Source organism: Verrucomicrobiota bacterium, assembly GCA_038744685.1.
Taxonomy (GTDB): domain Bacteria; phylum Verrucomicrobiota; class Verrucomicrobiia; order Opitutales; family Puniceicoccaceae; genus Puniceicoccus.
In genome coordinates this window covers 1-57,671 of the sequence record JBCDMB010000014.1, presented here as the reverse complement: position 1 = coordinate 57,671, position 57,671 = coordinate 1, and the positions used below count along the sequence as shown (strand labels likewise).

Annotated in this window: 52 protein-coding genes (1 of these 52 running past the window's edge); 50 read left to right on the top strand and 2 right to left on the bottom strand. The window is 49.3% G+C overall.

Going from position 1 to position 57,671, the window contains the following annotated elements:
* From AAGJ81_09615 to AAGJ81_09400, 44 genes are all read left to right on the top strand, one after another.
* Positions 1-932 carry the 3' portion of an NAD-dependent epimerase/dehydratase family protein gene (locus tag AAGJ81_09615; GenBank protein ID MEM0966391.1) on the top strand. 163 nt of this gene lie to the left of the window's left edge, so only the last 932 of its 1,095 coding nucleotides appear in the window; its start codon lies beyond the left edge, outside the window; its stop codon occupies positions 930-932.
* 300 nt (positions 933-1,232) lie between these two features.
* Complete coding sequence (locus tag AAGJ81_09610) at positions 1,233-1,478, top strand: DUF2191 domain-containing protein (GenBank protein ID MEM0966390.1); 246 nt, start codon at positions 1,233-1,235, stop codon at positions 1,476-1,478.
* A 54-nt stretch (positions 1,479-1,532) separates the two neighbouring features.
* Positions 1,533-1,964, top strand: coding sequence for a TA system VapC family ribonuclease toxin (locus tag AAGJ81_09605; protein ID MEM0966389.1), 432 nt, complete (start codon positions 1,533-1,535; stop codon positions 1,962-1,964).
* A gap of 275 nt (positions 1,965-2,239) precedes the next feature.
* Positions 2,240-2,494, top strand: a complete 255-nt coding sequence (locus AAGJ81_09600) for an antitoxin (GenBank protein MEM0966388.1) — start codon at positions 2,240-2,242, stop codon at positions 2,492-2,494.
* On the top strand, positions 2,491-2,934 hold the full coding sequence (locus tag AAGJ81_09595) for a PIN domain-containing protein (protein ID MEM0966387.1): 444 nt from the start codon (positions 2,491-2,493) through the stop codon (positions 2,932-2,934). The genes AAGJ81_09600 and AAGJ81_09595 overlap by 4 nt, the downstream gene beginning before the upstream one ends.
* A 362-nt stretch (positions 2,935-3,296) precedes the next feature.
* On the top strand, positions 3,297-4,001 hold the full coding sequence (locus AAGJ81_09590) for a hypothetical protein (protein ID MEM0966386.1): 705 nt from the start codon (positions 3,297-3,299) through the stop codon (positions 3,999-4,001).
* A gap of 261 nt (positions 4,002-4,262) precedes the next feature.
* On the top strand, positions 4,263-5,114 hold the full coding sequence (locus AAGJ81_09585) for an ABC transporter permease (protein ID MEM0966385.1): 852 nt from the start codon (positions 4,263-4,265) through the stop codon (positions 5,112-5,114).
* Between the two features lie 443 nt (positions 5,115-5,557).
* Positions 5,558-6,850 (top strand): ABC transporter ATP-binding protein, encoded by a 1,293-nt coding sequence (locus AAGJ81_09580; GenBank protein MEM0966384.1) that lies wholly within the window; start codon positions 5,558-5,560, stop codon positions 6,848-6,850.
* A gap of 44 nt (positions 6,851-6,894) precedes the next feature.
* Positions 6,895-7,653 carry a sulfotransferase gene (locus AAGJ81_09575; GenBank protein ID MEM0966383.1) on the top strand — a complete coding sequence of 253 codons (759 nt, stop codon included), beginning with the start codon at positions 6,895-6,897 and terminating at the stop codon, positions 7,651-7,653.
* Positions 7,654-7,739: 86 nt separating this feature from the next.
* Positions 7,740-8,207, top strand: coding sequence for a YhcH/YjgK/YiaL family protein (locus AAGJ81_09570; GenBank protein ID MEM0966382.1), 468 nt, complete (start codon positions 7,740-7,742; stop codon positions 8,205-8,207).
* Positions 8,207-8,983: an aldolase/citrate lyase family protein gene (locus tag AAGJ81_09565; protein MEM0966381.1), complete on the top strand. Its 777-nt coding sequence runs from the start codon at positions 8,207-8,209 to the stop codon at positions 8,981-8,983. The genes AAGJ81_09570 and AAGJ81_09565 overlap by 1 nt, the downstream gene beginning before the upstream one ends.
* Positions 8,980-9,714 (top strand): acylneuraminate cytidylyltransferase family protein, encoded by a 735-nt coding sequence (locus AAGJ81_09560; GenBank protein ID MEM0966380.1) that lies wholly within the window; start codon positions 8,980-8,982, stop codon positions 9,712-9,714. Before AAGJ81_09565 ends, AAGJ81_09560 begins: the two co-directional genes overlap by 4 nt.
* Positions 9,711-10,529, top strand: a complete 819-nt coding sequence (locus AAGJ81_09555; GenBank protein MEM0966379.1) for a hypothetical protein — start codon at positions 9,711-9,713, stop codon at positions 10,527-10,529. Before AAGJ81_09560 ends, AAGJ81_09555 begins: the two co-directional genes overlap by 4 nt.
* Positions 10,530-10,559: 30 nt before the next feature.
* Positions 10,560-10,760 carry a hypothetical protein gene (locus tag AAGJ81_09550; GenBank protein ID MEM0966378.1) on the top strand — a complete coding sequence of 67 codons (201 nt, stop codon included), beginning with the start codon at positions 10,560-10,562 and terminating at the stop codon, positions 10,758-10,760.
* Positions 10,761-11,438: 678 nt separating this feature from the next.
* Positions 11,439-11,717, top strand: coding sequence for an acyltransferase (locus AAGJ81_09545; GenBank protein MEM0966377.1), 279 nt, complete (start codon positions 11,439-11,441; stop codon positions 11,715-11,717).
* 27 nt (positions 11,718-11,744) lie between these two features.
* Entirely contained in the window at positions 11,745-12,749 is a 1,005-nt protein-coding gene (locus tag AAGJ81_09540; protein MEM0966376.1) for a glycosyltransferase, read from the top strand.
* Between the two features lie 149 nt (positions 12,750-12,898).
* A complete protein-coding gene (locus AAGJ81_09535) occupies positions 12,899-13,507 on the top strand; it encodes a serine acetyltransferase (GenBank protein MEM0966375.1) in 609 nt (202 codons plus the stop codon).
* Entirely contained in the window at positions 13,500-14,606 is a 1,107-nt protein-coding gene (locus tag AAGJ81_09530) for a glycosyltransferase family 4 protein (GenBank protein MEM0966374.1), read from the top strand. The genes AAGJ81_09535 and AAGJ81_09530 overlap by 8 nt, the downstream gene beginning before the upstream one ends.
* 135 nt (positions 14,607-14,741) lie before the next feature.
* The gene (locus AAGJ81_09525; protein ID MEM0966373.1) at positions 14,742-15,701 is read left to right on the top strand and encodes a sulfotransferase; all 960 of its coding nucleotides are present in this window, start codon (positions 14,742-14,744) and stop codon (positions 15,699-15,701) included.
* Positions 15,702-15,801: 100 nt separating this feature from the next.
* Complete coding sequence (locus tag AAGJ81_09520) at positions 15,802-16,557, top strand: glycosyltransferase family 2 protein (protein ID MEM0966372.1); 756 nt, start codon at positions 15,802-15,804, stop codon at positions 16,555-16,557.
* A gap of 750 nt (positions 16,558-17,307) precedes the next feature.
* Positions 17,308-18,435 (top strand): glycosyltransferase family 61 protein, encoded by a 1,128-nt coding sequence (locus AAGJ81_09515; GenBank protein ID MEM0966371.1) that lies wholly within the window; start codon positions 17,308-17,310, stop codon positions 18,433-18,435.
* A 3-nt stretch (positions 18,436-18,438) separates the two neighbouring features.
* Positions 18,439-19,428, top strand: coding sequence for a glycosyltransferase family 2 protein (locus AAGJ81_09510; GenBank protein ID MEM0966370.1), 990 nt, complete (start codon positions 18,439-18,441; stop codon positions 19,426-19,428).
* Positions 19,429-19,460: 32 nt separating this feature from the next.
* Positions 19,461-20,483 (top strand): hypothetical protein, encoded by a 1,023-nt coding sequence (locus tag AAGJ81_09505; GenBank protein MEM0966369.1) that lies wholly within the window; start codon positions 19,461-19,463, stop codon positions 20,481-20,483.
* Positions 20,480-21,334 (top strand): sulfotransferase, encoded by an 855-nt coding sequence (locus AAGJ81_09500; GenBank protein ID MEM0966368.1) that lies wholly within the window; start codon positions 20,480-20,482, stop codon positions 21,332-21,334. The genes AAGJ81_09505 and AAGJ81_09500 overlap by 4 nt, the downstream gene beginning before the upstream one ends.
* Positions 21,331-22,524 (top strand): glycosyltransferase family 4 protein, encoded by a 1,194-nt coding sequence (locus tag AAGJ81_09495; GenBank protein MEM0966367.1) that lies wholly within the window; start codon positions 21,331-21,333, stop codon positions 22,522-22,524. Before AAGJ81_09500 ends, AAGJ81_09495 begins: the two co-directional genes overlap by 4 nt.
* Position 22,525: 1 nt before the next feature.
* Positions 22,526-23,662, top strand: a complete 1,137-nt coding sequence (locus tag AAGJ81_09490) for a glycosyltransferase family 4 protein (protein ID MEM0966366.1) — start codon at positions 22,526-22,528, stop codon at positions 23,660-23,662.
* A 55-nt stretch (positions 23,663-23,717) separates the two neighbouring features.
* Complete coding sequence (locus AAGJ81_09485) at positions 23,718-24,839, top strand: glycosyltransferase family 4 protein (protein MEM0966365.1); 1,122 nt, start codon at positions 23,718-23,720, stop codon at positions 24,837-24,839.
* Positions 24,840-24,859: 20 nt separating this feature from the next.
* On the top strand, positions 24,860-25,624 hold the full coding sequence (locus tag AAGJ81_09480) for an FkbM family methyltransferase (protein ID MEM0966364.1): 765 nt from the start codon (positions 24,860-24,862) through the stop codon (positions 25,622-25,624).
* A gap of 17 nt (positions 25,625-25,641) precedes the next feature.
* Positions 25,642-26,886, top strand: a complete 1,245-nt coding sequence (locus tag AAGJ81_09475) for a hypothetical protein (protein MEM0966363.1) — start codon at positions 25,642-25,644, stop codon at positions 26,884-26,886.
* A gap of 11 nt (positions 26,887-26,897) precedes the next feature.
* Entirely contained in the window at positions 26,898-27,437 is a 540-nt protein-coding gene (locus AAGJ81_09470) for a DapH/DapD/GlmU-related protein (GenBank protein ID MEM0966362.1), read from the top strand.
* 443 nt (positions 27,438-27,880) lie between these two features.
* Positions 27,881-28,585, top strand: a complete 705-nt coding sequence (locus AAGJ81_09465) for a hypothetical protein (protein ID MEM0966361.1) — start codon at positions 27,881-27,883, stop codon at positions 28,583-28,585.
* Between the two features lie 113 nt (positions 28,586-28,698).
* Positions 28,699-29,829: a glycosyltransferase gene (locus AAGJ81_09460; GenBank protein ID MEM0966360.1), complete on the top strand. Its 1,131-nt coding sequence runs from the start codon at positions 28,699-28,701 to the stop codon at positions 29,827-29,829.
* 578 nt (positions 29,830-30,407) lie between these two features.
* A complete protein-coding gene (locus tag AAGJ81_09455) occupies positions 30,408-31,646 on the top strand; it encodes a glycosyltransferase family 4 protein (protein MEM0966359.1) in 1,239 nt (412 codons plus the stop codon).
* Between the two features lie 21 nt (positions 31,647-31,667).
* Positions 31,668-33,092: a hypothetical protein gene (locus AAGJ81_09450; protein ID MEM0966358.1), complete on the top strand. Its 1,425-nt coding sequence runs from the start codon at positions 31,668-31,670 to the stop codon at positions 33,090-33,092.
* Between the two features lie 341 nt (positions 33,093-33,433).
* Positions 33,434-34,288, top strand: coding sequence for a glycosyltransferase family 4 protein (locus tag AAGJ81_09445; protein MEM0966357.1), 855 nt, complete (start codon positions 33,434-33,436; stop codon positions 34,286-34,288).
* Positions 34,289-35,049: 761 nt separating this feature from the next.
* The gene (locus tag AAGJ81_09440; GenBank protein ID MEM0966356.1) at positions 35,050-35,631 is read left to right on the top strand and encodes a glycosyltransferase; all 582 of its coding nucleotides are present in this window, start codon (positions 35,050-35,052) and stop codon (positions 35,629-35,631) included.
* 309 nt (positions 35,632-35,940) lie between these two features.
* A complete protein-coding gene (locus AAGJ81_09435) occupies positions 35,941-36,381 on the top strand; it encodes a hypothetical protein (protein ID MEM0966355.1) in 441 nt (146 codons plus the stop codon).
* 469 nt (positions 36,382-36,850) lie between these two features.
* On the top strand, positions 36,851-37,390 hold the full coding sequence (locus tag AAGJ81_09430; protein ID MEM0966354.1) for a WcaF family extracellular polysaccharide biosynthesis acetyltransferase: 540 nt from the start codon (positions 36,851-36,853) through the stop codon (positions 37,388-37,390).
* A 44-nt stretch (positions 37,391-37,434) separates the two neighbouring features.
* The gene (locus AAGJ81_09425; protein ID MEM0966353.1) at positions 37,435-37,854 is read left to right on the top strand and encodes a hypothetical protein; all 420 of its coding nucleotides are present in this window, start codon (positions 37,435-37,437) and stop codon (positions 37,852-37,854) included.
* A 79-nt stretch (positions 37,855-37,933) separates the two neighbouring features.
* Entirely contained in the window at positions 37,934-38,626 is a 693-nt protein-coding gene (locus AAGJ81_09420) for a WecB/TagA/CpsF family glycosyltransferase (protein ID MEM0966352.1), read from the top strand.
* A 381-nt stretch (positions 38,627-39,007) separates the two neighbouring features.
* A complete protein-coding gene (locus AAGJ81_09415) occupies positions 39,008-39,388 on the top strand; it encodes a clan AA aspartic protease (GenBank protein ID MEM0966351.1) in 381 nt (126 codons plus the stop codon).
* Positions 39,389-39,754: 366 nt separating this feature from the next.
* The gene (locus tag AAGJ81_09410) at positions 39,755-40,315 is read left to right on the top strand and encodes a hypothetical protein (GenBank protein ID MEM0966350.1); all 561 of its coding nucleotides are present in this window, start codon (positions 39,755-39,757) and stop codon (positions 40,313-40,315) included.
* A gap of 103 nt (positions 40,316-40,418) precedes the next feature.
* A complete protein-coding gene (locus AAGJ81_09405; GenBank protein ID MEM0966349.1) occupies positions 40,419-42,200 on the top strand; it encodes an O-antigen ligase family protein in 1,782 nt (593 codons plus the stop codon).
* Positions 42,197-43,870, top strand: a complete 1,674-nt coding sequence (locus AAGJ81_09400; GenBank protein ID MEM0966348.1) for a hypothetical protein — start codon at positions 42,197-42,199, stop codon at positions 43,868-43,870. The genes AAGJ81_09405 and AAGJ81_09400 overlap by 4 nt, the downstream gene beginning before the upstream one ends.
* 77 nt (positions 43,871-43,947) lie before the next feature.
* Here AAGJ81_09400 and AAGJ81_09395 read toward each other — a convergent pair whose 3' ends face one another.
* Positions 43,948-44,742, bottom strand: coding sequence for a hypothetical protein (locus AAGJ81_09395; GenBank protein ID MEM0966347.1), 795 nt, complete (start codon positions 44,740-44,742; stop codon positions 43,948-43,950).
* Between the two features lie 280 nt (positions 44,743-45,022).
* On the opposite strand from AAGJ81_09395, the gene AAGJ81_09390 reads away from it, so the two are divergent.
* The 4 genes from AAGJ81_09390 to AAGJ81_09375 all read left to right on the top strand — a co-directional run bounded on the left by AAGJ81_09390 (position 45,023) and on the right by AAGJ81_09375 (position 51,912).
* A complete protein-coding gene (locus tag AAGJ81_09390) occupies positions 45,023-46,249 on the top strand; it encodes a hypothetical protein (protein MEM0966346.1) in 1,227 nt (408 codons plus the stop codon).
* A 106-nt stretch (positions 46,250-46,355) separates the two neighbouring features.
* Positions 46,356-47,180: an SLBB domain-containing protein gene (locus AAGJ81_09385; GenBank protein MEM0966345.1), complete on the top strand. Its 825-nt coding sequence runs from the start codon at positions 46,356-46,358 to the stop codon at positions 47,178-47,180.
* Positions 47,181-47,280: 100 nt separating this feature from the next.
* Positions 47,281-49,272, top strand: a complete 1,992-nt coding sequence (locus tag AAGJ81_09380) for a polysaccharide biosynthesis tyrosine autokinase (GenBank protein ID MEM0966344.1) — start codon at positions 47,281-47,283, stop codon at positions 49,270-49,272.
* A gap of 249 nt (positions 49,273-49,521) precedes the next feature.
* Positions 49,522-51,912 carry an O-antigen ligase family protein gene (locus tag AAGJ81_09375; protein ID MEM0966343.1) on the top strand — a complete coding sequence of 797 codons (2,391 nt, stop codon included), beginning with the start codon at positions 49,522-49,524 and terminating at the stop codon, positions 51,910-51,912.
* A 49-nt stretch (positions 51,913-51,961) separates the two neighbouring features.
* Here AAGJ81_09375 and AAGJ81_09370 read toward each other — a convergent pair whose 3' ends face one another.
* Positions 51,962-53,518 (bottom strand): exosortase/archaeosortase family protein, encoded by a 1,557-nt coding sequence (locus AAGJ81_09370; protein MEM0966342.1) that lies wholly within the window; start codon positions 53,516-53,518, stop codon positions 51,962-51,964.
* Positions 53,519-53,778: 260 nt separating this feature from the next.
* Between AAGJ81_09370 and AAGJ81_09365 the strand changes: the two genes are divergently transcribed.
* Together AAGJ81_09365 and AAGJ81_09360 are read left to right on the top strand one after the other, a co-directional pair.
* Positions 53,779-55,227 (top strand): autotransporter-associated beta strand repeat-containing protein, encoded by a 1,449-nt coding sequence (locus tag AAGJ81_09365; protein MEM0966341.1) that lies wholly within the window; start codon positions 53,779-53,781, stop codon positions 55,225-55,227.
* 227 nt (positions 55,228-55,454) lie between these two features.
* On the top strand, positions 55,455-57,671 hold a 2,217-nt coding region (locus AAGJ81_09360; GenBank protein ID MEM0966340.1), incomplete at its 3' end, for an autotransporter-associated beta strand repeat-containing protein.

Below are 57,671 nucleotides of genomic sequence, written 5' to 3'. Positions count from 1 at the left end.
TCCACAAGGGAGATATCCGCGATCCGGAGTCATTCCCGGAAGATCCTTTCGACCTGATGATCGAATGTTCGGCGGAGCCCTCGGTGCTGGCAGGACGTGACGGATCCCCGGATTACCTTTTCCAAACCAACCTTGTCGGGGCCTATCATTGCCTTGAAGCCTGCCGCCGCCACGACGCAGGGATGATCTTCCTCTCGACCAGCCGCGTCTATCCGGTGGCCCGACTGGAAAGCCATCCCTGGCGCGAAGAGGAAACCCGATTCGCATGGGATGACGAGGGAACACCCGGCCTGAGTTCGCGAGGCGTGGCCGAGACCATCGACCTCTCCGGTGCCCGTTCGCTCTATGGCTTCACCAAGTTCGCCGCCGAGCAGATGATCGAGGAGTACCGCAACAGCTTCGGTTTCCGCGCCGTCGTCAACCGCTGTGGCGTCATCGCCGGCCCCTGGCAATTCGGCAAGGTCGATCAAGGCGTCGTCGCCCTCTGGGTCATGGCCCACCACTTCCGACGCAACCTTTCCTACATTGGCTACGGGGGCGGCGGCAAGCAGGTGCGCGACATGCTTCACGTCCAAGACCTTGCCGATCTGATCGTCGAACAAGTCCGCAACTTCGAAGCTTGGGACGGCTGGCTCGGTAACGTAGCAGGCGGCCTTGAATGCTCCGCATCCCTTCGAGAACTCACCCGCCTTTGCGAAGAAGTCACCGGTAATCGCATCGACATCAACTCCGCACCCGAGAACCGCCCCAACGACCTCCGCATCTTCCTCGCCGACTGCAGCAAGCTACGCGCGAAACTCGCCTCGATCAACAAAGAGCAAGTATCCAGTAACAAAGAACTTCCCAATTTTCCCCGGCGCACCGTCCGCGACATTGTCACCGACACCCACGCCTGGGTCCGCAAAAACGAATCCGCTCTGGCCGACCTCTGAAGCATTCCACTTCTGCGTTCAAATTTCAGCTCTCGATTCTCTACTCTCCCCACCCTCTCACCGTCTCACCGTCCAACAGTTTTCAGATTTCAGTTTTCCCCTTTCCGACTCACTGTCTCACCCCTACGCTCTCCGAGCTACGCAGGGCAAGCCGTCTCACCGTCTCACCGTTTTCAGCTTTCCTACTGTTTCGCCCTTCACACCTACCCCAACTTGCCTGTTGCTTCACTCTTCAAACTTCCCCCGTCAAACTTCTTAAATCATCTTGACGCAAGATCCAAGAACATCATGATGTTAAATATGAGAACGACGCTTACCATCGAACCGGACGTTGCAGAAAAAGCAAAGCTTGCCACACAAACCACTGGAATGACTTTCAAAGAACTAATAAACGAAGCACTCCGTTGTGGAATCGACCAAGTCACAGCTCCTAGACCCTCCCGCCGCTACAGGACAAAAGCGCGTTCGCTTGGCCTGAAGCGCGGACTCAACTACGACAATGTTGCCGACCTGCTAGCTCAAACCGAGCGGGAGGACTATCGCTAGTTTTTTCCTCAGTCCTTACAGTCCCAATATCCTCGACTCCCTACGCGTACGGTTTTGATCTTCCCAGACGCAAATTTGCTCCTGTATGCGGAAGATGCCGAGTCACAGTATCACGAAGCAGCCCGACATTGGTGGGATACGGCACTTAGTGGCTCCGCAGCAGTCTGCCTCTGTTGGGAAGTCATCAATGCCTATCTTCGCATCGGTACAAACCCACGTATTCATGAAGCACCCCTTAGCCTCGAAGAGGCCAGTGGAAGAATCAATAGTTGGCTAGATCAACCCTGTGTCCGGGTAATCCACCCTTTAAATGATCACTGGAAACAATTTTGCCAACTGCTCATGGAGGCGCAAGCAACTGCAAACCTTGTCCCGGACGCACATCTAGCAGCCCTTTGTAAAAGCCACGGCTGCACACTCTACTCAAGTGACCATGACTTCGCAAAATTCACCTCTATCAAGTGGGTGAATCCACTACGACCGTGAGGTAACCGGTGAGCCAGCACCGAAGATACAGCCAGCAACAAGCGGTTCATTCCCAACCATTTCGCTGAATCTATTGAGAGATATTCGAAACAATTTAACCCTTCAGACTTCACCCTTCCCACTACCAGCTCTCCACTGTGAGCTCTCCACTGACTTACTGACTCACCGACTAACCGTTTGACCGACTAACCGTCTAACCGTCTAACCGTTTTCAGCTTTCAACTCTCAGTTTTCAACTATTTGACACAATTAATCAATGGTTGTAAATTGCCATCATGATCAAAACACAAGTTCAATTACCCGACACTCTATACCATGAGGCGAAGCGGATTTCTCAGCAGTATGAAATGAGCCTTGCTGAGGTGGTCCGCCGCGGACTCGAAGGAATAATCCCTTCCTACCCCAATCGTTCCGCGCAAAAAGAGCCTTGGACCTTGCCGACCGTCTCCGTCGGTCTGGTGAAAGATCCGTTTGCGGATAAAAATTGGCGGGAAGAACACGCCATCGATGCCGTAGGTCGGATGAAATGATAGCATTTGATACGAATGTTCTATTTCCCTCGCTCGAAGAAACCCATCCCGATCACGCCGCCGCCAGAAGATTCCTTGGAGATCTTCAAACCGGATCTCAGTCGGTGGCTTTGTGCGAGCTGACCTTGGTCGAGACCTATGTTCTTTTGAGAAACCCCGCCATTTGTCGAAATCCTCTCGACCACCAGCGGGCCCTGGAGATCATCAACCATCTTCGCACAAATTCCTCTTGGCGGCTCGTCGACTACCCTGGCGGTTTGATGGATAGAATCTGGAAGAACCCTTTCTCCGATGAAAACCCACCCCGAAGGCGCATCTTTGATACCAGACTAGCGGTTACCCTCCTTCATAACGGCGTCACTCACTTCGCCACCGCAAACACCAAGGACTTTGTCTCCTTTCCTTTTGATAAGCTCTGGAACCCTTTCTTGGAACAGTAATACCGAATAACCGCTCTCGACTCTCAGTTCTTCACTGAAGGACCGTCTCGCGGACCAACTGCCTCACCGTTTCCCGCTCCCGGCTATTCCCTCAACTTTCTCCGACTCACCGTCTCACTGACTGACCGACTCACCGCTTTCAGCTCTCACATTCAGAACCGTTTCACCGATATCCAACTGGCATTTTCGGACATGCAATTGTTTTATTTTCACTGTAGATATGGAAACCTCAGACGAGTGGCTTGAATGGTTCCGCATGACACCCACCGAACGGTTCAAAGCCAGCATGGACCTCTGGCCCCAATTCATCGCAATGGGAGGCAGCTGTGATCCCGACCCCGATTACCAGAGCCCTTTCTTCGATGAAGCGGAATGGCGTGCGCTCGCTGATGATGGGCGGCCAAGCCTGCGTGCTCTACGGAGCAGCCGAATTCAGTCGTGACCTTGACCTGGCGATTCAAGTCGACGAAGAGAACCTTTTTTCCCTGGGGAAAGCCCTCGCCGAGCTGAATGCCACTGTAATCGCAGTACCTCCTTTCGAACGTAAGTATCTTGAGCGGGGTCATGCCGTCCATTTCCGATCCCATCTCCCGGAAATGCATCGGCTTCGGATCGACATTATGACCCGGATGAGGGGAGTAGATTCTTTCGAGATTTTATGGGAAAGACGAACCTCCTTCACAATTGAAAATCTGGAGTTAGATCTTCTCTCAATCGGCGATTTGATAGCCGCAAAGCGAACGCAGCGAGACAAAGATTGGCCAATGACGAACCGCTTGGTCGAGGCGCACTACCTCGCTAACGCGGAGAAACCGGATGAGCCATCAATACGGTTTTGGCTCACCGAATCGTTCGATCTCTCTTTTCTCAGTTCTCTGGTAGAGAGGTTTCCGGTCCAAAGCGGGGAACTAAGCGAATCCAGACCCGTTCTCGCAACACTTCTCCAAAAGCAAACCGAGAGAGCGAGAACTCAACTACAGGAAGAACGGCGATCCATAGAGCTTGCAGACGAAGCCTACTGGGCACCCCTGATCAAAGAACTTCACCAACTACGCACCAAAACCTGATTTCAGATACTACATCCAACGGTTTCACTGTTCTCGACTCTCAACTTTCAGCTTTCATCTCTCCACACTGACTAACCGACTCACTGACTAACTGACTAACCGTCCCACTGCTCTCAACTCTCCCCACTGACTGACTGGCTCACTGACTAACCGACTCACCGCTTGCCCTGCGTAGCTCGCAGAGCGTAGAAGGGTCTAACCGCTCTCTTCTTTCAGCTTTCACCGTCTAACTGACTAACCGTCTGACCGTCTCACCAAAAAATGCCCAACCTCCCAGTAACCACCTATAGTCCCGATTCGCTGTTTAGGGACAAACGTCGCCTTTTTACAGAATTAAAAGATGAATTGTTAGGGTCCCGCGAGCTGGCCTTCGCGCTCTTCAAGCGAAACATCAAAGCACAGTTCAGACAAAGCGCTCTCGGTTACACATGGTTGTTATTCCCACCGATTGCTACCACTCTGGTTTGGTTCTTCCTGAATCGTTCCGGCGTGGTTCGTGTGGCCGAAACTGGAATCCCGTACCCTGCCTTTGTCATGATTGGCACTCTCCTCTGGCAAGCCTTCTTGGATGGTATGCTCAAACCAATACAAGCATTGGAGACCTCAAAGTCCATGCTTACGAAGATCAACTTTCACCGCAGTGCACCAGTGATTGCCGGGATCATGGAAACTTCTGTCATTTCTGCTGTTCGTTTAACCCTTTTGATTCCAGTCTTTGCTTTTGTAGGTCTGATACCGGGATGGACAGCTGTTTTCTTTCCCGTAGCGTATCTGGCTATCGTCCTTCTTGGCACATCCTTTGGCACCCTCTTGGCTCCCATAGGGTTACTTTACACCGACATTGGGCGTGGCCTGCAGGTTCTGGGACAATTCCTCATGTATGCGGCTCCGGTCGTTTATCCGATCGCCACCGCAGGAATCTTAGCCATTGTCCACAAATTAAATCCGACCACTTACCTGTTGGAGACGGGTCGGGAGCTGCTTACGGGATCACCGCTTCTTTATCTTTCCGAAAGTGTCCTCATCACCCTCACCGCTTTCGTTCTGCTTCTCATCGCTTGGACTGTCCTGCACATTTCAATGCCCCGCCTTATCGAAAGGATGGGGATGTAGAGGCTGCCGGGGAGGCATTTTGTCTAAGAGAAAAGTTGATGTTGAAGTAGCAGCACAAGATTCCAGTTTCGAAAATTTAAAGCTTTCGCAGAGATCTACAGATCTGTCGGTCGAAGTTTTGAGTCGAGGAAGTTCTAGAAATCCTTGGATTCCGAAACCATCCCACGCGTTCAATTCTTTAAGTTCTGTCAAACGTTGCCAAAGGTATAGAGCACTGGAGTTTAAATATTTTCTTTGCTATGCTCAAGGGTCGGTAGGCGAAAATAGCACGCGAAAAATGATAGGACAGTAATTCTCCTATTTTAATATCCGAATCGCAAAGTAGTAGATTAATAACTTTCGCGAAACTGCACGCATACTCCTTGTCTCCGCAAGTCGCTAGAGGTTAAAACTCCGGTTTCATCTGAAGTCTGACAGTCATTCCTCGAGATCACTAAAGCGCTTTGAAATCCTCAACTTCAACTGACCACTTAAACTCATCGGCGAAGTCGACCGACGAAGTCCTCGTCAAAGTCGAAAATATCGGCAAGATTTTCTGCCGGGATCTAAGAAAGTCCCTCTGGTATGGCCTCAAAGACACGACAAGAGACCTCTTCGCTTGGGGAAGGAAGCCGGGGACTTCTGCGGAGGAACGGGGAGGAGTCCAAACAAGCCCCACCAGGTCACCCGAGCCCCGTCCCCTTCGGCAAAGCGAATTCTGGGCTAATCAGGGGATTTCCTTCGAGCTCCGCAGAGGAGAGTGCCTCGGCCTGATCGGTCACAACGGAGCAGGGAAAACCACCCTGCTAAAAATGCTCAATGGGCTGATCAAGCCGGATTTTGGAAAAATCACCATGAGAGGACGAGTCGGGGCACTGATTGCTCTCGGAGCGGGTTTCAATCCGGTGCTGACGGGTAGAGAGAACATTTACGTTAACGGTTCAGTCCTTGGGATTTCTAAAAATGAGCTCAAATCAAATTTCGATGAAATTGTTTCCTTTGCTGAGATCGAAGAATTTATAGATACCCCAGTGCAGAGTTACAGCTCAGGCATGCAAATAAGGCTTGGCTTCTCCATCGCAATAATGGCTAAACCTGATGTTCTCATTCTTGATGAAGTGCTTGCCGTCGGAGATGCAGCCTTCAGGGCCAAATCCCTCGAGAGAGTCTCCCGGCTACTAAAAGACTCCGCCGTTATTTTCGTTTCTCATCAAATGAACCAAGTTTCCCGGATATGCGAAAGGGCAATATGGTTAGAGGCTGGGAGAATAAAAGAAACAGGCGAAACAAAACAAATACTAGATCTTTATACGAATTCCATACTCGATATGGAACCGAAAAAAGAAACCAAAAAGGCCTCAGGATTGCTAAGTATATCATGCGCGAATTCAGTAACTACACAGTTCGATAATCCTCTCAATCTTGAGTTCTCGATTACTTCCCGGAGTTCATTTCAAATAAAAGCCATTCAAGTTGGATTTGAAAATCAAAGAGGTGAAGTTTTGGCGCAATCACGAACGAGAATCAACGAAAAAATTCCTGACTCGGACATTAATCTATCACTTTCTTTTGAACACATCAACTTATGTCCAGGGTGTTATTGGATTAATTTGAATCTTTTCGAAGATGAACTATACAAATATCACATTTCAATGATACACAAAGCTATGACGTTACAAATTGAAGGGGAAGGCTGGCACGGAGCACCCTACACACCAATAATGAAAGCAAAGATCGAAGAGTTCCGAAATGATTGAACTCTAGTCTTTGGAAAGAACAATAATTTTGATCTCCCGCTCTTGTGAAAACTAAATTACTTTTACTAGTCACTACACAAAGAAGTGGAAGCACCCTTCTCTTCGATGTCCTTCGCTCAAATCAGTCTATCACAGTCTCGCATAGTTGGAAAAACTTTAGATTACTGGGTGCAGATAACGCTAGGAGAAGATACCCAAAAGATCTCACCAAAGAGAATGGTTTTGAATCTGATCATTTAGAAGTCAATCCTAATCAGTATGGATACATGGAAAACATTCTACTAAAAGAAAAATGCAATCCAATATACGAGTTAGAAAAGATTCATCCCCATTTTATAAACTTCTCAAAAGCATCTATTCTAAATCTTCTAACAACAGAAGTTAACTTAACTGTAGTCGTGATGACCAGAAAGCCCTCGTCTTCAATACAATCATTCATAAACTACCAGGAGAGAGCTCACTGGTATTGGGGTATGAGTTTTTCTGAGATTGTCAAACACTTCTTAAGAGAACTTTCGTTCTTGAAGCACCTGGAAAAAATCGATGGCTTAAAAATTTATAAAACTAACTACGAAAATTACCTCAATAACTTCTTTGAAGAGAATCTCAAAATTGCACAGTTCTTAAGAGTAAGGTGGGAAAATAGCCATCTATCCGATCTTGAAAAAAGACTACTCCGCGACCACAGCACAAGAGGAAAATTCAGAACCTCAACAGAGCAGTTAAAAAATATACTTAAAGTAAATCCTTACCTTAAGTTTAAAATACGAATGCTCGATGCATATTATAAATACTTCTTTTAAATCAAGATTCGCCTACAGGCTCAAGAATTCTAGAGGTTCACTGACGCCCAGTAGGGACTGGAACCACACACTTCCTTCTCTACGCCATGATTCCAGCAAATCTAAACGATCCCCAACTTGAGTCTTTTTTGCTTGGGCCGATATGGGCGGAGGCCTTCGGTTGGATCAAGAAGCACGCTGCGAATTCCGAACTCGGCATCCATCAATTGAGAGGGGAATCAATGTTTGTGAACGTCCAGTCGTATGCCACTGAGCCTCGTGAAAACTGCCGTTTTGAGAGCCATCGACGCAACGTTGATTTACAATACACAATAGAGGGTCTGGAAGGTATCGACTATCTGAATCGAGCTAATCTGGAAAGTGATGGCGAATATGATCCGGATAAGGATTTACTCTTTCATAAGCCAGCAGCTGAAGCCTGCACTTTGCGAATAAGCGGAAGTGGTTTTTGCGTCTTCTTTCCGGGAGACGCACAACGTCCTAAGGTCGCGCTTCAAGAACCCGCACTAGTCCGAAAATTAGTTGTGAAAATCGATATCGATCTTCTCATGTAATGGTTAATTTAAGAGAGAGCCTTCTCCAAGGTAAACCTTCTATCGGTAGTTGGCTGAATTCCGGTAGCCCGATTGTGGCCGAGCTTATGGCTGCCGCCGGTTTTGACTTTATCTGCGTAGATGCAGAGCATTCTGCAGTCGACCTGCCTCAGACGCAGCAACTCTTTCAAGCAATCCGTTCGGGGAACCGAAATTGTGCCGCTATTGTACGATTACATGGAGTCGACTATGCTTTGGTCAAACGTTACCTTGATGCTGGTGCGCAAGGTGTCGTTGCGCCTCTGGTTCGGACCAAAGAAGAGGCTGAATTGCTCGTGCAGGCTACGAAGTATCCACCTGTCGGCCTGAGAGGGGTTGGTTTTTGTCGTGCTAATGACTACGGGATGCGTTTGGCCGATGAATGTGAACGCGCCAATGATGATATTCTATTGGCGGTGCAAGTTGAGCACATCGAAGCGGTTCGGAATATTGATGCTATCTTGTCTGTAGATGGCGTTGATGCTGCGTTCATTGGCCCATATGATCTAACTGCGTCTATGGGCCTCACAGGGCAGTTCGAACACCCTGAATACATCAGGTCGCGCGATGAAATTCTTAATGCATGCGAGCGACACAAAATAGTGCCGGGTCTTCATGTTGTTGCGCCAGCACCGGAACAAGCGGTTGCTTGCTACCATGACGGTTATCGCTTTATAGCATACAGTCTGGACATCACGATGCTCACAACAGCCTGTCAAGACGGCTTGGCAACCATAAGAAATGAACTAAACCGATGACCCAAGAGTCGCACAGCCTAATCGCTTTGCTTCCGATGAAAGCAAACAGCGACCGTGTCAAAGGGAAGAATTTTCGTAATTTCGCGGGTCGCCCTCTGTTTCGTTGGATACTCGACACTTTGCTGGAGATCGAAGAAATCGATCTCGTCGTTATCAATACAGATGCCCGTGAGATACTCGCAGAGAACGGACTCACTGATTCTAAACGTGTTCTTATACGAGATCGTAAGCCAGAGATTTGCGGGGACATGGTTAGTATGAATAGAGTATTGGCTGACGATTTGGATGCTATTCGCTCGGCAACCTATCTGATGACGCATACGACAAATCCTTTGCTTAGAGCGGCCACGATACAGGCCGCTTACGAATCTTATCTGCAGAGTCGGAAAGATGGATTCGACAGTTTGTTTTCAGTGAACCGATATCAGACCCGGTTCTACCGCGAAGATGGTAGTCCAGTGAATCATGATCCCGATAATCTAGTTCGCACTCAGGACTTAGAGCCTTGGTATGAGGAAAACTCCAATCTCTATATTTTTAATCGTGGTAGCTTTGCGGAGACGGGTGCTCGAATCGGGGCTAGACCTCAAATGTTTGAGACCCCGCATCTCGAATCTGCTGATATTGATGATGCTACAGGGTGGCATCTTGCCGAAATCATCGCCCTCTCCCATTACGTTGCGTTATCCTACCAGGATCATTCAGTGCGTCAAAAGAGAGTCGCACGATGAAATTCGCCGAGAAAGTAAAGAAGCGAATAGACTGGGAGATCGAACGCCGAAAACCTAACGTAGAGACTTACGCTTACTGGAAAAAGCACTTCGCCTATTGGACGGACACTTTTACCGGAAAATATGAGGGCGAAGACGCATTCCTTCTCTGCAACGGCCCCTCGCTCAATGACATAGATACTGAGCACCTTAGAAATTACCACATCATTGGCCTCAACAAGATTTACCTGCTAACGGACAAGAGAAACCTAGATCTAACCTTCCAAGTAGCGGTGAATCGACATGTCATTGAGCAGGGATTCGACCGTTTTCGGGAAACGCCTTGGCCGACTTTTCTTTCGCATCACAGCACATCACGTGTCTTTAGAGATGATTTCAAGTCTGGCAGGTTCTCCCTCCCGAAAAATATCCACCTTCTCTTTGCCGAAAGAACCATCCCCGCATTTGCGACAGGCTTGAATGACCGATTCAATGAATCCTATACCGTTACTTACGTCGCGCTTCAGATGGCTTTTTATTTCGGATTTCAGAATGTCTTCATCCTAGGCATGGATCATAACTTTAAGGCCCAAGGAAATACTAACGAACTCCAGAAAATGGAAAACGACGACCCGAACCATTTCGATCCAAATTATTTCAAAGGCATGAATTGGCAGTTGCCGGATCTGGAAGGCTCTGAATTGGGTTATCGCATGGCAGATTTTTATTTCAGAAGGTCCGGAAGAGCCATCTACGATGCGACTGAAAAAGGAAAATGCAGGATCTTCCCGCGAATCTCCTTCGATCAGGCCTTAGATCAGGCCAAGCGAAAGTAAGCACGAACCACTATACGATCCACGTCACGTATGATTGAGAAGGAAAAACACGTAAAGCTGGTCGGCATAAAGCTAGTCACAGGTTCCGGCCGTCTAAAAGTCAGCAAGTCGTTCGTCAACTTTCCTCATGCTGACACTCGAACGATGTTTTGGATCAGAGGAAGAGTCATCATTGAAGGACATAACGAGATCGTTTCTGGTTATGGACTCGAACATCATGGACGATGGTGAACTTCATCTTCGAGTTGCCTTCACACATTCGAGAACAAAATTGTATGCAAAACGCATATCTCGATCAGTTAAAGCGCGGCGATCAGTTTCGACTGCACCTTAGGAAATACAGATTTGCACACCATCGATCCAGATTCCCGTGCAACAAACACTTCTCTTTTGCACGTTGGTGATTATTCTTGATTTAGTGCAAACTGCATCAATCTAAAAGGTGCGCACTTTCCACAAAATAGCGGCGTTGCTGCGGGCTCGGTCATGACTAGAAGTTTTGATAATTCTAGTTGCCTAATCAGTGGAAATCTTGCCCGCGTCACACGACAGATTGTCGAGTGGAAGGCCTTACCTTAACGGTTGCTGATGAAACGAAACCTCATCAGGCTAATAAACTGGGTCAAATATGACAAGCCCCAACAGATAAGATCTTCTCGCACTTATCAGGGATTGTCTTTCTTTTCCCTCAAAGCGTTGCTCCAGTTCCCCTCACATCGATTCCGAAAATTCGTCCTGAGAAGAAAGGGTGCGTTCGTTGGTAAATCTGTTGCTATGTACGCCGGCCTAGAAGTTAGGGCCCCCTCTAAATTGAGCATTGCGGATGGCACATCAATCGGACACGGCTGCGTCCTAGACGCTCGCAGTGGCCTTGAAATAGGTGAGAATGTTAACATAAGCAGCGACGTCATGATCTGGTCCCTATCTCATGATTACAACACAGCAAACTTTGCTCTCAAGGGCGACAAAGTGATAATCGGTGACTATGTTTGGATAGGACCAAGAGCGATCATTTTACCCAGTGTAAGTGTTGGCAAGTACGCAGTGGTGGCCGCTGGTAGCGTGGTCACCAAAGACGTCTCCGCCTACGCTCTAGTCGGTGGAATTCCAGCCAAAAAGCTCAGGGAGCGGGATGCCTCCGTCGCCTATAACTACAGGCCAGGAGGACGCTACTCGCGCTTTTGCTAGTTTTCAAGTTCTTACTCCTTCCGCACCTTGCCTGAGTCAATTACAGTTAGCATCATCCTTCCGAACCTGAACTCGCATCCTTACATTGGGGAGCGGCTCCGTAGTATTCGCGAACAGACTCTTAAGACTTATGAAGTGATAGTCGTCGATGGTTTTTCTGGTGACGGCTCGTGGGAAGCAATTCGTGCGGAGGCTGAAAAGGATCATCGGTATCATCTGTACCGAGAATCCCCGCGAGGTGTCTACGATGCAATTAACTCAGGTATCGAAAAATCAAAGGGAGCGTGTGTTTACATCGCTACAAGCGATGATACAATGGAACCTACTTGTCTTGAAGAACTGGAAGGCGCACTACGGTCCCATCCGGAAGCTGCAATCGCTCAATGCGAACTCGAACTAATTGACAAAGACGGTTCACCACTACCGGTGTCTAAGCAGTGGAGAAAAACAGCTTTTCCGACACATCTAAGAACCAACTTAGATCACCTACACGTTAGAAACGTCCCGTACGACCTTATTGCACATTATGTTTTTGGAATGATTTACTCTTCGCTCACCCAAATTCTCTTCCTGAGAAGTGCCTACGCGAAATCAGGCCCCTTTCCTCTTAATTATGGTACGCACGGAGACTTTGCATGGGGAATTTGCATTTCGGCGGTAGGAAGTACCGTATACCTATCAAAAAAGTTAGCCACTTGGAGAGTTCACGATGAACAACTAACGGCCTCAGCAAGTGACGGCGAGCGGTTGGAACAGTTGCTAAAAATCATGAGAGATCAACTTTCTACGCTTCCCCAACTCATAGCCAACCAACCTCAGAGACTATTTGGAATAGATAATTTTTTCAAAAACCTGTGGGTGGGAGAGCAGTTGGGTAAACGTAATTATATTGGTGCCGTGTTTCGATATCCTCATAACACAATTCGTTTTTTATGCCGTCGGTTCTTGAGGAAAATAGGCGTAAGAACCCAAAGCGAACTTCCGCTATCCCGTTCAGAATTACATGATAGAGTCCTTCAAGCTTCTCGCTAGAAAACCCACACGGACCAACATCCCGATTGATACCGTAGTTAGATCACGATTTTTAGTCATAGGGAAACTCGATCTACGTTCGATTTGCGTAGGGTTGCAGGCAAGAAAGGCCTGAGGAAAAGGCACTTGGGAAGAGTAAACGCCAAAAGATGTTGGATACTCTACATTCAAAATTTCTTATCCGCGTAGCAAAAGCAGCAAGAGTAAGTCGCGATGTAATAAAGGATATCGATTACTGGAAAGAAAGGTATGCTCCGCCCGACGAGATAAAAAGCGCGGATGCGATATGGTGGTATTTTCGTAGGATTCCAGAATTTCGTTCGATCTACTATTATCGAACTCGAAAAGGAGGAGCCCGTGTTCAATTAATCGTGAGGGTTCTTCGTATCATGTATCCAAGTCTGGTTCATCTTTATATTCACACCTCAAAGATCGGTGGAGGGCTATTTATACAACATGGGCATTCCACCCAAATCGTGGCTAAATCAATTGGCGAGAGATGCCAAATCAATCAGAATGTAACGATAGGTTACGGGAGCATTGAACCAGATTCAAACCCAACTATCGGCAACAACGTGAGGATCCACACCGGTGCAATCATCTTTGGAAATATTGTTATCGGCGATGGGGCATGGATCGGCGCTGGAAGCGTTGTTAATCGAAACGTTCCAGAAAATTCTGTCGTTGTGGGAAACCCTGGAAGAATAGTTCGGCTGAACGGCAGAAAAGTTGATCTGCCTCTGGGGCACTATGAATAGGAATATAAAAACGCTTCTCATCGTTGAAGCATATCCTTGGATGGGTCAACACAGTGGCCTCATTCCTTTGTTGCGAGAGCTTAGAAAGATCCACCAATTGGAAATCCATGAAGTTTCGGGGACACTTGAGGGTACGTTTTCCGGGCTACAGGGGAAGCTACTCAAGCGTATTTGGTATCGTTTTCCTAACAGCTGCTCAAGAAGGATTGCACCTTATGCCTGCTTTGATGGCTACAACTATGGGGACTATCGTGTCGAGCGGCGAATAGAGTCGGCAGTTAGGAAAATAAAACCGGATCTCGTTCACCATCTTTTCGCCGATACAAGACATGGCTACACCACAAGCCTTTGTCAGAGACTAGGAATTCCCTTCGTAGCGACAGTTCACAAGCCGCTTTCCTTTCGAAAACTAGTCAATGTTGATTATTTATTTTTAAAAAAGGCATCCGCGATCATTACGGTTGGGCCCGAAGAAAAGGCAGAATTCGAGCAGCAGGTTAGCTGCCCCGTGCATTTTCTCCCGCATGGCGTCGCCCATGAATTCTTCGTTCCTGCAAACTATCAAACAGCAGAACCCTTTACATGTATTACTGCAGGAAGTCATCTCCGTGACTATGCGACACTACTGAAGACGGTTCGAATTATTCTGGCCAAAGATCCACAGATCTGCTTCAAAATCGTCATCCAACCCCGTCATCGCAAAGGTGATGAGTTCGAGGGCTTGTCTGCAATTAAGCAAGTGAGCTTCCTCTCTGGTCTGAGCGACACCGAGTTGGTAGAGACCTATCAAAGCAGCCACTGCCTACTTTTACCTCTTTTTACCTGCACTGCCAACAATTCGCTTCTCGAAGGCATTTCCTGCGGGCTCCCCATAATAACCAACGACTTCCCTGGCACGCGCGCCTACACAGATCCAAGTTTCGCAGAGCTACCCCCCTCCGGCGATGCAGCGGCAATGGCAGAAGCCGTTCTTCGTTTGAAAGCCGCACCAGAGAACTGGGAGCCCAAGCGCAACAGCGCCCGCCGTTTCGCGATCAGCAATTTCGACTGGGCATCAATCGCAAGAGAACATCTCGAACTTTACCGGACTATTGATTAGCCATCGCGGTGAAAACACATCTCCAGCAAAGCCAGCCAAATGAATCTGTTTCCGCTCAAGTTTATAGGCTCTCCTGAAAAATACTCGGAGAAAATTAAACCGCCGAACCTCTCTGCGTAAGCAAAGCAACCCCAGATGGAAAATAGCTTACTGTTTCTTCTCTCATTGCCTAGGTCCGGGTCGACTCTGGTTCAGCAAATGCTTGGATGTTCGAGCAAAGTACACACAGAGGCAGAGACATGGATGCTGCTGCCTCTTCTCTATATTTTTCAAAACGATAGCACGCTGTCTGACTTTTGGTATACCAACGGTCAACAAGCAATCTCTGAGTTTCTTGCTAGGAAGAAATCAAGAAAGGAAATTTACCTATCGAGGATTTCAGAAATGTTCGAGGAGTTGACCGAGATTGGTAGTAGCCGCAAACAGCCCTTAAGATATTTCCTCGAGAAGACACCGCGAAATCTATTGGTGAAAGATGAACTCCTAGAGGCCTTTCCTCATGCTAAATATATACTACTCACGCGAGAGCCTATATCCATTTTAAGCTCAATGTCCAAGACTTGGTGCCGAGGGAGGTGGGCTTACGAACGCTACAGGATTGATTTCGAAATCGGCCTCCCAAACCTTATTTCTTTACTAAATAACAAACTGATCGACAGTCTGCATATTCGTTTTGAAAACCTAATGGCAGACCCGATCACAGAGTTAAAAAGAATCTGTGTGTTCCTCGGAATCCCTTACGAGGATAAAATGATCGAGAGTTTCAGGGAAACTAACGTTAAAGGCTCCACTGGAGACAAGACTGGCTTACAAGCTTTCTCAAGTGTAGAGCCCTCGAGAGGACAAACAAACTGGAAACACCTTTGTAACAGTGTCCGTCGCAAGCAGTTCTGCGAGATGGTAAGCAACCTGGGAAAGGAAGCATACGTAAGCGCTGGATTCGACTTTGATGAATACACTAGAAACATAAGTAATCCGAGACAAGAGCGCCTCCTAACTGACATGGCCTATCTTTCAAAACACCGTTTAAAAAAGTTTTTCTTCCAGAGATTTGTGATGGATGGCAAACGAATCTCTCCATACCTCTACGGCTAGCCTAGACCTCCCGCGCGTGACCCCTCAAAAACCAATCGTAACCGTGGCGACAGTCACTTTCAATTTGATCAAGAACGGGAGAAAGACTCATTTTCGAGAGATGATGGATTCAGTATCCAAGCAGACGCTTAAAGCGAAGGAACATATAGTAATTGACGGCAATTCGAGCGATGGCACCCAAAAACTGCTTGAAGAATACCAGAAAAGGTCATCCCTGAGGCTCGTAGTCTCTGAGCCAGACTCAGGACCCTACGACGCAATGAATAAAGCGATCAAACTAGCCAGCGGAGAATATATAGTATTCTTGAATAGTGATGACTTTTTTAACGACAGTCGTGGGCTTGAATGGTGTATTGATTCTCTAAGTAAAGGTAAATTTGATTTTGCTTATGCCCCAACGGTTCGCGTGTCTAATTCTGGTTCGGAGATAAACGGAAAACGCTCCTTGCATCAAATACTCATGTGTATGCCGGTCGTTCACCAATCACTCATTTTTAGCCGGTCAGCATTACTAAAGCTCAAAGGATTCGATTTAAGATTTTCAATTTCAGCCGACTACGACCTGTTGCTTCGAGCGGTGGCACAGGGAATGCGGGGGTGTTTTTTAAACAGAGCATTTGTTACATTTTGTATGGGTGGAATGTCATCAGACCAAGGTCGGTTGTTGAAAGATGTAGGTCGAGTGTGGCACAAGAACTACCGACAGTTCCAAGAATTTTCCGAGGCTGAATATGTCAAATTTTCTTACAGCAAAAAGCTTCCCGATTCCCTGTTATGGAAGATCCTTGTTGATTATAGAACAACAGCACTCTTTAGGCTTTCAGCTGCATTTTATCTACTGAAGCGCCGTTTCTAACTGATTTCGAACCTAGGATCCTACAAGGGCGCTTCGACTAACATCGTCCGAAGGCTGTTCGTAGGGTAGGTTCTGATACAAGCGCGCTGGACACAGAAAAACAGGCAAAACTACTACAACTACAAGAACCACACGAAGGTCGATGCGGTGAGTAAGTTCGTGGAAGACTTCACAGTCACCCACGCCGCTGTTCAAGACTCGCAGGCCCTCGACGATCTCTTCTCTTAGGAAGACCGAGGAGTGGGCTTGTGGGCCGACAGTGCCTCAACGGACAGCCCAATTAAAGAGCACCTCAAGAGCTGTGGCGTTCACGACTTCGCCTGCGAAAAGGGAACTGCCTAGCGCGGACTCACCCGCCAAAAGAAAAAATGGAACGGGATCAAGAGTTCCGTCCGTTCTCCGGTCGAACATGTCTTCGGCCGCATCGCAAACTTTAGAGGAGATTGATTCAACAGCATAGAAATCAAGAGGGCATGATTTGAGATCTGCCTCACTAATCTCACCTACAATCTCGACCGCTATGCATTCTTCAGGACCTAGATCACGGCTCCACCCTGCCCAAATGGGCCAATTGCGCCAAAAAATCGTCTCAAGAAACCACAATATCTTGGCCGATCTTTGTAAATCAGAGCAGATTTGACTTCTTTCACCCTGAAATTATGGAATGACGGCGAATACCGTAGTAGCCCGAAGTGCCCTTTAAGACTCTCGGGTTCCCTATCGAAACACTACTTTTCTCAAATTTGTTCCGTGGAAATTCCAGAAATTGGACTCAAGCTTATCAACCGACTGTCATGGCGAATCCAGCGCTCGCTCAACCTTCGAGCTCCTGTAATCAAGCGTCTCGACGAATGCGTAAAACTCAACCAATCAAATTTCACTCTGATCAGCTCGGGATTTAATGCAAGGCATACCCTACCAGTTGAGATTAACGGGAAGAATCATAAATATTTTGAAGAGGCTCTAGATTACTCGGTCGAAGATAATTACTTACTTAAATTATCAGACGTAATCATTAAATCTGAAAGGGGGCTTCTCCACCTGCCGAAGATAGGATACAGTTTTGAACATATTAATAGGATGCCTTGGCATATTGAAGGAAGCAGTGATTATACCAAGTATTCGTTTAGCACTCGTAAAATTACTGAGCCCTCATACAGCCTGATTGGCCTATGCCCAGGTGCCCATTATCATTTATTCTCTGACATCCTACAGCGTCTCGTGTCGGTCATAGAGCACCTCCCTAATGAAGTCAAATTCATCTGCCCATCGAATGCAAATAATGCATTTCTAGAATTTATAAGACAACTGGGAATTAATCGGAAGAATCTGATATTCCCTAGAAAGTTCGAAAATCTATTGATCAAAACCCTTTACTGGTCACCAGCGAGAACCCTATCACGCTTCCAATGCCCTCAAACTGTAAAGCAAATTAATAAACTAAAAAGGCATTTCGCGGATGACCGAAAATACACCTCTTCTTCAGCGATTTATATCTCTAGGAATGATGCTAAATCACGTAGAATAACAAACGAACATCAATTGATCAAAAGATTAGAAGATCATGGTGTAAAAACCTACTGCCTTGCAGGACTTTCAGTAAAAGAACAAATATCTATTTTTCATAACGCAAGGCAGATAATCGCGCCTCACGGGGCAGGTCTGGTCAATCTTCTCTTCGCTAGCTCTGGAACTTCTGTGCTCGAGCTTTTCCCAGAAAAACTGCACCTAGGGTGCACCTGTTATTGGTCAATCTCAAATTGTCTAGGCCTCAAATACTCCTACGCAGTATGTGATTCACAGAATCCAATTAGCCCTAATAGTGATTTCGTGGTATCGATCAATTCGATTTTAGCGTGGCTATCAATGGCAGAGTGAAAGATGAACGGTTTTAGGTGTCCTAAAGTCGCAATCGTCATCCCTGCATACAACCAAGGAAAGTACCTGAAGCGGGCAGCTACGAGTGCGCTCAAACAAGAAGGATGCAGATGTGAGGTCTACATTGTGGATGACTGCAGCACCGACGACACTCCGGTCATTTGTCAGCGACTCAGAGAACAATATAAGAATCTTCAAGTAATCCACCATGAAACAAATCTGGGACTGGGAAAAAACGTAGACTTTTGTCTACGCCTGCCCAAGGAGGAGTTCATTCTAAGACTCGATTCGGACGACATTCTTGAACCAACATTTGCCGTAGAGGCACTCAAAGTAATGGAAGCACACCCTCAGGCGGGGTATGTTCACGTGCTAACCCAAACGATAAATCTAGATGATACCCTTGGTTCAAAGAGAATCCTGAATCGACGTAAAGTATACTATTCTCCCGAGGAAGCGCTGATGAGGGCATTATCAGGTTATCGTGTCTCGGCAAACATACTTATGTTTCGGAGGACTGCCCTTGAACAGGTCAACTATTCAGACATTTCGTTGTCTTTCGCAGAAGACTACGATTTGACGGTTCGCATTGCGAACCAAGGATGGGGAAATGCGTACATACCGAAGAGGCTCGCCCTCTATCGCCAATGGCCCAACAGTGGCAATAATCGAGCACGCCGCAAGTTAAGTGAAATAGAAGGGCTTACCCATGTTTTCACGCACTCACTTCCATCTGGATTCAAGAGGCACAATCTACCAGAGGCTAAACTCAGATCCGCGCGTTCAAAGATGGCAAGAAACCAAGCCGCATACACACCTTGGCCACTCTTTTCTAAAGGCGAAAAAAAAGAACTCTGGGCTGCGCTGTCAGCACTCAGCGGCCAATCTTCAATGCCGATCTTTAAGTTTTTTATCCACATCGGAGGAAACAAGATGACCAAGGTTTTCTTACGTTACAAACTAAAGATCAAGACTCTTCTAAAGAACTTTTAAGCTAACGGTTCGTTTAGTTCACGCTCCCAGTCATGCCTGTTAGTGTATCATATCATATCCTTTGCTATGGGACAACTATCGTCCCCTATGCACGTCTAGCAGCAAGGCAAATTAAATACCACAGTGCAAAGATCGATAATACCCATCCTCGAGTTTACATCCATCTGGATGCGGTTGGCGATTATGGCAATAACAGCGGTGATGATCGTTCACTAATCAAATGGAACGATTGGTTATCACAAGATAATCGCATAATTGTCACGACGGGCCTACTCAATCGATTCGAACCTGGCCTCAGGAGAAAATGGGTCTTCGCACGACAAGGTGTTGCTTACTACGGGCCAATTCACCAGTTGGCGGTGAACAACGTTCTTCGAGAATTCTCGTCCGATGAGTTCGTGTGCTTCGTCGACGCGGACTGCTTCCTCACAGACTCAAATTGGTTCCACTATATTGAAAGTGAGTCGGGTGCTGAAATCTATTGCCTCACCAGAGGGCTTAGAACGATAGATAGCTCCGCGACTCTCAATGGGCAAACACTTCGCTCAAACCTGACCGAACTATATGCAGTCAACCCGCGCATACATTGCTCAATACAATTTCAAAACCAAACACTTGACGACCCGAAAGCGATCATACGCCTAAAGAGCGAATTCCCCAGAATGCGCTTCAACGATCATTTCTACCTGGACAGCGGAGTGCTCCACGCGCTGAAAGCTCAAGCATTAGGATTTAAGCTAAAAAATATATTTGCGGAGGATATGGCTTGCCACATCGGAGGAGCAGGCCACATGCGTCCAGAATATTTCCGTAGAGATTCCGGCAACTTGCACCCCCCCGAATTCTGGATACAGCGCTTACGGCTCAATTTAAATGCCCTCGATTTTTTTAAATCACTGGGTTGGGAAGAGATGATCGATCACAGCTATGACCAACGGATTCGAGCTTCTTACGATTATGTCATAAACGATAGTAAAACCAAGTATCTCTTCGAGACTTTACCAAAGACTTGGGACGAGAAAGGCTTTGAGTTGGTCAAATCTCAAGCAGGATGACTGCAAACTGTTTCATATTAGGTGGTCAAAAATGCGGTTCCACTTGGTTAGCTTCTCGATTGAACCAGCACCCTGAGGTTTTTGTGGCTCCTCACGAGATTCACTTTTTCGATAAACCTTATAATTATACGAAAGGTTTTGAATGGTATGAAACCCACTTCAACCAAACAGGAGACGCGAAAATCATCGCTGAGAAAACCCCAGAGTATCTATGGGCCGGCGGTGGACTAGGTGGCGACGACGTCCACGCCCACGAACCCAGAGTCCACGAATTAATCCGAACCTTTAGAAGCGATGCAAAATTTGTCGTGGTCCTTCGAGATCCGGTGGAACGCGTGGAATCCGCCATTAATCACTTTCTAAGTTATGGTTACTTCTGGCCATGGGTTTCAAACAAATCGATCATACATGGGAGTCACAGTAATCGTTCCCGCGAATTTGGACTATTGGAGAAGGGAGACTATTTCAGTCAGTTATCCGCTTACTTTAGGGTCTTTCCTAGAGAGCAATTCATTGTATTCGAGTTTCAGCGAGACATCGTCGAGGCTCCGGAAAAGGCTTTGGATCGCTTATGCAGCTTTCTCAAGATTTCGAGTTACGATGGGTTTGTAGATCTCGACAAGCCTGAAAACGGAGTCGTTCACAGTTTGCCTGGAATGATTGCCACGTGCCTGTTCCCAAACCGACAACGTATCGCCTACCGTCTCAATCGATATTTCCCTTCAAATAGGAGAAGACTAGACAGTGAATCAATTCACTGGCTGAAGAGATTCTATTTCGAAAAAAACGAATTGCTCTTCAATCTAATCGGAGAGCGTTTCGATTGGAATGATACGGACGATTCGCAATGAGGACCGCTTCCCCTCATATTGTAGTCGGAACCAACAAATGGTATCTGGGCGGCGTGAACACCTACGCTCAAAACCTTGTCGATGGGTTCATTCAAGCAGGGCGCAGTGCTGAGCTCCTCTTAACCAATGATCCATTGGCTGTTGAACAAGCTCCGCTTGATCGGCCAAATAGCATCCCCTTTAACGAACTGCCCAAATCAAACCTCTCAACATGGAAACGCCGTTGGAAGCGCTTGGACAACTATCTGAGCGAGAAGGGATCCTGCATTTACCTCCCGAATCAGGATCGGGCATTTTCATGTGCATCTCCGATGCTGTCGGACTCGATTAAGATAGTGGGTGTCGCTCATGCCGACGAGGATTATCATTATGAGCATATCGAACGGATGGGAGATTACTGGAATGCCATCGTCTGCGTAAGCCCCCTGATCGCCAAGAATGCGAGGAGTTATTTCCCAAAACTGGCGGACAAAATTGTTTCGATCCCAAACTCCGTTCCTTGTCCGTCCAAACCACCAAGTCGCAAAGTTAGCGAGACGCTCCGGATAATCTATGCAGGCAGGCTCTCACAGTATCAAAAACGGATTCTTGACATCCCGTCCATAGTCCAGGCTTTGTATCGAAACGACACCAATTTCGAAATGACGATTGCCGGCCAGGGCAAAGACGAGGAAGAGCTTCAAAAGCGCATTGCAGTAATCGACAAGGGTAAGAGAGTGCGGTTTGTTGGCACCCTAGCAAACGAACGTGTCCTCAAGGAATTTGCCACGCACGATGTTTTCTTACTCACTTCGGATTTCGAGGGCTTACCCGTCGCACTAGTTGAAGCAATGGCAAGAGGTTGCATACCAGTTGTCTCAAGGGTGAAGAGCGGGGTCACTGATCTTGTCAAACACAATACCAATGGTCTGATTTTTGAGATTGGTGACTATAAGAGATGTGCCGAACTTTTAGCGACTTTGTCGAATGATAAAGAGAAAAAGAAAACCCTCTCGGCATCAAGCTACGAAGCGCTGAAGGCAGGAAGGTTCAGTCAGAGAGAGCAAATATCCAACTATCTCGACCTTTTTAGAAACCTAGAGACACAAAAGCGATGGAAAAGGATTCGGGGACCTGCAGTCCGCGCGCAGTACTTCGACCCGACATTAAAGGGAGAAATCAAACGCCACGTAACTCGCCTTCTTAAATAGCGTGAAAACAACACAAAAAACCCTTGCTGTCTATACGCCCGGCCTGGGGGTATTGTCGGAGACGTTCATCTTCAGGCACCTCACTCAACTACACCCGAAAACTGTCGCGATATTCTCGACGAACCGAAAGCCGCAAGCAGGAAATTGGGACGTCTCAATACCAAAATACAACGCAAGCACGAAGATGCACTGGCTCTGGGAACGATTTAGGGCATCGCGCAAAGAATCAAAATACTTAAGACGATTCGACCCATTGTGTTGTTTCCTGAAAAGGCATAAAGTCACCGTTATGATGGCTCAGTATATGGACCAATCTCTCCATATGATTGATGTCTGTAATACTCTGGGAATTTCTCTATTCATCCATGCTCACGGACGTGATGTTTCCGGATGCCTAAAAGATCCGCTTATGCAAGAGCAATATCTTCGTTATAGAGATTTGGCTGGAATCATTACCATCAATCAGGAAAGCAAACGTGCTTTAAAGGAACTAGGCCTGAGAGAGGAACGTATTCACGTGATTAGTTGCGGCACCGAAATTCCAGAAAGATCACCTGGCGCTCTAAGAACTAAAAATGAAGTCCAATGTACCGCTGTAGGAAGGTTCACTAATATTAAGGCTCCGATTTTGCTTCTGGAATCATTTAGACGAGCACTTCTAATTCAGCCGAATTTGAGACTGAATTATATTGGAGGAGGCGAGCTCTTTGCTGCAGCCAAGCAATTCGTTAATGTCTTTGATCTCTCGAATCAGGTCGAACTGCTCGGGCCTCAACCCCCGGAAGTCGTGAGTAAAACGCTCTCGGCATCAGACATCTTTATTCAACACAGCGCTACTGACCCTGTAACAGGAGACAAAGAAGGGTTCCCAGTATCGATACTGGAAGCGATGTCACATGCACTGCCTGTAATTTCCACCCGCCACGCTGGGATTATTGAACAAGTGGAAGAAGGCATTTCGGGCGAACTTGTAGATGAAGGTGACGTCCAGTCGATGGCTCAACACATCGCAAGTCTTGCCAATAATCAGAAACAACGTGAGAGAATGGGGCGCGCAGCTCGAGAGAGGTTGGAGAAGAATTTTACATGGAGAATCGAACGCGCCAAGTTGCGCCACCTCCTCGGTCTTGAAGAATAGGGTGCGAATTCTTTTTATTACCTTTGGTTCCAGCCTTTATGGAGGAAACCTATCGATGATCGACCTGATCAATGGTCTCTCAGATCTGGGCGTAGAGTCACTTGTTCTCTATCCAGATGCGGGTCCAATTGAAGGGCGCCTAAAGGTTGAAAAGATCAGAGGAAAGCAAATATTCTTTTCGTCTGGGGTCTGCTGGCCTAGCGAAAAACCGCTCTACCACCCACGAAGGTGGTTCTCCTCCTCAGCCAATGCTCTCCGAACAGTTAAGAAGAAACGTATCAACAAGCTTGCACTGCGAGAAACGCAGTCAGTTCTAAGAGAATTCAAACCAGACTGCATTGTATCGAACACTGCCGCCGTCTCCTATGGCTCATTGATCGCCGCTCGCCATCACATTCCCCACGTTTGGCACATCAGAGAATATGGAGACCTAGACTGGGACTTTTCGCCCGATTTTGGAATGAAACGAAGGAGCAAAGAACTCAATCAATCCAGGCGAGCGATTTGCATTTCCAAGGCTGTTGCCAAGCACCACATCAAACAGAACCCGTCTGTTCCTATTTCAAAGTTCATAACAATTTACAACGGAATCGGGTGCAAGAGTGAGGTACTGGAGCGGTTCAATCCGAAGCCAACGAGGGGCGACTCTTTGAATATCGGTATTGCAGGACTCATCAAGCCGTCAAAAGGACAAGCAGTAGCGGTAAAGGCATTCGCAGCATCCAAGCAGAGCTTACCAAACCTAAGGATGAAGTTACTCGTGGCTGGAAAAGGAGACACCTCAGAACTTGAAGCTCTAGCAAAGAATCTCGGAGTAAAAGATCAGGTCGATTTTCTCGGGCACCTTGAGTATATGGATAATTTCTACAAATCGCTGGATATTGGTTTGATGTGTTCCGAAAATGAAGGATTCGGCAGAGTGACGGCTGAGTATATGTCATGGGGAATACCAGTGATCGGTCGTAACTCAGGAGCCACTCCTGAGATCGTTGAGAATAATCTCACTGGTTTACTTTACGACAATGCTGAAGAATTCACAGAAAAAATGATCTCACTGTTAGAGAGCCTTGAAGAACGTCAGAGACTTGGAAAGAACGGAAGGAAAAAGGCAATTGAGTATTATTCTTCGGAGAGAAGTGCAGAGGCCTTCTTGACTGCTGTAAAAGAAGCCATTTAGCACGAGTTCCTAATCTTCTGATGATAGATGGTAGCTCATCGAAGATAAGCCTTTTTCCTACCCAAGATTATCGTCTATTCGGTCATCCACTGATGTTTATAACGGTTCGAAAGATTCTCAAATATTTTGCAACAAGGGGTGCGCCTCGATGTTTTGAAGGACTTAAGCATTGTTGCTATTCCTATAGTCAGTTCGGTGAAGACCTATTAGTTCAGGACTTCTTTGGGCTCTATAAGCGTTCGGGGAATTATATCGATATCGGAGCATTCCACCCCATTGCTAAGTCAAATACCTACCTATTCTACAGGAAAGGATGGCGTGGTCTGGCTATCGAACCCAATCCCGATCTCGAGAAACTGTGGAAACGATATCGTCCAAGCGATCAGTTCGTCTCTGCTGGTGTTACAGCAAGTCTTGAAGAATCAAAACTACTGAACTACATTAACCATCCGATGGCTCCGGAGCGGAATTATATCTCTTCCGAAAAGAGCACTGATCGCACAGCCGTGAATAGAAAAGTAGCTCTTTTGCCAATTGGTCAGCTTACAAAGCGCTTTCAACAAATGTGGAACCATCTTGATTTACTCAATATCGATTGCGAAGGTTTAGACTTTGAGATCTTAAGCGCTTTTCCCTTCGACCAGATTAGGCCAAAATGTATTGTTGTTGATGACTTTGACCGCTCAACCCGTAGCAAAACCAGCAAATTCCTTCTCGATAGCAGGTACTGTCTCTTCGCTCAGGCAAGAATCTCGAAGATTTTTGTTCGGTTGGACGAGGGATAGAATCGTTTTGTTGCAAAGTGCATTGGTGGATTCTAGAAGACGCACTCCGTGATTCGAAAGGTCACTGGTGTGAATACATCGAGACCTTTCGAGATGGGCTAAGCAAATGTGATGACTGCTTCGAAATTTTCTGTGCGGGTGATGCGACGCCCGAAATACAAGCACGTTTTTCAACTAAACCAAAGCTGCCTCCGTCGATCTGGGCGCAGATGGGAGACGCCTCCCCCAAGTGGAAACGTCTGCTACGTGTTTTCACTCATGGTAATGCGACTTACAAATCCGTTTATCGGCTTTTGGACGAAGCCGATTCGACCCCCGACGTTCTGTTTGTCCCCACCGTCTTGGTTCACCATCTCTGGGGATGGTGGAAACTCTTAGCTGGTCCACTTACGAACAATTCAGCAAAGGTTCTGCTCTTCTTTCCGAATACCCCGATCTTCATCGATTTAGATGGTGCCTCAAGATTAAATAGAGATCCAACAGCTAGAATCTTCTACTGGTTGATCCGGCGTCTTCGTAAATATGTCCAATCGGGCCAACTTGTTCTCGGAGCCGAGACCTATGCAATGGTCGATGCCCTGACCAAGGCCACCGGAGTTCCATTTACCTATTTCCCACACCCGGTTCGGCTCAAACAAACACCCCCTGTAAAGGAAATACAAAATACAAAGAACAAAGAACAAGAAACGCTAGTTCTAGGTGCCTTTGGCGCAGCGAGATTCGAAAAAGGCAGCGAGCTGATTCAAATGGCCGCGAAGAAGATTCTCAAGTCGCAACCAGATCTTCCGGTGGAGTTTCATCTGCAGTGGTTGGATGACTTTAAGAACGAGCAGGGCCAATTGCAAAGCAAGAGCCCCTATCTGGAAAAGCACGCTAAGTTCAATTACATCACCGAGCTCTTCAGAGGGAACGGGTATCATGAGCAACTCGCTAAGACCGATATTATGCTGCTGCCCTACCGCGATGCCTACCAGCTCCGCGTTTCGAGAGTCGTGATTGAGGCCATGCTCTATGGGATCCCGGTGATCACAACCGAGAGTACCACACTCTGGGAACAAACAGAGCGTTACGGTGCGGCGCTTCCTTGCAAGCTTGATCGGGAAGGTAAGCACTTGGCAGCAGCCATTGAGCAGGCGATCAAACAGTATCCTAAACTAGCAGAACGCGCTCAGGAAATGATACACTCCGCCTCTGAGCATTTCTCAGCCTACAATTTTCGAGAGATTCTGATTCAGGAGGGTAACCTTCAACTTTCGGCTTAAAACTACTTTCGATGAACAAACGACTCCTAGCCGGAACACTGGCAGCCTACAGTTACAATCACTGGCTTTCGAACTGCCCATCGAGAAGGGTTCGCCGGATTTTTCTGAAGCAGTGGCTGGGCGACCTAGGGCTAGGAACTGGCATTCAAATGGGATGCCGATTCTTGAACGGTCGCAGAATCCATTTGGGCGAACGCAATGTGATTAACTTCGGTTGTTTACTCGATGGAAGGAGATACGCGATCCGAACGGGCGCAGATGTCTCAATTGGCCCAGAAGCCGCGGTTTTGACCCTTGGCCACGACCCCCGATCACCTAACTTCGCTGACCGCGGTGACGATGTCATTATTGGGAACCACGTCTGGATTGGCTATCGGGCGATTATTCTGCCCGGAGTGAAGGTTGGCGATGGTGCCGTGGTTGGTGCTGGGGCTGTCGTTACCAAAAGTGTCGAGCTGAATTCAATAGTTGCGGGCATACCAGCAAAAAAAGTCGGCGAGCGTCAGGACACACTTAACTATAGCCTAAACCACTCTCCGTTCATCGTATGAACCACCGAGACGAAGTACTTCAACTCTTTCAAGTAAAGGAAGTCAAAAATGGCCAACAAACTAAAAAATCTCCTAATCTCTATTTACAGACACGCAGGATTTCACATCTGCGAGGAATGTAATCTCAGCGAAATCGGTATCCTAGTAATCGATACCGAAGGCTTTGACTTCGAGATTGTTAAGTATGCTCTCGCCATGAGGAGTCCGCCAAGTATTATTCACTTCGAGACGATTCATTTAAATAGGTCTGACCGCTTAGAAAGCCGGAAAATTCTGTCGAGTAGGCATTACTGCATCATCGAGTCGGAAACAGACACCTTGGCCTATCAAAGTAGCCTCTTTCATCCGAGTGAATCAAGGTGAAGCTCGGAATCGTCATCCCACTTAAGTCAAAACGTGTCTCAAAGGACTGGCCGGGAGTCACTAGGTGCCTCAAAGGCACCTTGAAGAGTCTACTCCGTCAATCAGAGGACGGTTGGTGCTCCGTGGTCGTTGGGCATGAGCAACCCGATCTGCCTTGGAGTGAATGGACGAGAAAAATCGTTTGGATCGAAAGTTCTTTCGATCTGCCTCCCTTAAAGCGAGGTGGCTCTTACTCCAACTACGCGGATTTTGATCGAATATTAGATAAGCAGCGAAAAATATCGCTTGGGATGCGACATCTCCAACAGCAAGAAGTAACCGATTGGTTCGTGCTCGATGCGGATGATTACTTTCATCGGAACTTTGTAAAGACCTACCGAGAGTTGCCTCAACAAGCTGGTTGGCTAGTTAACCGAGGTTATATTTGGTATGCCGACATAAAAAGATGGTCGCATACAGACAGGCTACTTAACCTGTGTGGGTCGACAGCAATCATAAGCGCTTCCCTCTTTGATCTGCCGAGATCGGATGACGATAACGAGCTCCGCAAAATACCATGGTGCCGTTTAAGCCATAGTGACATGGAGGCGTTTCTTAGGCCGCACCTTTCGGGGGCGAGTCCGTTTTTTCCGCTGAGTGCAGTCGCATATACGCTTTCACATGGCGACAACTGCAGCGATGAGTTCCGCGATACCCCTCTCAAACAATTCAAACTTTGGGTAAAAAAACGGCTCACGACTCGAAAACTTGATCGGGAGTTTACCGATAAGTTCGGCGTGCGGTAGGTCGGAGCCCCTCTGGCGCATGACACCAGCCGCTACCATCCAATTCGGGCCTGCAGATAGAAAGGTTCAAGAGCCTAACCAGGAACCCAATACTCTTTAAGATACATCTCGTTGTGTCTACTTTAAAACTGCTGTATCACTGCGCCTACAATGAAGGCGGACTTGCCCGTTATGCTTTGGAGCAAAGGCGTGCTCTTGCGAAAGAGGTAGGCATCGAATGCTCCGCGCATAAGTCTGTAGCGAAGAAGCCTCGCCTCCATTTTCCGGGTAAGCTCGGAAGAGTCGGCTTGTTTCTCCAAACGACCATCCGCGATAAGAGAAGTCTCGCACATGAGACGCGGAAAAGAATACCTGACTGGCTCCTTCTCTCCTCATGGGGTGAATATCTTGCGCCGCTCTGGGCACACCATTTCAGAAGACTTCGCGATAGCGGAACTCGGATCGCCGCGATCGTTCATGACCCGGTTCGTGATTATGTTCGTGGTCCAAATTGGTTCCACCAAGCCTCCATTCGAGCAGCCTATTCTTTCGTTGACGCAGTATTCGTGCACGATGCGTCCGAGATCAGTTGGGGCGGTCTGATAAAGAAACCTCTGGTTGTTGAGATTCCGTGTGGCCCATTCCCTGTTCCAACAGGCACCACACCAAGAGCTAGACTACGCGCCGATTTCAATATTCCCGACGGTGCCTTTGCACTGCTTTCGTTTGGTCACATCCGTGACGCGAAGAATCTTGATCTAATTCTTCATGCTCTGGGTAAGCATAGCATGGTCCATCTCATCGTCGCTGGCAGAGAGCAGTCGGGGGGACAGAAACCAGTCGAAGAATACCAGCAACTGGCTACCAAATTGGGCGTCGCAGATCGTTGCCACTGGTTTAACGAGTACATTCCAGAAGAAGACGTGTGGAAGTATTTCACTGCAAGTGATTCGGTCGCGCTGACCTACTCAAGCGACTTTCGCTCCGCCAGTGGCGTCCTCAATGTAAATGTCCAATTCCGAAAACCGATTCTAGCGAGTTGCGGACCGAGTCCGCTAAAAACAGCGGTCGAGAAATACAACCTAGGTCCTTGGGTCGAGCCGGACTCCTCTGAAGAAATCGAACGAGGCCTTGAACGGATACTGAGCACCCCGAATTGTCCGGACGCCAGATGGGAGGAATATCTCAACGATAACTCTTGGGAGGAAAATGCTCGGCGTGTCGTCGAGGCGATGCGGTCGTTCGGTGAATCGGTGAAACGGTGAAACGGTGGGCAGTAAGAATTGTCCGGTGAGTCGGTCAGTTAGTTAGTTGGTTAACCAGTAAGCCAGTGAGACGGTTAGTCAGTTAGTCAGTGAAACAGTAATACCGTTTCACCGTCTAACCGGCTGACCCTTTAACTGTCTGACCGTCTCACCGAATGTCTTGGCTTTGCCATCAATTTAGCTCTCGTGAGCACTACGGTCTCAGTCGATAATGACCAAAACCTTGAAAGCCACCTCTTTGAGCACATCGGTTGAGGCCTTTTCGATTTACTTCACCTCCCTCGCCTTCCGATCCAAATTCTTTACTGATCAGAAAGCACCGCCCCGGAGACTCGCTTCCCCTTCAAAATTACCTCACAAGGATATGCCCTTTACCTACGAAGTGACCGGGCAAAATACGGCAAAACCTGTCTTTTCGTTATATCCCTTTTTGATAGCACAACCGCCGGCCTCTATCAGCGAAGTAAAATGACGACGCAAGAGCGTAGAAGGGCCCCACAGCAACGTGCCCACTCTTCAATACCCACCGTCTCACTGACTCACCGTCTCACCGTCTAACCGTCTCACTGTCTCACCGAATGTCCTGGCTCTGCTATCAACTCGGATCCCGCGAACACTACAGCATTCCGCGAGCACTCCACGCGAACAATTCCCTCGCTCTCCTACAAACCGATGCATGGATCACCCCAAAGTGGCAGTGGTTCCCAAAGGCGCTTCGACAAGCTGCTTTGGCGACCCGTTTCCATAATGATCTCGAAAAGACACCAGTAAGAGCATTCAATTCAAGCCGTGTTCTCTTTGACCTTTTAGCCAGAGTATCAAGACGGAAACCATGGGATACGATTGAGCTGCGTGACCAATGGTTTCAACGAAAGTGCATTCCACGTTTAAAACGCACCCTTAGATCCGTCAAAAATCCGATAGTCTTTTCATATTCCTACACAGCACGAACTCTATTTGAAGTCGCGAAGCGCGAGGGTGCGGTCTGTATTCTCGGACAGGTTGATCCTGGCCCGGGGGAGATCGAACATCTCAAAACAGTCTTGCCACCTGAAATCTCTCAAAGAATCGAAGACCGGCCGGAAAGCTACTGGGACTCATGGCGCAAGGAGATCGAACTTGCCGACCACATCCTAGTCAACTCGTCTTGGTCGAAAGAGCTGCTGATCAAATATTCAGAGGTCCCTGAAGAGAAAATCAAGGTCGTCCCCTTGGCCTACACTCGGGATAGGGTTGAATCCCCCAAGCAGTACCCAACACAATTTACCCAACACCGCCCACTTAAACTGCTATTTCTCGGCCAGGTCATCCACCGCAAAGGCGTCCATCTCCTCCTCGAAGCCATGGAAGGCCTCGCCGATCAACCCGTCACTCTCGACCTTGCCGGTCCTATCGACCAGAGCTTTCCCGTCTCACCGACTCACCGACTCACTGCCTCACAGCCTCACCGTCTCACCGTCCACGGCCCCGTTGACCGCCAGCGCACAAGGCAACTCTACCGTGAAGCGGATGTCTTTATCCTACCCACCCTCTCGGATGGCTTTGCCCTGACGCAACTTGAAGCAGCCGCCTACAGGCTACCGCTAATCACTTCTCGCTTTTGTGGACAAGTCGTGCAAAGTGCTGATGACGGGCTTATTCTTGACGAAGTGAACGCTGATAACATCAAGGCAGCGATTATGCACTGCATCACAAATCCAAAGAATCTCGCAAAATGGTCCGCACACGAGTTGAACTGGAACGAGTATTCGATTGAGCGACTTGGAGATAGGTTGGCCGCGGTGGCGGCAACTACACCAAAGCTAACCGAGCGATGACCTGACTTTTTCACGATAAAAATGACTTTCCTCCTAATTCTAGTCTTACTAACCGCGTCCGTCGTAACCTTCAGCTCTGCACTATCAGTCTATTTGCTAACCGGGTGTCAACTTGTGCTGCTTCTCAACCATGTGCGATCGGGACAGGTCACAGGAACCGGGGCCTTTCTGTTCATGTCGTTTCTGTTTTTTGGGGTTCGGGCCATTTACATCGTTTCAGAAAACGACTACTTCCTTTTCGAAAGGTTATTCCGCATTCAAGTAGACTTGGCTGAAGTCAACGAAGGTGTGCTTTGGGCTACTATCGCCATGATAGCCTTCTGGCTCGGATCCGCGTTCATCCGCCACTCAAAACAATTCGAGTTCCAAAAAAGGGCACAACAAGCAGATAGGCTCGACTTCATCGTCACGTCAGGAATGGCACGAGCGCTGATCGCGTTTCAGGTTCTAAGTATTCCTGTAATAATGTACCTTGCTGGAGCGGGTCGTAATCTCTATGGCTCTGCCTTTGGAGCCTACGCATACGACCTGCCAGTCCCACTCCAGTCGATCCACATCCTCGCGATCTTGGCTGTCCTTGAACGCTACCGCTATCAGCGTCATCCCAACCAACTGTTCACCTTGGCCCTCTCGGGAATACTCTTTCTAATTTTCACGTGGTATATGAGGGAGGTCAGCGTGTTCCGAGGGTTCTACATTGCTGGTGTAATGATCGCTGGCCTCGCGGTGGTTATGCGGCTCAAAGGAAGGGTTTCCTACCTTTGGCTCATCCTTCCCATCGTGCTTCTCCAGCCAATTTTCCGAACTCTCGGAGAGGTTCGGCACTTTGACAACGATACACTAAGGGAATTCAAACTCATCGACAATACGTTTGGCGATCTCGGGATAACTGCCACTTACTGGGGTTTTTATGATGGTCGCGGTGACATGAACATTCTCGACACTTTTGTCGCGGCCCGTGCATCCGAGCCTTCTGTAACCCCTTTTGCTTTGTCTTGGCTCTATGCACCCGTTCACTTTATCCCGCGATTTCTTTGGTCCTCAAAACCGGAACGCGGGATTCTTCAGGACCTTTCGTTTACGAATGGGGCACCTTACTCTCCGGGGATTGCCGGTTTTTTCTGGCTCGATGGGGGCAGTGATTACTGGATGGTCCTTTGTATGCTCATCCTCGGACTATTAGTGGGCTATCTTGACGGGCGAGTTCTTTCAATGAAAGACGGCTATCTCAAATACGCGTTTCTTGCCATTCTTGCGGTCAACTGCATGTTTTTGACCCGGTTTTTTCTTTGGCAGGCACTTTGGCAAGGACTGTACGCGGTCATCCCTTGTCTGGTTCTCAACTACCTGCTTCGGCCGAAGACCATTGAATCTGACGCCTCCGACTTGGAGGGAGAAAAAAACGCCGAGACCAGTCGGCAAGATGTATTTCCACGGTTCCACTGAGCAAATCCTTTGAAAGAGTCGCCATCTGCTTTGCCCAGTTCGGCCCCTATCATCATGCCCGCGTGCGCGCACTGCAGAAGACTGCGAAAGAGGAGGTCACGCCCATCCAACTGGCCGAGTCTACGAGCACCTATGCGTGGGAAAGAAACGGAGATATTTGCTCCGGCTTACGGACCCTTTGTCCTGGTGAATACGAAACTCTTCGTCCATTACTCGTATTTATTCGAGCACGACGTTTCTTTAGGAAAAATGGAATCAAATGTGCACTTCTTCCAAGCTATTCCCCGAAGGCGGAAACAGCCCTCTTTCTCGCCGCTAAGTTTTCAAAGGTTTCCTGCGTGATGATGAACGAAAGTCACGCAGGCACCGAAAAAGCAAAAGGCTGGAAAAAGCAAATTAAGCGCATGTTGGTCCGGCGGTTTGACGCTGCATTGGTGGGCGGAAAACCACATAAAGAGCACTTTTCAGCATTCGGCATCCCGCCTGACAAGATTTTCACCGGTTACGACGCTATCAGTAACAGAACTTTTTCGAGCGGGGCTACGGAAGCAAAAGAAAACGCGAAGAACCGAAGAGCGGAACTAAAGCTTCCACCCAGGTATTTTCTTAGCCTAGGACGGATGGTGCGGAAAAAAAACCTCCAAACGCTCGTTTCCGCGTACGCTCTTTTCTGTCAATCAACCGAAGCACCCGTAGCTCTGTGCTTTGTCGGAAGCGGTGAGACCGAATCAGCACTCCAGTCACAGGCTCAGTCACTCGGCCTGCGAGTCCATGAGGGAGAATCGCTCGACGAGCAGACCCGCTTGGAACTCGGCTCTGGCGATGTGTGCTTTTACGGTTTTCGACAGATTTCTGAAAATCCCTTCTTTTATGGTTTAGCAGAGGCTTTCATCCTCCCGAGCACAAAGGAAGAATGGGGGCTTGTCGTGAACGAAGCGATGGCTTCTGGATTGCCGGTTTTAGTCGCAAACGGAGTCGGGTGTGCAATGGATCTGGTCGACCATGAGGTTAATGGCTACCTTTTCAATCCGATGGACGCAGAGACTCTATCCGGCTTTCTAGTTGATATAGCGACGAATACCGAAAAACGTGCCGCAATGGGCAAAGCCTCTGAAAGGATTATTGCTGATTGGGATGTCGATAATTTCGCACGCAATGCCATTAAGGCAGTCAACGCGGCACGGGCAGAAGCGTAATGGAGCGCACACGCCACCCTGATCGGCGTCAAATCAAATTACAGTTTCTGAATCTCATGGGAGGGCGGGGCTCTGTCCCCGCCGCGCGCCCTGCTGGCCATCTCGGTCGGGACGGAGCCCGACCCTCCCCTGTTTAAGATATCTGGCGTTACGGCTGCTCTCCTGCTAGTAAGGGAGCAACCGTTATACCAATTAAAGTCAGCTATTGTTATTAGATGCACCTTCACTTCACTCAATCTCTCGAACCTTTACAGGGTGCTGGGTTGGGGCGGTCTGCTTTGGGATTGCATCAAGGTCTACTCCAAATCGGCGTCGACTCGAGTCTTTTCACGACCCGATCCAACACATTCTCCAATCAATGGGACGAGGTTCGACAATTCGTGCGACGGGGACCATCAAAGACTTTTTTTGCCCCACGGATGGGAACCGAAGCGCGCAAAGCAATTCGCGACGCGAGATGCCTTCACGGCCATGGCTTTTACGTTTACCCCAATTTTCTATTTGGGCATCATGGAAGAAAACTTTCGAAACCGTTGGTTTATCACATCCAAGGCTTTTTCGACCCATGGATTCTGGCGAGATCCCGTTTGAAGAAAAGGATCGTCCACGCACTTTTTGAAAAAGCGAACTTTCGATATGTTTCTTGGTGGAGAGCCGTTTCACCTAAAGAACGTCAACAGGCTAGAGCCTATGGAATTGCCACACCAATTGAAGTCTTGCCGAATGGAGTCCATCTTCCGCCGACACGAACGGTCGAAGAAATGAAGAGTCTCTTTAAGTGCTTTCCCAAGGTCCGAGAAAAAAGGTTGATCTTCCTCTCCCGCATTCATCCGAAGAAAGGATTAGACCTTTTGCTCAAAGTATGGAGCGATCTGGATCAGGCACTGGTTCGGAATTGGGAAATCGCGGTATTTGGTCCAGACGAAAGGGGATATCTTGCTGAGATAAAGGCACTCGCTCGTCAGCTTAACATCGAAGACTCCGTGTCGTTTTTTGGATCGGTTTCCGGAATTGACAAAGAAGCCGCCTTTCGGTCGGGAAACCTTTTTGTACTTCCCTCCAGATCCGAAGGTTTCCCCTTGGCGGTTCTGGAAGCCGCCAGCTATGCGCTGCCGGTCATTCAGACCACGGAATGCAACTTTCCCGAGCTGACCGAGGCAGGAGGTGCATGGGAAGGAGAACCCGAAATCGATTCGATCAAACAAGTCCTCGAATCCGCCTTGCGAGCCGACGACAAGGAACGCCAACAAAGAGGCGAAGCCGGAAAGGCGCTCGTTTCCCGCAACTACCAATGGTCAGCCATTGCCGTCCAAGTCGAAGCGGCGTGTAAGAAGTATTGTTAGCGGTAGAGGACGCTGTCCCAGCGGCCATGGCTTTGATCCAATCCGTCTATCATTCAAATTACGGACCGAATTTGGCTTGTAAGGACACAAGCCGCTACCAACCAATGTCGAGTACAACCTGGTAGAGGACGCTGTCCTGCCTAGGCGTAGCTCCCAGAGCGAAAACTAGTCCCAGCCGGCCATGTTTTGCTCTAAACCATCTAAAACTTAGGACCAGATCTGGCCTGTGGAGACACAGGCCGCTACCAAAATCGTCCAGGATCAAACTTGGCTTGTAGAGACACAAGCCGCTACTGCCATCAATCATAGATGCCTTCCTTCCGAAGAAAGCAGTTGCAGCACGACATTCCGAATTGGGTTCATGATGGCGAGATTTTCTTCATCACAATCAACTGTCTCCCACGTGGTGCGAATCAACTCGCCAATGCCGCAATTGCGGAAGCCATCTTTCAGTCGGTCAGTTTTTACGAGGAAGCACACAAATGGAAGGTCCGGCTCCTGCTCCTTATGCCAGATCACCTACACGCGCTCGTTTCGTTCAATACGCGTCTTTTCCCTTTACGGAAGACGGTCCAGGATTTCAAAAGGTTCATCGCGAGAAACCATTCAGTTTGCTGGCAACGCTATTTTTTCGATCATCGCATTCGAAATGCCAGTGAACTTGACGAGAAAACGAGCTACGTCCTAAGCAATCCCGTTCGGGCAGGCCTCGTCGAAAAAGCCGATGATTGGCCCTATGTGCGGGGATAATCCCCGGTCTTAATCAATCAGCGGGCAGATGCTCCAAAGACAATGGAATCTAGCTTGTAGAGACACAAGCCGCTACCAACCAACACCGAATACAACCCGATAGAGGACGTTGTCCCAGCGGCCAGAATTTTTTATCCATCTATCATTCGTATTACGGATCGAATCTGGCCTGTGAGGACACAGGCCGCTACCGTTCTCAGCTTTCACCGCCTCAACGACTCAACGACTCACCGCCCTGCCCTGAGCTAGTCGAAGGGCTCACTGTCTAACCATCTCCCCGACCTGCCCTGACCTATGCTGAGCCTCAGTCGATGCAGCTTGTCTACCGTGAGCTAGTCGAACGGTCAAAAAGCTCACAGACTCACAGTCTAACTGACTTACAGCTTTCCGCTCTCAACTTTCCGCTTTCTCCTTTCAGCTTTCCGTTCTCCACTTTCAGCTCTCCGCTTCCACCGCCTCACCGAAAACAATGCGATTAGACACCTTCAACCCTACTGACGGGCTCGACCGTGGTCGTTCCAGAGTTGTTGAAGCAGCTTGGTATCTCACAAAATGCCTTTTCTTCCTCTCGCCCCTTCCCTGGGCCTCCAGCCTAAAGCGAACTTTGCTCCGACGCTTTGGCGCAGAGGTCGGAGCTGGCGTCGTCATCAAGCCAAGAGTGAACATCCATTTTCCATGGAAGCTCACTATCGGTGACCATTCGTGGATCGGAGAAGAGGTCTTCATTTTGAATTTCGAATCCTGCACGATCGGCTCACATTGCTGCATTTCTCAAAGAGCCTTTCTCTGCGGAGGAAACCACGATTACACCGATCCAAGATTCCGTTATCGCAACGGCCCGATCACTCTGAAAGGTGGCGCATGGGTTGGAGCCCAAGTATTTGTCGCCCCCAACGTCGTCATTAATGAGGAAGCTGTCGCCACTGCGGGCAGCGTGGTCACTGGAGACCTCCCTTCCATGATGATCTGCTCGGGAAATCCCTGTCTACCGATCAAAAAGCGGTCGTAGATTGACGAATAGTCGACCGGCAGTCGATTTCCGCAACCGCTTCCATGGCAACCTTTGTTTCTGTTCTCGCTCGTCTGATCGGAATTCTCCTGATTGCCGCTCTCCTCTACTTTTCCTTCAAACCGGAACCACAATTCATCAAAGAAAAGATTCTTCCGATTTGGCTGGCCGAATTCGGAGATCAATATCCTGATTTTCGAACGTTCGTTCCTTATTTTCTTTGTTCATTCCTACTGCCTTTTTTGTCAGCGAATAATCGAAACGATTTCCCAAAGAAGACCGTTGCCTGGGGAGCAGCACTTCTGGTCGCGTTTCTCTCGATCTCCGAACTCATTCAATGGGCGATGCCAAAACGAGTTTTCTCAGTAATGGATTTGTTTTGGGGAGGGCTCGGTATCGTCGCCGGAGGAGTTGCTGCCATTTTGATTCACCTCATTATTTCTAGGCCGAGAGAGTCTATTTAAAGTGCCGAAAAGCCTGACCACAAAAATTCTGGGTATCTCCTTCTTTAACGGTTCGCTCATAGAATTAATCACTCAGGTCATGAGCAGTCCCGGGCTTGTAGTGGTTCCATCGGGTCCCGGGCTGGCTATAGATCTCCGCCGAAACGACGTTTACCGATTGGCGGTTCAATCCGCGGATGTGGCCATTGCCGACAGTGGAGCCATGGTTCTCTTCTGGCGAATCTTCTGGAGAAGAAAAACAGCTAGAATATCGGGCCTTCGACTACTTCAAGGAATTTTACAGGATCCTGTGGCAAAAGACTCAGGGGCAGTCTTCTGGGTTCATCCGACCGAAGAGCAGAGACAAAAAAACGAGAAGTGGCTCGCAGAAACAGGTTTTCCCTGCTCAGGCAAGGACGGCTATGTCGCGCCAAGATATCCAACAGAAAACCTTTGCGATGAAGAGCTTTGCCAGAGACTTCGCGACGGAAGGCCAAAGGTTGTCGTTCTCTGCATCGGAGGCGGAGTCCAAGAACGATTGGGGTATTGGCTTCGTGAGCGCTATCGTTCTGAAAATCAACCTTGCCCTGCCATTATTTGCACTGGCGCGGCCATTGGCTTCCTGAGCGGAAATCAGGTCAAGATTCCGGTGTGGGCCGACCGCCTCTACCTTGGATGGCTTTTTCGCTGCCTTTCTGATCCAAAGACCTTCATACCCCGCTACTGGAGCGCGCTCCCGCTTGCGTACCTAATCGCTCGGTATGGGGAACAGCTGCCGCCGGTTAAACGGTGAGTCAGTAGATCGGTGAGTCGTTTAGACAGTGAGTCGGTTAGTCGGCCTGCCCTGCGACGTAGACTTCGTAGCCTGCGGGGCGAAGGAGGAAACTCGAGAAATGTCGAGAAGTAAGGCGGTTAAACGAGTTGAGCGAAAGACAGAAAGTCGAAACGAGACGAAGTCGAATTGCCCTCAAATTCAATAACCCGCCTCTCAATTCCTCCCGAATCCAAGAAAGTCAGGGGCAAAAGCCTACGACGCGACCGTCTTACTGACCAACTGCTTAGCCGCCTCACCGCCTCACCGCCTCACCGACCTGCTCTGAGCTTGTCGAAGGGCTCACCTTCTCACCGCCTTAGTATTGCACAAATTCTCTGTCCTGTTTAACCCTTTCGGCCAATGGGCTTGATCCGCACACAGATTTCTCTCCAGAAACCTGCTCGACCTGAGATGAGTGCCATTGAGGTTCTTGCCTTAGTCGACACAGGAGCTGTGACCATGTGCCTTCCACAGCATATCGCACTCCAGTTACAGGTGAACGAGATAGAATCCCGTGAGGTGACTCTTGCCAATGGAAGCACTGGTTTGGTTCCCTACGTCGGTCCGATTCAAATTTCTTTTCAAAAAAGAAACAGCTTTGGCGGTGCCCTCGTGATGGGAGACGAGGTAATCCTTGGAGCAATTCCAATGGAAGACATGGATTTGGTGATCAATCCCACACGCCAGATCGTTACAGTAAACCCCGAGAGCCCAAACTTTCCCATGGCTATAGTAAAATAGACGACAATCTGTCTCATCCACCTGCGCCCTCCGGGACTACGGCGCGACAAGCCGACTAACGGACTCACCGTCTAACTGTCTAACCGGTTCCCGCATTCAACTTTCCGCTTTCCGCTCTCCACTTTCCGTTCTCCACTTTCAGCTCTCCGCTCACTACTCTCCGCGTCCACAGACTCACCGTCTCACCGACTAACCGCCTCGCTGTCTCACAGACTCACGGTCTCACCGCCCAGTCCTGAGCTTGTCGAAGGGCTCACCGAATAGGCATCAATACGGATACATTCCATTCTTGCGTTCAAAAATAGCTAATCCTATCTTCCTGAGTGTACAGTCAGTCAGTCACTAACTTCCATTGATACAAACATCATGAAACTATTCTCACTGGTCCTCTCGAGTCTACTTCTGCTGTCAGGCCTTTCTTTATCCGCTCAAGGTTCAGGCACTCCGGAAACTGTTTCTGGACTGGCAATCGCATTTGCAGGGGCAGATAGTGCTGACGAAATCACAGATCTCATTGCATCTGCTGAAGCAGCAGGTTTCACGGAAACGCAGATCGCAAGTGCCCTCGGCCTCGCTCAGGGCCTGCTGCAAGGTGAGCCACCGGCCGATGACCTTGAGGGGATCGCGAACTCTTTCGTTGCAACTGCCTCTAATTCGGGCGCTGTCTTGGCTTCCCTTGAGGCAGGTCGGGACGTTGCCGATCAGCTCGTTCAAGGAGGAACTTCCCTCGATGACCTCACTCCTGCTTCTCTTGCGAGCGCGATTACTGCTCTGGGTGACAGCGTGCCGGATGCATTTGATGGTGGAACTCCTCCACCACCTCCTGTGCCCGTGACTCCGGCACCACCGGAGATTCCCAGTGTCAATGAACGGACTCCCATCTTTGTCCCCCCAACACCCCCTGCTCCACCGGTAAGCCCGAGCTAAACCGGCGCTAGCGCTCAAAATCTTCCTAGCAAAAGCCCGCTCCTCAGAGCGGGCTTTTTCGTATTCGACGACATGGAAAGCCTTCTTTTCACTAGTGAGCACTATGAGCATCTCCACATTCGCCCGGGAATCCCTCCCAAGATTCGTTCTCGTGGCAGGGTCCTTTTTGGTGCTTTCCGGAATCTATGCCTTCGGCGGACGAACTGATGGAACACTAAGGTTGCTAACAGCTTTGATCTGGTTGGCAATTGGGATCGTCGTTTCTCTCCGGGCCTATTATTTGTATCAACTCCTTAGGGAAAAGGGTCAAAACGGTGTTTCGAGATCACGTTCGGGTGAAAAACGGGTTCGTTCGGAGATTTCAAAACCGCTATCTTCGAACTTACCCAGTGTCCACTTTCGATTACGAAAGTCCCTCCAAACGTTTCTAGGCTGGAGGCCTTCAAATTTGACGACCCTGACCACTCTCTGCTGGGGAGTTCTGATAGTCATCCAATATATCGGTTTTGAAAATCCATCATTTTACCCGGCCGGACCTGAGCTTACCGATGGAATGTACGCGCTTGAATCCAATCCTTTTCTGCCAACTACAGCGAGCACAACTAGAGGCACCCGTTTTCTTTGGATCTTTTCGGGAACGTTAATTTGGACTGCACTCACAGCAGCTTTCGCCCGAAACAGAAAATTCAACACTCGTGCGGTCTTCGTTGTTTTTTTCGGTTTCGGAATTCTAGCGGCCTTTGGAGCTCTGGCTCGCTTATCGGGCACAGAGAAGATCCTCTGGCTTTTCGAAAGCCATACTCCCTACTTTTTTGGAACGCTCTTTTATAAAAACCACTGGGGGGAGCTTGCGGCCCTAATGAGTGCAGTAGGAATTGGCCTCTCCCGAAACTTTTGGAAGGAAGAGAAACATGAAGGACACTTCCCTGATCGAACCGTTTCGTTTTCCTGCCTCGTTTTTCTTGTTGCTTTAACCATCCCTCTGGCAAGTGCTCGTGGGGCAACTCTTGCGCTCGGCGGAATTATTATGGCGTTTACGGTAACTCTACTCAGGAAAGGGAGAATTCGAAGTTCGAAGTTCGAAGATAGAAGGGAGAAGGGAGAAGGAAGAAGGGAGAAAGGAGAGAAAAGTGAACCTCGAAGAATGAAATCCTCTGACAAGACCTACCCTTCGACGCTCTCCGAGCATGGTAGAGCAACCCGCCCCACCCTTCGACGCCTCGCCGACTCACCGACTCACCGTCTCACCGCCTCACTGGCTCTCCCTCTCCTCAGCCTAGTCGCCCTTTTATCCGCTCTTGGAGCTTTTTTCTACCTCTCCGAACCCTCTCTCGAGAAGGGGCTCGAAAAAACTGAGACTCAATGGGGTTTCTTCAAGGACAGTGGTGACGCAAAGTATCCTGAGCTGCGGGGATATCTCTGGGAAGACGCTTTACGAGCTTTTTCTACAAGACCTTTGACCGGGTGGGGAATCGGCTCCTACGTCTATATCCAATTCGTCTACGCAGGAGAGAAGCTCCGATCCCTTGGAGATGGCCAGACTCCTCCACTCGTTGAGTTCGCCCACAATGACTACATTCAGTGGCTCGTCGAATTCGGGCTCATCGGGACAATCCTACTGATTCTCCCGCCCATAGCGGCGGTGGTTAAGATCGCTCGGTTTGGCGAAGTCGGCACCTTGGCTAGCTGGATCGCTGTAGGCTTGGTCGCCTTTCTCTTCACTGCGGCTATTGATTTTCCCTTTGGAAATCCCGCTCTTGCGTTAACCTCTTGCTGGTTGGCCGCAGTAGCCTACGGTGACTCGATGGCAAATCGCGCAGAATCAAGCAGGCGATTCCGCAATTCAAATTCCAAGGACTCCTCCGGAAGGGCCCATCGCAAATGACGTTCAAGAAAACAGCAGCCTGGGTTTTGGTGATCACCCTTCTACTCGTCGCCGTAATTAGCTACCCCGCTTACCGAGAAATTCGTGATTGGCGGGCGAGCGGAATGGCCGAAGAGGCGGAAAGTATGCTCGCAAGTCCTGAAACCCTGAATCGGGCATGGGAACTGGCCCATGCAGCCCGCTCATTGAGTCCAAGTGACCCTGCCATCGCCCGTGTTCTGGCACGAGTTTACTCAGCGACAGATCCGGTGGCCGCCTATCCGTTTTGGGAAGAAGTCGTTGATCTATCTGACAACCACCCTGATGATCGTCTCGAGTTGGCAAAAGCCTATCTGCACGCGAACCTCTGGCCGGAATTTAAAAGGGAGCTGGAGAATCAACGTGAACTCAACCTAAACCCGAACCAGCTCGACTATCTAGAGACACTCGCGGCAACGCTGCAGGGCGACTACGAGCTAGCATTGTCCAGAGCAAACGATCTCGTTGAGAAAAGAAATGCAGCAGGAGAAGCCGACACCCTTTTCTTTCAGCTGACCCGTCTTTCTTCCGATCCAGCGATCCGCAGATCGGGAATCGATCACCTGTGGAGGATTGCTTCAGACGAGGGACCTCGTAGTGACGAAGCCCTCAAAACGCTCAGCCAACTACCGGACCTACAGCAGATTGATCTCGAAGCATTGATCGAAACCATCGAACAACGCGAAAACAACAGTCGCGACATGCAATTGCTAGCCAAGGAGCTACTCCTTCGACTTCCGGAGACCGACCGTGACGCAGTATTCAATCAAATACAGTCGCTCTTCCCATCGAATGAACTTTCTGACTCAGCTACATTAGGACGCTGGCTCAACCGCAATGGGCTTTATGCTTATACCCCGAGAGTAATCCCACTTGAGACGGCAATGAAACGACAGGATCTCTTTTTAATTCTTCTGGATGCGATGGCCCTCAATCAGGAATGGGAGGCGATACGCGGGATCCTTGAAGGTCCACGGGTTCCTGTAGAAGACTATTTGAGCTCTTCCTTTCGGATGCGCACTTTTATTGAAACCGGAGATGACCGTCGAGCTCGACTGGCGTGGGAACAGGCTCTCTCTTCAGCAGCACGGGAAAGTCCGAAGCTCTATTACCTCGCGCAAACGGCGAGCCAATTAGAACTTCCAGAGTATGAGGAAGCAGCCCTACGGCGCACGATTGAATCCCCTGACCTGAGGAAACGCGCATTTACCGATCTCCTTGCGCTCTTACAACGGCAAGGGGAAACCACCAAGCTGCAGGCAGCATTAGTTGAATACACTCAATTCTTTCCAAGAGATCAGAGTGCTAAAAACGATGCTCTTTATCTCGGTTTTCTTACCGAAACACCACAACCCAGCAGTCTCGCCGAAGCCCAAAAATTGTTCGAATCGCAGCCGAATATTCTTGCCTATCGAATGACGGTTTTGCTCGGCCTGCTCCATCAAGGTCGTCCAATGGAGGCGGTAAGTCTTCTGGATGGGCTACCAGTAAACTGGTTCGAGGTTCGGGATCGATGGCGTCTTCTTGCCGCACTTGCGTTGCATCGCACAGGTTTCGAACCGGACGCCCAGAAGCTCGCCTCCCAAACGAACCCATCAAACCTGTTACCGGAAGAACAGCTGTTCCTTCAGGAGATCTTCTCCGAAAAGTAACGCAACGAGACCTGACGTGCTGTTGACTTTTGGTGGGTAATAGCGACTCCTACTAGGACCAAGAAAACAGCTCCGCGTCACGGGCTCGCCGGCGGGATGAAAGGTGGTTCGAAACTCCCTGGCGGCAACCTTGGAGGATCTTCGAACTCAATCGACTGCCGAGGCTCAGGAAACGCTTGGTCATCGGTCAGGAGCCCAAAAGGCGCTAGGTCCCTAGGCACTTGGCCGATTACTGAGAAACGGCTGACCTCCAAGGGCTTATTCGCATCTTTTCCAAAAACTCTCACGAGTAAGTAGCGAACCGAGGCCTCTGGTAACGAAATCGTCAGGAAGGTCTCATCTTTGTCATTCGGGACCACCACCGTAGCGGAGGGTTCCTCGACGTTGAGAAAATCATCCGGGATCGACAACAATCCATTTTCGGGGTTAACTCCGAAAAGTTCTTCGGGTGCCTCACTCAGAAACCAAATCTCAACCTTTTCTATGGGTTCAGAGGCTACAATGGAGGCTTGGTAGACAGGGTAGATCGAGGACAGCTCCAAAATGAAAACGCCCCCCTGAGCTCCCGGCACAAAACTAAAAGATGTAGCGGGATCCCCGTCAATCATACCTGAGGCCCGATCTCCATCCCCGGATCCCACGTAGGTTACACGCCCGCCAGAAGAGAAACGGGCAAAGTCAAAATCGACTGCGTCTGTCGTATCAGTCCAAAGATCGGGCGAAGGGATTACGTTTGCCAGCTGATCAGCCGAATCGCCTTCCGGAGGCAAAACAGGAATCAGATCCTGTGCAGTTCCAACAAAATACGGCGATAAACCGCAAAAAATCAGCGTAACCAACTTTGAAAGAATCGAATGTCTCTGTTTCAGCATTGTTTGCGGGCCTATGCCTCTTTTCCGGACCTTTATTGATGGAGCTCCCGTTTACTACGTTTTAATGGCCGGAAATCTTTACTCTTCCAGCCGCTCAGGATTTGATTGCATGAAAAACGAACGCGTGTAAACCCTTTTCCAATGCTGAAATTTATGACGCACAAAAAGACCGACATACCTGGCGAAGGCACCACTCACGTTGAAACGGGAATGTAGGCGAAATTTGCCAGGGCTGATTGGTCTCTAAGCCAGCTAGTCTGGCTGCTCGAACATTTTTTAAATGACACAATTACAATTCCACTTTTTAGCAACGCTTTTTCTAAGCTTCCTCGTCTGGCTTCCGGCAACTGGTCAAACCATACCGAGTGATAGCAATCTGCGGATTGGTGGGCTCGAGTTAGATCTGAGAGGGAGTATCGCCCAAGCTTACGACTCCAACATCGGTCTATCCTTCGAAGATCCGGAATCGGACTGGATTACTCAGTTCGGGTTGCAATTGGGAGGTCAGATCGACCTAACCGAGATCAACTCCCTCAACCTTTCTGTCGGGATCGAATACCGCAAATACTGGAATAACCCGGAATTCGACTCCGATAGAAACTCCATTATTGTTACACCAGAAACAGAGCTCGAACTGCTCTTCCGGATTGGGAATTTTGATTTCAGGCTCTTTGATCGGTTCAGTTTGCTCACTGATCCAGGAAATACCCGGTTTATCGATCCTAGCTCAAACGCACCATTAACAGATGTCGTTGTCTACAGCCGTATCAACAACCGTTTCGGACTAGATGGCATTTGGACGATCAATCCTTTTTGGAACGCCAATCTTAATCTCTCGAGGCTTGATATAATCCCCCTAGACAGCGAATTCAGGGATTTAGAGCGCCACAGCTACCTTGGTTCAGTCGGATTGACCCGCAACGTAGCGGCCAATCTGGATGTGACAGGCCAGCTAAGTGGGTCAGTTGATCGATACCGCACTAGTTTTCAACCGGATAGCTCATCATGGTCGGCCGGTGTAGGGGCTAGTTGGCAGCCTACAGATTTCCTCGAAACGGAAGTTTTTGTGGCGTGGACCCAGCGAAACTTTGACTCGGACGGACAAAACCAAGACACCACCACAGAGTCCCAAGGTGTGACTGGAAATGTTTCCGTCACACACTTGATTAATCCTGTTCTGAGACATTCCATCGGCTACGGAAGAAACCTTGATCTGGGCAGCGTTTCCAATGAAATCACTGTTCAAAATGCACAGTATCGAATCGATTACTCAGGTTTCGAGAGAAGCAATCTCTACTTCCGAGTCCTTTGGACTGAAGGTGAGGATTCAGGAGGTATCGATCCGGAAACGTTTGACCGCTGGGCCTTTGAGACAAGTGTTGGCTACCCGCTTTCTACACGCCTTGAATTCTCCGCATCCTACGAGTACACTATACGAGACTCCAACATTGAGTCCCGCAACTTCGACCGAAACCTTTTTACCGTAACCTTCGACTACGACTTTTAGCACTTCTGTGAATCCATTGAGCCGAATAATTTTATCGGCGGTCGTCCGTCTTACACCCGCATTCTCCACTCTTGGTCTACAGGTTTACAGTGCTGAAAACCAGCATATGAATAGTCTCGATGATCAACGGACCTTGGCCGTCGGTGACCGTATGATCTACCAAGTCATAGAGGAACGGGAACCGCCAATCATTGTCTTTGTTGATTCCCGTGGAGAGCTGGATGTTCCCTTGGTGGATCCTGTACCTGCTACGGGAAAGACCCTCCAGGAATTGGCCTTCGAAATCAAATCGATGCTGGAAGTAGACTACTTCCACCGGGCTACAGTGATTTTGCAGTTCCCACAGACGGGTGCCTCAAGGGGCTCAGTCGACATCGCTGGAGCCGTGGCGAACCCCCGCAGTTATCCACTGCCTAGCGACCAGGTTCTCACCGTATCTTCGGCTATTGCATTGGCCGGAGGGCTGACGGCTGACAGCGACGGGGCTTCCGTGACCTTAGTTCGGAAAGATGACGCGGATTCTAGTTCTGAAACCAGCGAATCCATCAATCTCCGTGAGATAATGGAGTCTGGGGATTTCGACCGCGATCCAGCCGTTCGGGATGGCGATCTAATTATAGTTCCGCGCTTGGCGAGAGCACAGAGCGGCACCGTATTTGTCGTGGGCGGAGTGAATTCGCCCGGAATTCTCGAAGTGGGGCCTGGGGATGACCTGACGGTGAGTAAAGCCATTTTACAGAGTGGCGGCTTTAGTCGCTTTGCTCGCAAGGGGTCAGTCAAGCTTATCAGCGGTGATAGCTCGCTTCCTGAGGACGAACGAACTCAAATCGTCGATGTAGAAGAGATTCTTGAACGCGGTCTACGGGAAAACGATCCAGTTGTCAGGCCGGACGACATTATTCGAGTGGAGGAACGAATCATTGCCTTCTAACCACCCTACTTCGCCGTTTGCACCTGTCAGAGGCGAGGCATCTTCATCCCACGAGTGGGGAGAGCGCCTTCGGCGGCTCTATTATGAGAGCAAACGTCTTTTGTCAGGTTGGTGGTGGGTTCTTCTACTAACCGCCTCGGCCGGGATCGGCTGGCAGGCTTACCAAGAGCTTAATCGGAAGCCCGTTTACGTCTCTCAAGCCAAAATGATGGTGAGTGGCCGATTTGCCCTTCCTGACAACGTCTACCGGGAGGAGCTATCCAATTTCTTTGGGACGCAGATCTCTCTCATGCTAAGTCCAAGGGTACAGAAACAAGCGAGAGAAAGAGTCCTCATGCTGAACCCAGAGGTTCAGCAGTCTTGGGTGAGATTGTCGGTCAATCAGCTACCCAATGCATCGATCTTCCAGCTTCGTGCCGAAGGTGGAGAGCCTGATTTTACCAAAGAGTTCCTCGATGCAGTGATGGAGGAATACCAAACATTCCGAAGCGAAATGCGATCAGAGACAACCGAGAGCACTTTGCTGGCCGTAACCGAGCAGCTGTATCGCCTGGAAGAGGAAATCGAAACCCAAGAAAACACCGTAGTTGATTTTCAAAAGGAAAACAATCTGGTCTTCCTCCAAGAGCAAGACGCTTCAACCGGTGCCTATCTTGCCCGTCTCACCACCCAACAGGCAGAGCTACAAACCCAGTTGCTGATCCTCGACAATCTGGAGCCTAGCGATATCGGCACGTTTGTTACCGATCAAGCGCCTATTCTTGAAACGGAAAGCGTCAATCTAATCGACAGAACCCGTCAGGAATGGACAAGGGCAAAAGCTGAATTGGAAGATTTTTCGGTCTATTTAAAACCAAAGCATCCGAAAATCATTAACCTCGAACTGGATATTGAGAGGGCCTCTAATCTCCTGGATATTCTCAATCGCCAAACCGTCCAATCGCTCGATGAACGAAAGGACCAGCTGCGCCGTCAGATTCGGAATCTCGATACTGTCATTGCCCAATGGGAAGTTGAGGCACTTTCAATCAGCCGAAAAAGCGCAGAGTTTGAACGTTTGCAGTATCGACTGGAACGATCGCGTGAAACCTACCAAAGACTTCTCGATTCTACGCAAGCCATCCAGAGCAATCAAAACATTGAGCAAGAGACCGTGGGGATCCTCTCGGCCGCTTCCGAAGCAACGATCCGGCCACCAGAAGTTGCAAAGAGACTGACCGAAGGAGCAGTCACAGGCCTCTTCGTCGGAATCGTCATCATTGCAGGAATTGCCTTCTTCGACGTAAGAATTCGGGTATCAGAGGAGCTCACTAAACATTTCGATTATCCCTTAGTGGGAGTAATTCCTGAAGAAAAACGAAACGAGAAAGGCCAGGTAGACCTCTTTCAAATCAAGGATCGCCGACACCGATTTGCGGAAGCTTGTCGCAACCTACGCTCCACTATCCTTCTTCAAGATTCTGGAAATGAAACCCCTGCTTCGCACTGTATCGTTTTGAGCAGCGCGACTCCCAGCGAAGGAAAGTCGACCATTTCGTCGAACTTGGCGATCTCTCTCTCATTCATTGAAAAACGCGTTTTGCTCATCGACGCTGACATGCGTCAGGGCGGTATTCACGAATTGTTCTCGCTGGAATCAAAAATAGGCCTTAGCGACCTCTTGAGGAGCCAAGGTGAATTTCAGAACGCGATCCAAACGACCAGTTACGAACGGCTAGACATGATAAAGAATGGAAGCAGCTTCTCAAGCCCAGGTGAATTGCTTCTGAGCGAAAGAATGGATCGGTTACTTGAATGGGCCCGGGAACGGTACTCGTACGTCATCGTTGATGCCCCGCCCATCCTCGCAGTAAATGATACTCTGGGCCTGGTTAGCAAGGCGGATTCAATGCTGTTTGTAGCGCGGGCAAACCAAACCTCGGTTCGGCAAGTGAAGGCGTCGTTGGAGCGTCTATCCTCTCAGGAGTCTAAAATCATGGGCTTTGTCTTCAATTGCGCTCCGATTGGAGGCGTCGATTACTACTATTACTATCGTGACTACGACGGATACCAACGCCAAACGAACGAAGAGCATCAGACCGCTCTTTCTTGACCATGACCGCATTCGAAAGGGTGCTGTCATGATTTCCAAAAAGCCTCTGAGACATCAACAGGACGAAAACTCTAGAAGCTGCTACATGTCGAAATTACTTCTAGGCATCTTTTCTGGAAATGGTCTTCTCACCAAGGCGTGAAACCTCACTTTTGGGAGCGGCCACGAAACTTGTCCATTTGATCGGCTTTTTTTGAGCTTCCTCGTTTTTGGTTTGAGCCTGTTAAACCTTACGAAGTTGCTCTACTCATGTCTATTTGTTTGCCAGCGACAAATATTGAATCCCCCCGGATTTTTCTTGGTCTTTGTGTAGGAACCGCTCTTCTGATCGCTTTGGGCGGAGGAACACATCCTATCACGCTTGGTGCAATGGCTGTCGCACTTGGCGTAGCTTTTATGGCCTATCCTCCGAATAGTCGCATTCAGAGCAATGTAGGATTCTGCTGGTTGGCTCTTTTCATCTGGATCTTTCTCTCCATCTGGATCCCTTCCAATCTGGCCGACTGGCGGCTGACCGCTGAAGACTTGAGCATTCCCATCAGCTCTAGCACCAGTCCACAGCCGTGGGTCACGCTTGAAGGTCTCTTTCCTTTCCTAACCGGTTCTGCTTTTTTTGCGATGGCTCTCGCGACGAGGCCCGTGGGGTATGAGCGAAAGTTTTGTGTGCACGTGCTAGCTGGAGCTCTCTTGATTCTCGGTCTCGGTGGAATATTTGCATCTATTCTAGGTCTGCGTCTTCCTTGGGCTGATTTTGTTCAAGTTTTTTCATGGTTCCCGAACCGGAACCAGACTGGTTTGGTATTTGCAAGTGGTAGTGTTCTTTTCTTCGGCCTTGCACTCGTTGCCCCCTATCGCAACCGGCTGCAACAAGCCCTTCGCAAGACACAGTCATCTCCGTTGATAAGGGTTTATGGTGCCTCGTCCCTGCAGTTTCTGTTCGGCTGTCTGCTTCTCTACGCCACCTTTCAAACCACATCAAAGGGAGCTCTTGTAGCTTGGTCCTCTGGGATGGTAACCTTGCTTCTACTTCAGGCAAAAAGTGGAAAACGTTTCTCTACCCGCCTGCTCAGGTTTGCTCCGGCATTGGCTTTCATTCTCTTTGCTTTCTTTGTCTTTTTCGGCGGAGAAGCTCGTGACCGAATGATGGATTTTCTCGCACTACTTTCAGACGATTTGACCGAAGAAACCAATACTCCTCCCGATTTCCGCTGGCTTATTTATAAAGATACACTGTCGATGATCGCCGACCAACCTGTAACGGGTGTAGGTCTGGGGCAGTTCTCCTATGTGTTTCCGCAATACAGGAGCGATTCAGTGGCGCCTCGAACGATTTTGCACCCAGAAAGCGATTGGCTTTGGTGGGTAGCGGAAATCGGTCTTTTTGGCCTGAGCCTTGTCGTCATCTGCTTTGGTGCGCTGTTGCTTCAGCTTCGCCGACCCAAAAACGTCGTCGTTCAGGATTTTGAGCATTATGACAACTCGATCGATGAACTGTACCGGCTGATAGCCCTCGCGGCTCTTGTTCCATTCTTCGCCCACAGCTTCGTCGACGTTGGTGCCCATAGACTTGGGACGGTTCTTCTCGCCATTGTCTTATTCGCTCTTGCGCTTCCTTATCAGAATAATCCGTCTTCTGAACGAAAGCTGGTTCGTCAATTTTGGAGAGGAGGAGGTGCCGTTCTTTTTTGTGCAGGTCTTGGAATTCTAACTCTTACTGCATTCCAGTCCCCTCTGCTAGGAACCTACGCTTCAGAAGCGAAAGAACCGTTGGCAACCCGTCCACTCCAATGGCAACCCTATTTCCGGTCTGCGGTGCAAACTTACAATGAAGACCCACAGGCTGCTATGCATTCTTTTGAGAAAGCTCAATTCCTAGTGCCTACCAGCCCGGAAATTCCTCTTAGAGAAGGTCTCTTCCTCGTTGCAATGGATGATTTCCCAAGAGCATTTAGAGCATTCGAGAGCGCTTTGGAGAGGACAAGGACCCCTATAGAAACTTATCGCCTGATTCTCCAGAAGACAGCATCCAACCCGATCCATTATTCGCGGCTTCGTGAATTAGCAGGAACAGATGAGGAGCTGATTGCTGCGTATTGGATGGCGTTACCGTCCGGTTCGGTCGATACAGAAGAGGAGATGCCAAAGCTTCGGACAGACTGGGAGGTTCTCCCGGCTGCGACACAGCGCTCTATCCTAGAAAAACTTAAACAAAGAAGATCGTATGATCGGGTCCTCTCATTATTTGACCTTAGCCTAACCGAAAACCAAGAACAGACTTGGTCAACCGCTATGCAGGCCTTAGTCGGAAAAGGCCGTTACGAGGAGGCACTCTCACTGTTTGAGACGCGGGTCGAGCCCATACCACTGCCCGATCAAGTCTTGACTGACTATGAATTAAAGCGCCTACGCGCTTTAACGCTGACCCAATCGGAAGATCCTGTGCTTGCCCTCCGGTTACTCCAAGCCTATCTAAGCAGCGAAAGATGGCACGACGCCTACCGAACTGCCAAGCGTTTGCAGGAGCTTCCAGGCCGCCCACCTGAGACTCTTTATTGGCTCGGTTTCGCCTCGGCAAAAACGAACCAAAAAGCGGATGCCGCACAAGGCTATGCAAAGTGGCTTTCCGAGCGAAGCAACTAGCTCGCCTCGCTGTTGATGGGTCCAGAAACAAGAAATATCCGAAGAGGCCCTAGCTGGTTTCAGATGAACTTCCCCATTTAAGCGTCTTCCCAAGGAACTCGACCACCTTACGACGAGCAAAACTCTCCGATTCCAGCCCTTCAATTACTATCTGAAGTGAGCGTCGGTTAGTTACTCTCCGACCTTCCCAAGCGAATCGAAGTCGATCTCTTGCAGTTCGAACAACGGGAAGCTCGGATCCTAAAAAATCAGTCCACGTAGCATAGTAGACCTGATACGGCTGATCCAGGAAATGAAACGTATTGACTTCAAACTCAAATTCCCGGTCACCAAGACCAATAGTCAATGGCGGATGATCTGCAGTCATCCGAAAACCGGAAGCTGGCATGCACGCCTCCGGCCTATGGACTCCAACGAATGGCGAAACACTTCCCTCCGTCCATGAAAAAGAAAAAACCTGCCACTCAATTTCTTCATTTGGATCCACCCACTCAGCCTGGACTCCCACATCGTACTTGAGTTGTCCACGGATCGCGGAGGCAATCTCGACAAACTCGACATCGACAGGAAAGTTGCTCCAGTCGATTTCTACTACCTGCGGAGCCGGAAGCGAGCGTTCGGACCTGAGAAACCATAACTCAGTGAGACCGTAACCAGCGACTAGAAAGACAATGGCAAAAAACCAACCAGTCTGTCTCAAATTTGATTCAACAGCTCCGGAGAATGTTGAGGTCCCGCTGTTGAGATCCTCAGGTTTAACAGGGGGACGCGAAAAATACCTTCTGAGAAAAAAGGCAACGATGAGTAAGAACACGAAAGCGATCAGCGAAACCAGATGACCAACAGGATCGTGGATTGACTCGGTTAAATCGGACCCACTCCGGTGTGTGGTCCAAGTAAGGATCGTAGTTCGCCCAACATTGATTACGAGTGACGCACACCCGCTAAGGACCAAAAGAAGAAGCCGTCCAGTAGCAACAAAGCGAAAAAGTTCGCCGACAAACCAAGCCGACATGAGGGTTGACTGAAGATTGCGAACGCCACTACAGGCGACGTCTATTCCAACCCAACCCTCCCGAAGGCGAATCAAGTTTCCAGACCGCTCCGCGTAGAAGCCAAGAAAATTCATGCCCTCCACAACAATACCGGCAACCGCCCGCATCAAACCGCCCGTTACCGGGTTTTCCACAAATGTAGGCCAAGGAACAGCAAACAGCATCAAGGCAAAAACCGGAGCGAAGTGGCGCAGCCAAGTCCGTCCACCCAACTTCCAAAGCAGAAGTAAAGTCATGCCGTAAACCAGCAATGCCTGCGTCCAGATCGCTAGACGCCACTCCGGATTCGATTCCAAAATGATCCGGTTTGCGGTTAGAAGAAGAATACCCAACACCAAGAACCAGCTGATAGTAAACCTGCTTGGCGTTCCTGCGGGCCGATCCGAAATCCGGACATAGAGCAAATAGATCAGCAGAAAAAGGGTCAGCCACCCATAGCTATACTGTTCATTGTAAATCCATTCACGATGGACCACCCAAACAAGATCCGCCCAGAGAAGAAAAAGAACCAAAACAGGTCCACTAAAAGGGTGTAATTGAGACAGTTTCACGAAAGCCAACCTTTTTCACACCAGACTCAGAAAATCGACGAGAAGCGTCTGGTTCAAGTAAAAGCCTTTTCCTGAACCGAACCGGTCACGGATGATGCTGTTATGTCATTGTTCCTTGACCGAAAAAAGCTTCCTTGTCATTTCTCCCTTAAGTGGCCGCGCTTAAACAGCATCAGAAAAGCGTTAGGAAGCTATCCGACTTTTTTTCTCGGTTTCTCTCCTTATTGTTGCTGCTAGCTGGGTTAGGGCTATTGACCCCATTGAGATCCCAGATTGTCTCCAGATGGGATGACGGAGCATTTCTAAATAACTTCTGGGAGGCAGGTGCAAACTGGGACAACGGAATTCCAAACGGGATCGGCGACAGTGCTATCTTCGGTAATGATCCAGGTGGAGCGGGATTCGAAGAAGTTATTCTTGGATCAAACAAGAGAGTGGGAGCACTGACTTTCGAGGGTGACGAACACAGCTATGGGATACGTTCCACCTTTCTGAATACTGATCCGCGACGGCTCAACTTTGAGGAAACAGGCGGTGGGAACGCAAACGTGTCAGTAACTGGAAACCAAGAGCACGTCATTGGGTTCGTTCCTGATGCCGAACAGGGTATTTTTATTCGCCTTTTTGACGACCTTCTTATCGAAAACAATTCAACGGCAACGAATGGCCTCACAATCGGTACCCTCAGTGACGACCAGGAAATCCGGCTCCGGGGTTTTGACCTCACAGTCGACGGAAGCAGCCGAACCACCATCCACAGCTTAATCAGAAATGGCCAGGCCGGTAGCAACTCCGTCACCAAAAACGGAAGCGGTATCCTTCGCCTAACCGATCCGGGAAACGTCTTCTCCGGAGGTGTGGTTCTCAATGACGGAACGATTGAGATCGGCTCCAATGCCGCCCTGGGCAGTGGAGACTTCACGATTAATGGAGGCTCAGTCGAAGCCTTCGGAGCAGCACGAACGATCTCCAACGATTACACGATCAACGACGACTATTCGGTTGAAGGAACCAACGATCTCACCTTTTCCGGAGAGGGAACGCTCGCCGCAGGAGCACAGCAGATCACCGTTGCCGATCCCTCAGTCACTCACACGCTTTCCGGAACCCTTTCGGGTGCTGGAGGACTGGTCAAGGAAGGCGACGGCACCCTCGCCTTCTCTGGAGGCTCCAAGACTTTCACCGGCGACATTGTGGTCAATGAAGGGACACTCCTACTGGGCTCCAACGATCAAATTGGCAACTCCACAAACATGGTTTTGGCCGGTGGGACCTTCAATACCAACAACTTCGATGAGGTTCTCGGCACTCTCACCCTCAATGCTGACTCCACCATTGATTTTGGCGATACGCCCGGCGACGGCTCCATTTTGCAGTTCGCCGATAGCTCCGCGGTGCCTTGGGATCCCGGAGCTACCCTTACCATTATTAACTGGGAGGGTATCGTCGGCACCGGGAACGGCATTGATCAATTGTTCTTTGGATCCGATGGCAACGGCCTCAGCCCCACTCAGCGCTCCCAGATTGTTTTTGCCGATTTCCCAGGCGATGAGACAATCCAGCTGGCCGACGGCGAGGTCGTTCCTGTCCCAGAACCCGCCGCTATTGCCGCCACACTTGGCTTGGCCGCACTCATCGGTTGGAGAGAACGCAAACGGATCGCTCAGATTTCCCTAAGAATCCGCGACTTCAAGAAGGATCAGCTTTAATCTTCATCACGAAAGACGGTGCAAAGTGTGACCCACCAGCGTATTCATTGACCTTTCCCAAATCGCCTCCCGAAACGAAACCAATTCTTCCTTGACCCGAGAGAGCCCGCAAGCGAGCCTCATTCCGAGTGGGATTAACAGAAAAGTTATTGAAACTTGGGCACCTGCCGTTCGACTCCATCCAGAAGTTCCTACGGCTTCTCTGTGCTTTTTCATTTCTTGGAACGATGTTTCCACTCGGGGCACAAGTAATTACTGTTTGGGATGACGGTGGCATGAACAACAGTTGGACGAATGTTGCAAACTGGAATAGCTTGGTGCCAGATGGTGCTGGGGACAGCGCCACTTTCGGTGATCTTCCGCCGGGCACTGGGCAACAAACCGTGGTTGTGAATTCGGAAAACCAATCCGTCGGGGAGATGATTTTCGCAGGGACCGAACACAATTACCGGCTGCGCTCAAGCGGCGCCAATCGTTTTGTCATTTTCGACCAAACCGGTGACGGCGTTGCCGATCTTGAGGTTTCCGGCAACCAACAGCACGTCATTGGATTTACGAACACCGACAACCGACGGACCAACGTAGCAATTTTCGACGATCTCCTCATCCAAAACAATTCCACAGCGGAATCCGGTCTCACTTTCGGAACACTCGGTGGAGACCATTTCTTTAGACTAATATTCGGAGATGATCTTTTTGTGACGGGGACCAGCCGAACGATCATACACAGTCAGATCTTGGATTCAGGAGGCATTACCCAGAATGGCAGTGGTATTCTTCGCCTCACCGATACCGCTAACAGCTTTTCCGGAGGTGTGGTTCTCGATGACGGAACGATTGAGATCGGCTCCAACGCCGCCCTTGGGACGGGAGACTTCACGATAGATGGGGGGTCAGTCGAAGCCTTTGGAGCTTCCAGATCGATATCCAACGATTACTCAATCAACGACGACTATTCGGTTGAAGGAACCAACGATCTCACGTTTACGGGAACAGGCGTAGTCACTGGTGGTCCACAGGAGATCACCGTTGCCGGCGCGGTCGACCACACCCTATCCGGAACCCTGTCCGGCGCGGGCGGAATCACCAAGGAAGGAGATGGCACTCTCACTTTCACCGTTGGCAGTAAGACCTTTTCCGGTGGTCTGATTGTTAATGACGGCACAGTGGACGCCACTCGAGGCGGTGATATTACTTTGGGCGCGGCCGACGGGGCCAACAACATTGCCGGGGCCGGGGCCATTACCGTCAATAACGGTGGGACCCTCAACCTGAGCCAAACAGTTGCTGATCCGATTACCCTTCGCGGCGAACCGCTCACCAACAATGGTGGAACCATCAACATTGACTCGGCGCCCAACGAACAGAACCGCGATTTTTTCATTGGCACGAACGCAGCAAATCCAGGCCAGCTGGTTTCTACCGGTGGGACCACGACCGTTACTGTAGGTGACGATATCCAGATCCGCCCAAACTCCGAAATCATCATCTCGGGAGGAGTAGTCCAACTCAATGCAGGAGATGAATTTGCTACTCAGGGCACTAGTGGAGATGGGGTTAACATTGACGTCACCAACACCGGATCGCTGACCATCGACATCACCGGTCCGAGGAATAACGTCAACCGGATAAATATAGGCGAGAACGACGAAATGACCGTCGATGGAGCCACCGCATCGATCAACCTCATCGGACAGACTGACTCGACCATTGAGCTTGATGGAAGCATCAACCTTTTCAACAACGGTACAATCACTGTCGAACAAGGAACAACGGAAATCAGTTCCACTGCAACCGTTGATGGGGGTAGTCCCGGCACCGCTGGAACGCTGGAATTGCAGGCAGATCTGGTCATCGACACTGCTGCCAACATTACCAACTCTCCTAACCTCACTTTTAACACTGGGGACAACGTCTCCATCAGCGGCACCTCCGCCGGAACCGAAACGGAGGGATGGGGCACGATCACCCAAGCAGGGTCTGGCACCACGACTATCGACTCTTCGATAAACGACATCTCCGCCGATACCATCCGCATCGAAAACGGCACTCTACTTCTGGGCTCCAACGATCAAATTGGCAACTCCACCGATATGGTTCTAGCAGGTGGAACCCTCAATACGAACAACTTCAACGACGTTCTCGGAACCCTCACCCTTACAGCTAACTCTGTCATTGATTTTGGCGATACACCCGGCGACGGCTCTATTCTCCAGTTTGCCGATAGCTCCGGGGTGCTCTGGGATCCAGGGGCCACCCTCACCATCGTCAACTGGGAAGGCATCGTCGGCACCGGTAACGGAATTGATCAATTGTTCTTCGGATCCAATGATAGTGGCCTCTCCGCCCAGCAACGTTCCCAGATTGTTTTTGCCGACTTCCCAGGCGATGAGACAATCCAGCTGGCCGACGGCGAAGTCGTTCCTGTCCCAGAACCCGCCGCT

Coding starts and splice junctions, on each gene's coding strand:
- AAGJ81_09610 (MEM0966390.1), top strand. CDS start 1,233: ATGAGAACGACGCTTACCATCGAACCGGACGTTGCAGAAAAAGCAAAG.
- AAGJ81_09600 (MEM0966388.1), top strand. CDS start 2,240: ATGATCAAAACACAAGTTCAATTACCCGACACTCTATACCATGAGGCG.
- AAGJ81_09595 (MEM0966387.1), top strand. CDS start 2,491: ATGATAGCATTTGATACGAATGTTCTATTTCCCTCGCTCGAAGAAACC.
- AAGJ81_09590 (MEM0966386.1), top strand. CDS start 3,297: ATGAAGCGGAATGGCGTGCGCTCGCTGATGATGGGCGGCCAAGCCTGC.
- AAGJ81_09585 (MEM0966385.1), top strand. CDS start 4,263: ATGCCCAACCTCCCAGTAACCACCTATAGTCCCGATTCGCTGTTTAGG.
- AAGJ81_09570 (MEM0966382.1), top strand. CDS start 7,740: ATGATTCCAGCAAATCTAAACGATCCCCAACTTGAGTCTTTTTTGCTT.
- AAGJ81_09565 (MEM0966381.1), top strand. CDS start 8,207: ATGGTTAATTTAAGAGAGAGCCTTCTCCAAGGTAAACCTTCTATCGGT.
- AAGJ81_09560 (MEM0966380.1), top strand. CDS start 8,980: ATGACCCAAGAGTCGCACAGCCTAATCGCTTTGCTTCCGATGAAAGCA.
- AAGJ81_09555 (MEM0966379.1), top strand. CDS start 9,711: ATGAAATTCGCCGAGAAAGTAAAGAAGCGAATAGACTGGGAGATCGAA.
- AAGJ81_09550 (MEM0966378.1), top strand. CDS start 10,560: ATGATTGAGAAGGAAAAACACGTAAAGCTGGTCGGCATAAAGCTAGTC.
- AAGJ81_09545 (MEM0966377.1), top strand. CDS start 11,439: ATGATCTGGTCCCTATCTCATGATTACAACACAGCAAACTTTGCTCTC.
- AAGJ81_09535 (MEM0966375.1), top strand. CDS start 12,899: ATGTTGGATACTCTACATTCAAAATTTCTTATCCGCGTAGCAAAAGCA.
- AAGJ81_09530 (MEM0966374.1), top strand. CDS start 13,500: ATGAATAGGAATATAAAAACGCTTCTCATCGTTGAAGCATATCCTTGG.
- AAGJ81_09525 (MEM0966373.1), top strand. CDS start 14,742: ATGGAAAATAGCTTACTGTTTCTTCTCTCATTGCCTAGGTCCGGGTCG.
- AAGJ81_09520 (MEM0966372.1), top strand. CDS start 15,802: ATGATGGATTCAGTATCCAAGCAGACGCTTAAAGCGAAGGAACATATA.
- AAGJ81_09510 (MEM0966370.1), top strand. CDS start 18,439: ATGAACGGTTTTAGGTGTCCTAAAGTCGCAATCGTCATCCCTGCATAC.
- AAGJ81_09505 (MEM0966369.1), top strand. CDS start 19,461: ATGCCTGTTAGTGTATCATATCATATCCTTTGCTATGGGACAACTATC.
- AAGJ81_09500 (MEM0966368.1), top strand. CDS start 20,480: ATGACTGCAAACTGTTTCATATTAGGTGGTCAAAAATGCGGTTCCACT.
- AAGJ81_09495 (MEM0966367.1), top strand. CDS start 21,331: ATGAGGACCGCTTCCCCTCATATTGTAGTCGGAACCAACAAATGGTAT.
- AAGJ81_09485 (MEM0966365.1), top strand. CDS start 23,718: ATGATCGACCTGATCAATGGTCTCTCAGATCTGGGCGTAGAGTCACTT.
- AAGJ81_09480 (MEM0966364.1), top strand. CDS start 24,860: ATGATAGATGGTAGCTCATCGAAGATAAGCCTTTTTCCTACCCAAGAT.
- AAGJ81_09470 (MEM0966362.1), top strand. CDS start 26,898: ATGAACAAACGACTCCTAGCCGGAACACTGGCAGCCTACAGTTACAAT.
- AAGJ81_09455 (MEM0966359.1), top strand. CDS start 30,408: ATGTCCTGGCTCTGCTATCAACTCGGATCCCGCGAACACTACAGCATT.
- AAGJ81_09450 (MEM0966358.1), top strand. CDS start 31,668: ATGACTTTCCTCCTAATTCTAGTCTTACTAACCGCGTCCGTCGTAACC.
- AAGJ81_09445 (MEM0966357.1), top strand. CDS start 33,434: ATGATGAACGAAAGTCACGCAGGCACCGAAAAAGCAAAAGGCTGGAAA.
- AAGJ81_09440 (MEM0966356.1), top strand. CDS start 35,050: ATGAAGAGTCTCTTTAAGTGCTTTCCCAAGGTCCGAGAAAAAAGGTTG.
- AAGJ81_09435 (MEM0966355.1), top strand. CDS start 35,941: ATGCCTTCCTTCCGAAGAAAGCAGTTGCAGCACGACATTCCGAATTGG.
- AAGJ81_09430 (MEM0966354.1), top strand. CDS start 36,851: ATGCGATTAGACACCTTCAACCCTACTGACGGGCTCGACCGTGGTCGT.
- AAGJ81_09425 (MEM0966353.1), top strand. CDS start 37,435: ATGGCAACCTTTGTTTCTGTTCTCGCTCGTCTGATCGGAATTCTCCTG.
- AAGJ81_09420 (MEM0966352.1), top strand. CDS start 37,934: ATGAGCAGTCCCGGGCTTGTAGTGGTTCCATCGGGTCCCGGGCTGGCT.
- AAGJ81_09415 (MEM0966351.1), top strand. CDS start 39,008: ATGGGCTTGATCCGCACACAGATTTCTCTCCAGAAACCTGCTCGACCT.
- AAGJ81_09410 (MEM0966350.1), top strand. CDS start 39,755: ATGAAACTATTCTCACTGGTCCTCTCGAGTCTACTTCTGCTGTCAGGC.
- AAGJ81_09405 (MEM0966349.1), top strand. CDS start 40,419: ATGAGCATCTCCACATTCGCCCGGGAATCCCTCCCAAGATTCGTTCTC.
- AAGJ81_09400 (MEM0966348.1), top strand. CDS start 42,197: ATGACGTTCAAGAAAACAGCAGCCTGGGTTTTGGTGATCACCCTTCTA.
- AAGJ81_09395 (MEM0966347.1), bottom strand. CDS start 44,742: ATGCTGAAACAGAGACATTCGATTCTTTCAAAGTTGGTTACGCTGATT.
- AAGJ81_09390 (MEM0966346.1), top strand. CDS start 45,023: ATGACACAATTACAATTCCACTTTTTAGCAACGCTTTTTCTAAGCTTC.
- AAGJ81_09385 (MEM0966345.1), top strand. CDS start 46,356: ATGAATAGTCTCGATGATCAACGGACCTTGGCCGTCGGTGACCGTATG.
- AAGJ81_09375 (MEM0966343.1), top strand. CDS start 49,522: ATGTCTATTTGTTTGCCAGCGACAAATATTGAATCCCCCCGGATTTTT.